Here is a 43,438-nt window from a genome sequence, read left to right as displayed (position 1 = left end):
CGCTTTATCACGGATAAATTATCGACCGAAAAAGTGTTTAGATTTCAAGCAACCAGCGATTGTCTTTAAAGAAATGGTATTGGCTGCTTGATATTGGCGAGTGTCGCACTTCGCAGTTGAATTCGGGTGGAATCAGCGTTACCAGTAACAGTTTTATCTGCTGAAGATATTGCAAAAACAGGTTTAAGTGATGTTTCTGCTGTTTTAGCACAAATGCCATTTAACACTGCCGGTAGCTTCATTAGCGATGCAGGTAGTTCTGCAAGTAACCATGCTAGCTCAGGTATGCGTGGTTTAGGCTCAAACCGTACGCTAACCTTGATCAACGGTCGCCGTATTGCGCCATCTGCTACATTTGGTGGTGATGCCACTAACCTCAATTTAATTCCAATGGATGCAATTGAACGTATTGAAATTTTACGTGACGGTGCATCAGCAATTTATGGTTCAGATGCTATCGGTGGTGTAATCAACATCATCCTTAAGAAGACTTTCGACGGTTTAGCATTTGATGCCAAATTTGGTAGCCCAACTCAAGGCGGAAGAGATGAAAAGTCGGCTTCTATCACTTTTGGTAATACCAGTGATAAAAGCAGCAGCTTAGTAATCATCGAACACAAGCAATTTGATCCACTGCAAGGTGGCCAACGTCCTCACTTAACCGCTAACTGGGATAAGAAATACGGCCGTAGCGGCTTGTATGCGCCAGAAGGCACATATCGTCCAGTTGAATCTCGTCCAGTGAAAGGCGCAGATGGCACATTCGGCACACCTGTCTATACAGGCTTACAGGTTCCAGGTAAAGATTGTCCAGCCGATCGCATTGTAACCACCAAAGACGGTTCAGCTTGTGGTTTTAACCAGTTTGACGGTACTGACTATCTCCCAGATCAAACAAAAGACTCTGTATTCTCAAATATGACTTACCGTATTACTGATGAATTAGAGTGGTTTGGTCAAGCTATCGTAATGCGTGATAAATCCATCACATCTTCTACTGCGCTGTGGACTCCTAACCTATACATAGCAGCCGATAACCCATTAAACCCAACGTTCGGCACAGCTAATGCGTCAGAAGTTCAAGCTTATCATCGCTTGAAAGGCGTAGCAGACCGTTCAACGGAATTCGACTCAAATGTAGTTGACATAGTAACAGGTTTAAACCTTGAGTTAGATGCAGGCTCTCTGAGCTGGTACGTTCAATACTCAGATCAAATTGTAAACATTGAAACTGACTCTTATGTCTTCGAAGATAAGCTGCAAGAAGCGGTTGATAAAGGTTTGTATAACCCATTCGTTGAAGGTGGCAACGCAACTCAAGCCACTTTAGATACTTTCTTACACACAGCTACTCGTAAAGCAACCTCAAATACAACCGGCACCGGATTGTCATGGGCGGCACTTGCTCCAATTTCCTTACCTGGCGGTGACTTAGGTTATGCTGTTGGTATGGAATACCAAAAAATTGAATACAAAGATTCCCGTGACGCTCAACAAGCAGCAGGTAACGTATTAGGGACTTATGGTGGTGATTCTGCTGGCGATAGAAGCTACAAAGCGGCATTCGTTGAGTTAGAGTTACCAGTTTTAGATCACTTGAACGTGAAGCTCGCAAGCCGTTACGACCAATATAGCTTACCAGATGTTGGTCAGCTTTCTAGCTCTGTAAACGTACGTTACGAAGCCTTAGATAACTTAGTGCTACGTGCATCTTATGGCCAAGGCTTTAGAGCACCGTCACTAGATGACCTGTTAGGCAAACCAGCAACCAGTTACGACAGAGTCACAGATACTACTCTGTGCCAAAGTCTACCACCTGATCAACAAAACGGTAATCCTGCTTGTGAAGATAACCAATATCTGCGTAAGAGTTCAGGTAATAAAGACCTAGATCCAGAGAAATCTGCTCAATACTCTTTCGGCGCAGTGTGGAATATTACTGAGAATATCGATTTTGTTGTTGATTACTACAACATTGAAATCACTGATCAAGTAAGCTACATCGGTGCACAAACTATCGTTGACTTAGAAGCAATTGGTGGCTTAGGTGCCTATGACCCTAAATACATCTATGTTAAACGTAAAGCTGATGGCACTATCGATGAGATTGGTGCAGGCAACATCAACATGGACGGCGTACAAACTTCGGGTCTTGACGTATCTTTCACGTCAAACTTCGATTTAGGGGAAATTGGTACATTTAAGTTTGCAGTTGAAGGTACTTATGCCCTGGAATACACCGAACAAGCAAGCCCAATTGCTAAACGTTATGATGTGTTAGGGACTAAAGGTTATCCGCCACTACGCTTCAACACGACATTTAGCTATGCAATTGATGACTTCTCTGCATCTTTGATTGCTAAGTACATTGATTCTTACGATGGTGAAACGCCACAACAACAAGAAGTTGGCACGAATAAACAAGACTTCTCATCTTTCACCACGTGGGATCTGACACTGAACTACGACTTCGACAGCTACGGTAAAGTCACTGTAGGTGCTCGTAACCTGTTTGATGCAATGCCAACTGTTAACTACAGCTTAGGCTATCCAGGATACGATACAGATACTCATAATATCTTAGGTCGTGTCGTATTTGCAGGATACAAAGTGAAATTCTAATTTCCCTTTAGGAAGATAGGAAACCACAACAAAAACGGCATCCTCGGATGCCGTTTTTTTATCTGCTGTTTAACCAATTAACTGAGTTAACCTTAGCGCCTATTTACCCCGCTGCTTCAGGTTACCCCTAGCGCCTAGCTAAATTCTCGCACCTAGTTAAATCCAAGATAATGCGCGCCAATCACCAGTACGCTTGAGACCAGCATCAGCAGCAGCATAAAGCGCCATACAAATTTCAGCCAGTTACCCCAATCGACGCGGCATACGCCAAGAGTGGCCATCAAAGACGCTGAAGTGGGCACTATGATATTGGTGAGGCCATCGCCTAATTGAAAGGCCAATACCGCCACTTGGCGCGTCACACCAACAATGTCAGAAAGAGGTGCCATCAGTGGCATAGTCAAGGCAGCCTGCCCTGACCCTGAAGTCACAAAAAAGTTGAATACAGATTGAAACAGCAACATAAACCACGCCGAGAGCGCATCAGGCAGATGGCCAATCACCCCGCCAGCACTGTTAAGTACCGTATTTAACACACTCGGTTCAGTCGGTGCACCGCCGCCAAGGAGCAGTAAAATCCCCGAGGCACATCCCACTAAAAGAGCTGGCTCTAACATGGTTTTAGCGCCGTCCTTAAAACTCTGCGCCACCTTGTTAAGCGTCAATCCATTAAGTTTAAACACACAGCCAATGACGCCAGCTACCATACCCATGGTAAAAAACTGACTGGCAATCTCAGGGATAAACCAAGCTTTTACCACTACACCCCAAATCACCCATACCATAGTGAGCACTAACAATGCTAAAACCAGTATATCGCCAAGATTAAAGCGACTCTCTAATGTCGTATTGGCATGATGCTCTCGAAAATAAGCATCGGACTGAAAACTATGGGATAAACTGGGTTGCTGCTGAATGCGATGGGCGTAACGCATGGTAAAAACAATCCCGATCAAGGTGAATCCAAGCCACATAGGAAAGCGAAACTCACTGCCTGAAAGAACCGGTATTCCCGCAATACCCTGGGCAATCGCCACACTGAAGGGATTCATCCAAGAACTGGCAAAACCAATTTGAGTCGCCACATAGGTCACCATCACAGTGGTGATGCCGTCATAGCCCAAACGGATCATTAATGGGCAGATGATAATGGCAAAAGCTATGGCCTCTTCTCCCATGCCAAACACGGCGCCACCAAGGGAAAACAGCGTAAATATCACCGGAATGAACAACTTTTCATTGCCACGGGTTTTATCGATTAACTTTAAGATGCCGTTATCTATGGTGCCTGTGGCCATCACCACTCCAAAGGAGCCGCCAATCACCAGCATAAACATGATCACGCCAATCGCACTGCCCCATTTAGATCCTGAAGTTAGGCCCTCAAAGGCGAAGTTAAAAAAGCCAACCCCGCCCTCGCCTTTAAACAATGCCACAGGTTGCAATTTAGGCTCGCCCGCAGCATCCAATTGATAGGCAAAAGAAGTAGGGTCGACCACCGTCCGCGCTTTATCGACACCATCAGCCAGATAATGCACCTCTTGGGTTTGAAACGACCCGATGGGGATAAAGTAAGTCATTAATCCCGCAAGCAATGCCACAAAAAAGATGATCACTAAGGTATCGGGCATTTGAAATGGTGAGGGAGTGTGTGAAGCGGATGATGCCGGAGCAGTCTGAGCTGCTTCTGTTGGCTGATTCGTCGAAGGTGGAGTCGTCATAGATGCGCCATTTTATGTCAAACGGAAAAGGCCGCACTATAAACTAAAGCGCTGTAAATCAGTATATAAAATCTTCATTCACTTGCATGAATATGCAAAATGGTCACATCTATCACAAACAAGTAATCTGCATAAAAAAGCCTTTGCGGTGAAAAAAACAAAAAAATGCCCAGTAAAACTGGGCATTTCTATAAGCCTAAGGTAAACAGTCACTCAAGGAACACTTACCACAAACCTAAGCGACTGACTCGCTTAGTTACAAACTCTCTTACTTACTCTCTTGGCTATTTTTCGCCTTTTCAGTATGCAATGGTGACGCGAAAAAATGAGCCTGATGGGATTTTTGTGGATCGGGTAAGGCAAGTTGTCCTTGTTCAATCCACCAATAGCCGAGGCCAACAATCACGCCGCCGCCGACGATGTTGCCTAAGGTCACAGGAATTAAGTTATTGAATACAAAATTTGTTACGGTTAAATCGGCAAATTGTTCTTGGGTAATACCTAAGGAAGCAAAAAACTCAGGACTTGCCACAGCTTGAATTGTTATCCCAAACGGCACCATAAACAGGTTTGCAATGCTGTGCTCAAAACCGCTACTAACAAACATGGCTACAGGTAGGATCAATAAAATGGCTTTGGTTAGCGATTCTCGGCTGGCGAAGGTCATCCAAATACCAAGACATACCAGCATATTACATAAAATACCTAAGCTAAATGCTTGAATCCATGTATGGTGCAGCTTATGTTGTGAGACCTTTAAAGCATTTAGCCCCCAATTTCCGCCATCAAGCTCATATAAGCCCGCCGCCATAATCAAGCCGACCATCAACATGGCGCCGACAAAGTTGCCTAGGTAAACTCGCGTCCAGCATTTGAGTAACTCACTGGTAGTCACTTGTTTTTGCGCCCAAGCCACACTGCTTAAGACTGAACTAGTGAACAGCTCGCCGCCGCAAATCACGACCAAAATTAACCCTAAGCTAAAGGCGATACCGCCCACAAGACGTACTAAGCCCCATGCACTATCGCCCGCGCCCGTGGTGACGGTCAGGTAAAACACAAAGGCTAAAGCAATAAAGGCACCCGCAAATACCGCTAAACCAAAGGATTGCCAAGGCGCCTTAACCACTTTACTTTTGCCATAGATTTCGGCTTGGTGATAACAACTAAAATGCGAAGAAACCTGCACAGGCTCATAGCCATTTGATGATGTCTGTGGAGCGTTAGCATGTGAGTCTTTCATAACCGTACTCCCAAACCCGATAAACAAACGCGAACTTGCAACATAGGTCTCTCCTACAGCGCCGAGGCGCAGATCAAACCAATCAAAATTTACATTAAGACTTGCTTAAATGATGACTCACTAAAGTCACGCTTTGTAACATACAAATCGTATTCGCCGTGAAGCAGAGTTTGCCAAAGCGTGATGTTATTCACAGGTAAAATGTAAAATTTTTGAAGAGGCAAACACAAAAGGTTAATTGGTCATACCAATTTTGTTTGCATTTTGCCAATTTATCACCGCCCATCTAAGCATTATTCACTGACTAGATTAAGCAGATTTAACCTTATACAGAGTGAGTGAAGCATAAGTATCCTTCACTGAGATGGCGGGTTGTTGACTAAGTGCTGTAATCTTTTAAATAGCGGCTCAACAAGAAATCACAGTATTCGAAGCCCGACACAACAATATTCCGCATCAACATCCTTATCTTTAAATGCTTTAGCACCGCCAAGCATTCCGTATAATCAGGCCTTTTTCATCCCAGCTTTACCTGCCCATTGGAGATTAAATCGTAACCATTAAAAATCAATCGATACGGTGATAGCTTTCGCCGATTAAAAGCGCGACAGTCTGTTAAATAAGCGATAGCTTCAGCCCGCAATGGGCCAACAAAAGCGTGCTTTAATCCTTATTGTGCTAAAAAAATGCTACCTCGCTAGCAAATTTAAGATTAACAGAGTACAAACTCGCCCGTTTAAGATGCGAGACAGTAAGAGCTATGTTAATATGCTTATGGATAATTGGTCTTACCAATTTATAAAAAGAGTTATCGATAGCCGATAATCCACGTTAAACGTATATTTGTCATCTTATCGGGTATCAATAGACAGACACTTGGCGCGATAAACATCCCCAAGTTCCAGTTCCCATCATAGGGCGTCATCTTGAAGGGAGCTTTAATCAGGAAATAGCAATTGGCCTATACTCAACATGGCTTACCCCATGAGCGCCAATGACCTTTATCTCAACCAAAAGGTATTAGTACGATGACCGACAAAACTGAACTGTTTGCCAACGCATGGGAAGGTTTTACCCCTGGCGATTGGAAATCTGAAGTCAATGTACGTGACTTTATTCAACAAAACTATGCTCCCTATGAAGGTGACGAGTCATTCCTAGCCGGTGCCACCGAAGCCACAACCAAGTTGTGGGACAAAGTGATGGAAGGCATCAAGCAAGAAAACCGTACCCATGCGCCAGTTGATTTCGACACTAAGATGGTTTCAACCATCACTTCCCACGACGCGGGTTATATCAATAAAGATTTAGAAACTATCGTTGGTTTACAAACTGATGCGCCGCTCAAACGCGCTATGTTGCCTAACGGTGGTATTCGTATGGTGGAAAGCTCATGCGCCGCCTACGATCGCGTACTAGATGAAGATGTTAAATACATCTACTCAGAACTGCGTAAAACCCACAACCAAGGCGTATTCGACGTCTACACCCCAGAAATCATGGCGTGTCGTAAATCCGGTGTATTAACCGGTTTACCCGACGCCTATGGCCGTGGCCGTATCATCGGTGACTATCGCCGTGTTGCACTTTACGGTATCGACTTCTTAATGAAGGATAAATTTGCCCAGTTCAGCTCACTGCAAGCCCAGTTTGAAGCCGGCGAAGATTTATCTAACGTTATCCAACTGCGTGAAGAAATTGCCGAGCAGCACCGCGCACTGGGCCAAATGAAGAAAATGGCCGCAAAATACGGTTTCGATATTTCTCGCCCAGCAACCAATGCTAAAGAAGCTATCCAATGGACTTACTTCGGTTACTTAGCTGCGGTTAAGAGCCAAAACGGCGCAGCCATGTCTTTAGGCCGTACTTCAACGTTCCTGGATATCTATATCGAACGCGATCTGAAAAACGGTGTTATCACTGAGCAACAAGCTCAAGAAATGATTGACCATTTCGTGATGAAACTGCGTATGGTGCGCTTCCTACGTACTCCAGAATACGATGAGTTATTCTCAGGCGATCCAATTTGGGCAACCGAATCTATCGGCGGTATGGGCTTAGATGGCCGTACACTGGTGACCAAATCAAGCTTCCGCTTCTTGAACACGCTATACACCATGGGCCCAAGCCCTGAGCCAAACATCACTGTGCTCTGGTCTGAAAAACTGCCTATTGGCTTTAAAAAGTACTGCGCAAAAGTGTCTATCGACACCAGCTCAATTCAGTACGAAAACGATGACTTAATGCGTCCAGATTTCCAATCTGACGATTATGCAATCGCTTGCTGCGTGAGCCCAATGGTTGTGGGTAAACACATGCAGTTCTTCGGTGCTCGCGCTAACTTAGCCAAAACCATGTTGTACGCAATTAACGGCGGCGTTGACGAAAAACTGAAAATCCAAATCGCGCCAAAAGCCGACCCAATCACTGACGAAGTGCTGAATTTTGATGATGTGATGAATCGCTTAGACGGTTTAATGGATTGGTTAGCAACGCAATATGTCACAGCACTGAACGCTATTCACTACATGCACGACAAGTACTCCTACGAAGCTGCGCTAATGGCGCTGCACGACAGAGATGTACGTCGCACAATGGCCTGTGGTATCGCAGGGCTTTCAATCGCAGCCGACTCACTGTCAGCCATCAAGTACGCTCAAGTTAAACCTGTACGTGATGAAAATGGCATTGCCGTTGACTTTGAGATCAGTGGTGACTATCCAAAATTTGGTAACAACGACCCACGTGTTGACGATATCGCCTGTGACTTAGTTGAACGTTTTATGGCGAAAATTCGCGACCGTAAAATGTACCGCAACGCGATCCCAACTCAGTCAATTCTGACCATCACCTCGAACGTGGTTTATGGTAAGAAAACCGGTAACACACCAGACGGTCGTCGTTCAGGTGCGCCATTTGCACCGGGTGCAAACCCAATGCATGGCCGTGATGAAAAAGGCGCAATCGCCTCGTTAACCTCAGTGGCTAAACTGCCTTTCGCCCACGCTCAGGACGGTATCTCTTACACCTTCTCTATCGTACCTAATGCTCTAGGTAAAGATGAAGATGGTCGTCGTACCAACTTAGCAGCGTTGATGGACGGATATTTTGCCCACAACGAAGGACACGAAGGCGGTCAACACTTGAACGTGAACGTGATGAACCGTGAAATGCTCGAGGATGCGGTTGTCAACCCAGACAAGTATCCACAACTGACCATTCGTGTTTCTGGTTATGCAGTTCGCTTCAACTCACTGACTCCAGAACAGCAACAAGATGTGATCACGCGTACGTTCACAAAAGGTCTGTAAGCTAAATTAGGTAAGGCTGTAGTACAATGTGCTACAGCCTCACTTATTTCAACAGGAGTCACAATGGCAGTTACCGGTCGGATCCACTCAGTGGAATCCTTTGGCACAGTGGATGGTCCAGGCATACGGTTTATCACCTTTATGCAGGGCTGTTTAATGCGCTGCCAATATTGCCACAACCGTGATACTTGGGATCTCGATGGAGGTAAGGAAGTACAAGTCGACGAGTTAATGAGCCAAATCATTAGCTACCGCCCCTTCCTCGATGCCAGCAACGGCGGCGTCACCGCTAGCGGCGGCGAAGCCATATTACAAGCGGAGTTTGTCGCCGAACTCTTTAAAGCCTGTAAAAAAGAAGGCATTCATACCTGTTTAGATACTAATGGCTTTGTGCGTAAGTACACACCAGTGATTGATGAGCTACTCGATAATACCGATCTGGTTTTGCTCGATATCAAACAGATGAATGACGATAAACACATTGAACTGACCAAGGTTAGCAACCACAGAACGCTGCAATTTGCCGAGTACCTCGCCAAACGCAATCAGCCAACTTGGATACGTTATGTGGTCGTGGGTGGATTTACTGATGATGAAGCCTCGGCATTACAACTGGCCGAATTTATCAAACCCATGAAGAATATTGAAAAAGTAGAACTCCTACCCTACCACGAGCTTGGTAAACACAAGTGGGAAGCGATGGGAGAAAGCTATCAACTTGATGGTGTCGCACCACCTAGTCGCGAAACCATGGAAAAAATTAAAGCCGTGTTTAGCTCACAGGGGATTAACGCGGCATATTAAGCGTCAAGGGAGGCTTAAAGCTCCTCCCAATAACTGGCATCTAAGCGCTCAAAGGCTATTTTTAAGATGAGCGCCATATCAAGGTAACACGCCTTAGCGCCCAAGGATTGGCAATGAATGCCCATGGCAGACAATTTCGCACTCAACTGATTACTCCAGTCGAACAGCGATAACGGTAATGGATGGCGCGCACGCCAGCCTAGCCATAATAAGCCCTGCAATGGCAGGCTGATAAAAAACAACGCGATAGTGAGTGCTTGGGGTAAAAATCCCCAACCATAGGTATAGAGCTGACTCACGCTCGCTAAAATTGCCAATACTGGCATCACCAGAATGGCAAGCTGAGTGGCGCGTACCACCCGATACTCAGGAAAATACAAACCCAGTTGTCTAACCATAGGCCACGTCTTCATATAACGACGACCGTCACCTAAGGTTTTGAGAATATTGAGACTCAATTTTAGACACCTACTACAGAGGAATACTGCTTTTACCATAGCACAATCTGGCACTACGCCCCAAGACTGTGATGGCAAATTACTCGCGTGTTCCCAAGATTTTGAATCGTTAACTTAAACACAATGGCAAAAGGTTTACACATGTCTAATAAACTGGTTTTAGTACTCAATTGCGGTAGCTCTTCACTCAAATTTGCCGTCATTGACGCGCAAACAGGTGACGATCAGATCTCTGGCCTAGCCGAGTGTTTTGGCTTAGAAGACTCGCGCATTAAATGGAAAATCAACGGTGAAAAACATGAGTCCTCTTTAGGTGCATTCACCGCTCACCGTGAAGCCGTTGAATTTATCGTCAATAAAATCCTCGCCGGTCAACCTGAATTAGCCGCACAAATTCAAGCCGTAGGTCACCGTATCGTACACGGTGGAGAAAAGTTCACCCGCTCTGTGATCATCGACGAGCATGTGATCAAAGGTATTGAAGAATGTTCTTCACTGGCACCGCTGCATAACCCTGCGCACCTTATCGGCATTCGCGCCGCCATTGCGTCTTTCCCTAAACTGCCACAAGTGGCGGTGTTCGATACTGCGTTCCACCAAAGTATGCCAGAGCGCGCTTTCATCTACGCCCTGCCATACAAATTGTACCGTGAGCACGGTATCCGCCGTTATGGCATGCACGGCACTAGCCACCTGTTTGTCAGCCGTGAAGCCGCTAAAGTGTTGAACAAGCCTTTAGAAGAAACCAATGTGATCTGCGCGCACTTAGGTAACGGTGCCTCTGTGACGGCGGTTAAAGGCGGTAAGAGCGTTGATACCTCAATGGGACTGACGCCGCTTGAAGGCTTAGTCATGGGCACACGCTGTGGCGATCTCGACCCATCGATCATCTACCACTTAGTACACCAACTCGGTTACACGCTGGAAGAAGTCAACAACCTGATGAACAAGCAAAGTGGTCTGCTGGGGATTTCTGAACTGACTAACGACTGCCGTGGCATCGAAGAAGGTTATGCCGATGGTCACAAAGGCGCAACCTTAGCACTGGAGATTTTCTGCTACCGTCTAGCGAAATACATTGCTTCTTATACTGTTCCACTTGGTCGTTTAGATGCCGTAGTCTTTACTGGCGGTATCGGCGAAAACTCCGACATCATCCGCGAGAAAGTACTCAACATGCTGCAAATATTTAATTTCCATGTTGATAGCGAGCGCAACAAAGCGGCACGCTTCGGTAAGAAAGGCATTATCACCGCCGACAACAGTACTGTCGCCATGGTCATCCCAACCAACGAAGAGTGGGTTATCGCCGAAGATTCAATTAAACTCATTAGTAAATAATAAGACTCATTAAGCCGTTTGCGTCGTCAAACGGCTTTATTATTAGTGACCTACAACTAACAAACACAAGCAAATCCGCAGAGACTACTCTGCCAAAAACCATCGAACTTAGAGGTTTTTATGTCTCGAAATATTATGTTAATCCCCATAGGTACAGGAGTCGGCCTGACCTCCTTAAGCCTTGGTATGGTGCGCGCATTAGAGCGCCACGGGGTAAAAGTCCAATTCTTTAAGCCTATTTCACAGCTTCGTCCGAATGATAACGGTCCAGAACGCTCAACCACGATTTTAAGCAAATCGCCAACGGTTAATCCGTTAGAGCCCTTCGATATGGCCCATGCTGAAGCGTTGATCCGCGCCGATCAAACCGATGTGCTGATGGAGCAAATCATTGCCCGCGCCGCAGAATGCGCCAGCAACACCGAAACCCTGATTGTTGAAGGTCTGGTACCTACCCGCAACCATCCCTTTGCCGATGACGTTAACTACGCTATCGCTAAAGCCATGGATGCTGACGTGATTTTCATTGCCACTCCTGGCAGTGATACTCCAACAGGGTTAATGAATCGCCTCGAAATTGCCTACAACTCTTGGGGTGGCAAAAACAACAAACGTCTGATTGGTGCCGTGATCAACAAGATTGGTGCACCAGTGGACGATGAAGGTCGTGCACGCCCAGACTTATCAGAAGTGTTTGATCATCAAGGTGTACAACGCTCTGATGCCTCTATCATGTTCCAACTGCCAGGTAAGAGCCCACTGCGCATTTTAGGTAGCGTGCCTTACAACCTAGACTTAGTCGCACCACGCGCCTCTGATTTAGCTAAACACTTACGCGCACGGATTCTTAATGCCGGTGAGATGAATATTCGCCGTCTACGTAAAGTCACCTTCTGTGCTCGCAGCTTGCCTAATATGGTCAACCATATTAAGACAGACTCCTTACTGGTGACTTCAGGCGATCGCTCCGATGTGATCGTATCAGCGTGTCTTGCAGCCATGAACGGCGTGAAGATTGGTGCCCTGCTGCTGACTGGTAGCTACGAGCCTGAGCCAGAGATCCTTAAACTCTGTGAACAAGCTTTTGAGACAGGTTTACCGGTTTTCCTGATTGATACCAATACTTGGCAAACCTCATTAAATATCCAACGCTTCGACCATGAAGTGCCTGTCGATGATGCCGTTCGTATCGACTTAGTGCAGGAATATGTCGCTAGCCATATCGACCAAACGTGGATTGAGAGTGTCACGAAAAACTCTCCGCGGGAACATCGCTTGTCACCACCAGCGTTCCGTTACAAGCTAACCGAGCTTGCCCGTGCCGCCCACAAAACCGTGGTGCTGCCTGAAGGTGATGAACCTCGTACGATCAAAGCCGCGGCCATTTGTGCTGAACGTGGTATCGCGCGTTGCGTGCTATTAGGTAAAAAAGATGAAATTCTGCGTATAGCGGCGCAGCAAGATGTCGTTCTGGGTGAAGGCGTTGTTATTGTCGACCCAGATGAAGTACGTGATCGCTATGTAGAGCCAATGTTGGATCTACGCCGTAGTAAAGGCTTAACCGAAGTCGTTGCCAAAGAGCAGTTAGAAGACAACATGGTGCTCGGCACTATGATGCTGGCACAAGACGAAGTCGATGGCATTGTCTCTGGCGCGGTTAACACCACCGCCAACACCATCCGTCCACCGCTACAATTGATAAAAACAGCCCCAGGCTCGAGCCTTGTTTCTTCCATCTTCTTTATGTTGATGCCAGATCAAGTGCTGGTTTACGGTGACTGCGCGATTAACCCCGATCCTAATGCTGAACAACTGGCCGATATCGCGATTCAATCGGCAGAATCTGCTAAAGCCTTCGGTATCGAGCCTAGAGTAGCGATGATCAGCTACTCAACGGGTAACTCAGGTACTGGTTCAGATGTGGATAAAGTACGTGAAGCCACTCGTATCGCCAAAGAAAAACGTCCTGATCTGGTTATTGACGGTCCACTTCAATATGACGCGGCCGTTATGCCAAACGTGGCTCGCTCTAAGGCACCTAACAGCCCTGTAGCAGGTCAAGCCACTGTGTTTGTATTCCCCGACCTCAACACGGGTAACACCACCTACAAAGCAGTACAACGTAGTGCTGACCTCATCAGCATTGGCCCAATGCTACAAGGTATGCGTAAACCTGTGAACGACTTATCCCGCGGTGCGTTAGTGGATGACATTGTCTACACTATCGCCCTCACGGCAATTCAAGCGTCACAAAACGATGCTAAAAAATCGTAAATTAAGCTAACAACACGCTCAACCTAAAAGCACTGACTTGTTCAGTGCTTTTTTATTTCCAGAGGCAAATGGTCGCAAAATAGACAGCATTAAACGCTTAAATTAAAGCCAAAATACGGTGAAAATGTTGCTGATGAAAAACAAATGCTGTGAATAGACTGGAAAGTTTTATAAAAATATCCACAAGGAAAGGCCAGAAATAAGGCTTAACAGAAAGGCGTCACTTTTTAACCAGCCAATAAAGCGCTAGAGTATCAGACACTTATAAAGTATCCATCTAGTCTTCAACATACTTTTCCACAGATTCTGTGGATAACCTAAAAAGCGAATCCTTTAAGGTATGCCACAACCATTAGACAGGAGTCAAGACATTCTCGCCAAAGATGCCCATTATTACAAAACTTGAACATAGCCGCTAAAATCGCGATACTCGTGACAAATTCCTATAACTAAAAGCCATGAGAACCTTATTTTTCCTTTCATTACTGTTTTTGTTTGGCTGTGGCGAACCCACAGACAAAGAACAACACGTGCTCACGCCCGAAGAAGTCAGCCTAGGCTTTTTTAGCGCCATTTATGTTGACCGAGATGTCGAAAAAGCCAAGCAGTATGTCAATGAGCAGCTCAAAGAGGTACTCACCCACTACTATATCGCTGCCGCAGTACAACGTAATGTGCTTAGCCTGTCTATGACTAATGTCGAAATGGAAATTGATGATATTGATATCGACTTTTTCCGTAAATTTACTAAAGACGTCTTAGTAGTCGTCAAGATGAAGGGCTTAAAGGGAGGGCAACCTTGGATTGATGACAGAACAATTCGCCTGCATAAAATAAGCGGTAAGTGGATTATCGTTGAGATTATGCCCGAAAAACGTAAGGTCAATGGCTAATAGGTTGATAACGCATCAAACGAATATCCGAACTCAGATAAAAAAATAGCAACCCCAAGGTTGCTATTTTCATGTGCTTGTATTTGTTACTTCAGACTCAGAATTGTCCTGTAAGCGAATGGCTTACAGAACTTAGACCGCTTCTTCTTCGTTCTGCGCAGGTAAAGACGTCATCACATCGTCTTTAACTTGGTAGTAAGCGTTTTCGTATTCATGAACTTCCATAACAACTCCTGCTCGATTTTGTAAGGTCGCAAAGGCATGTCGTTCTATGCAGACATTTTGCCCATGAGGAAAGGGAATTTCCGTGGCGCTGAGTATACCAAAGCAAAATCAACAATTACAGAAAACTTTCAGTTTTGTTTCCAACTTAAAGATGAAATCGGTGCTTTATCATCTAAAATGCCAAAAAGCAGTATTAAACCATGAAAGACTTTCAGCCGGTGTAGGATGATGTGCTAAAGAATTGTGGTTGATAAATAAAGCATATTAGAAGATGAGTGCAAACTGAGAGCAATTGCGTAGAAAGATAATATCGATGCTATAAAAGTAGTCATCAAGGCCACTTAACCCTGATGACTACTGTAGTTTACGCTTTTAAACGATACCGCAGCACCTTTAATGATTTCTCCTCAGAGATGTCTGCAAAGGATGCAGGGTTAGGTAAACGTTCAAGGTATTCAAGCTCAGGAGCCGCCTCCGCAACCTGCTGACGCAAAAATTGAGTGTCAAGCTCTGGCGCATTTAAGCAAAGCAAGACTTCAGCATTATCGGCTAACAACTCGGGTAAATGCCTGAGCAAACGCACATAATCCTTAGTTGCTACAAAACTGCCCTTTTGATTACTCGGCGGATCAGCAACCACGATGTCATAGGGGCCTAACTTACGCAATTTACCCCACGATTTAAAAATATCGTGCCCTAAAAAACGCGCGCCAGCGGTAAAGCCATTCAGCAGATGATTCTGCTTACCTATCGCAAGTGCCCCCTTACTCATGTCCATATTCACCACTTCATCGGCGCCGCCCTGCAGTGCTGCCACCGAGAATCCACAGGTGTAAGCAAACAAATTCAGCACTTTCTTGTGGCGTGCATTGGCTCTCACCCATTCGCGGCCATTGGCCATGTCGAGGAACAAACCGTGGTTTTGACCACGCAGTAAATGTACCTGATACCTCGCACCATTTTCAGTCACGATATGAGGCTCTGGCACGTCACCCGCCAGTAATTGACTAAAGGTTTCGCCACCACTGCGGTATTGATACACCAAATTTAATGGCTGATTGGGTTGTATCACTTGCCAACGTGCCGTAATGGCCTGTTGGCAAAGGGCGAGCTCAGCTGCCTCAAGGGCCGAAAAACTGGTCAATAACAATACGGGCGCGAACCAGTCTAAGCAAAGATGCTCGCAACCTGGATAATGTCCACCGCGGCCGTGGAATAAGCGCGTGGCATCTTCACTGACTTTTATTGTCGCCAGTGCATCTATAAAACCTTGCATTATCTACTACTTCTTATCAGTTGAATGAGTATCGACAGGTTCAGAAACCGGAGTAGTGCTTGTCGATTGGCTCACCAGTTTATCATCCACATCATCGGACAATAAAATGGCTAACCAGCTACCACTCTTACTGGATTCAAGGGCAATTTTAACCACCATGGTTAAGGGAACCGACAACAACATGCCAACAGAACCCAACAACCAGCCCCAAAAAATTAACGATAGAAATACCACTAAAGTGGAAAGCCCGAGACCGCGGCCCATAAATTTAGGCTCGACCACATTGCCCATCACCATATTCGCGCCGATGTAAAGCAGCGCGGTTCCGCCTGCTGCGGCAGGGCCTAATTGGATAAAGGCCAGCAATACAGCAGGAATAGCGGCAATAATTGAACCGATATTGGGAATATAGTTGAATAAAAAGGCGATAACCGCCCAAAGCAGCGCGTAATCCACACCGATAAAGGCCAGTCCAATACCGACTATCAAACCCGTCGCTAAACTAACGAGGGTTTTAATCACCATATATTGATTTACCGATTGCAGAAAACGGTCAATCTGTTGCAGGCGCATATCCGGGTCATCCAAGGCCAAGTGCAGTTTTTTCGGTAAAGACTGCGCTTCAAATAGCATAAAGACGATGGTCAGGATGATAAGGAACAAATTCGCCATCACATTACCCACACCCGACAACATATTGGTGGTCATAGATAGCGCCATGCCAGGGTCAAAATAGGCTAACACTTGCTCCTTAGAGATTTGAATATTGAGTGCCTGTAACTTATGTAGCACCCAAGAAAACTGCTCCACCAGCTGATCGCGATATTGGGGCAACTGCTTAGAAAACTCATTGATTGAACTGCCCACTAAAGAGGCGAGCCATAAGCCCATCAACACGATAAACCCCATTAGCAGGATCACGGCAAGCCATTTAGGCAACCTATATTTAGTCATCAAGACAATCGCAGGATTACAAATCACCGCAATAAAACAGGATAAAACAAAGGGAACAACAATCGGGCTGGCGGCCTTTATCCCTGCCAAAATAATCACTACAAAAGCCATAACTGCAAAACCTTTATAGGCGGCAGTCGGCGAATTGGATCGTGTCATGGAGTAAAAATCCTTCTTGATCTTCGATAAAGTTGTTAGGCTAGCCTAAGAAATGTCTCAAACTCAATCACCTAAGCATTAGATACTAGATTGTTATTATGAAACCAGAAACCGCGATTATACGCATTAAAAACTTAAGACTGCGCACTTTTATCGGCATAAAAGAAGATGAAATCCAAAATAGGCAGGATGTAATCATTAATGTCGTTATCCATTACTGCGCCGCCAAAGCTCGCAACAGCGATAATGTCGATGATGCGCTTAATTATCGTACTATCACAAAAAAGATCATTGAGTTGATTGAAAACAATCGCTTCTCACTACTTGAAAACCTTACCAGCCAAACCTTAGCCATTGCCAGCGAACATCCTTGGGTTGAATTTGCCAGTGTCGAAATCGATAAGCCCCATGCCCTGCGCTTTGCTGATTCGGTATCGATGGAACTGTGTTACCAAAAAAATCAATAAAGTGATCCCCACTTGTCCGTTGTCGTATATTGCTTATAAGGTTTGAAATAAAAGATAGCCACCCTCACCTAAGGATTTGACGATGAAGATTTTGATAACGGGAGCAAGTGGGTTTATTGGTCAGCAATTAGTGGCCCATTTAGCCAACCATCACCAACTGTTATTGCTGACTCGCCATCCTGCCAATAGTCGGCAATTATTGGGCCCACAGCATCAATATCTAAGCTCCTTAGACGAAATTGATGATTTGAATCATATCGATGCCGTGATCAATCTCGCCGGAGAACCGATTGTTGCTAAACGTTGGAGTGCGCAGCAAAAACAACGCATCTGCGATAGTCGCTGGAATATCACCGCAAGACTAAGCCAACTGATTTTGCAAAGCAGTAATCCACCTCAGGTGATGATAAGCGGCTCTGCAATTGGCTTTTACGGCCGTCAAGGCGCGAATACGATTGACGAACACGCAGCCCCAAACCCTGAATTCAGCCATGACATTTGTAAAGAATGGGAGCGACTCGCGCTAGAGGCTGCAACTAAAACCCGTGTTTGTATCCTACGCACGGGTATAGTGCTTGGGCATGGCGGTGCGCTAGCTAAAATGCTCCCGCCCTTTAAACTCGGCCTTGGTGGGCCTATAGGCCATGGTCGTCAAGGGATGAGTTGGATACATATCCACGATATGGTGGCCCTGATCGACTTTCTACTTTGTCATGAAACTTGCCAAGGCATATTTAATGCCACAGCCCCCCATCCTGTCAGTAATGCTGAATTTTCTAAAACTCTTGGTAGAGTATTAAACCGTCCAGCCTTTATGACAGCACCTGCACCAGTTTTACGACTCGCAATGGGTGAAATGGCGGATCTGCTGATCGAAGGCCAATTTGTTCTCCCCAAACATGCGCTCGACGCAGGCTTTAGTTTCCGTTTTACTCAACTTGAGCCAGCACTTAAAGACCTACTCACAAGTTAATCTGTTATATGGCGCCATTCATACCCCGTAACTGGCTTGGTAATAAAATGTTATCAAGCCAATCGACAAGCGTTAATATGATACTGAAGAATGACTTAGAAATCAGAGATAAAAAACCAAGTATAGAATTTGTTTATCAGCTTAGTGCAACAAGGCTGATTAGACCGATTTGGCAACAGCATCAAAACATAAATACAACACAATGATTCTAAAGACTATTTAGCGACATGAACCCATTTTTCTGTTACACTTTCGCCTCTTGCTTATCGATATTGTCGTGTTAGCTCCCGCACTGAAGCACAGTTAACGCCCCAAGCAAGACCATTATCTTCAGTATTCGCCCACTCGGTGGCGATGCTGATCAACTATACCAATACGGTTCATATTCGCGCTTAATATTTCTTCTCCAACCTTGGGGATTGACAAGAATCGGTCCTTAGATCGCGCGTTTAACACTTAGCATTAGCGAGAGCTAAACAATGAGATGGGTCACCCTAACTCACCTTGAGTCGAGCGGTATTCCCACACAAACCATTTGTAAGGAACTATCATGCACACCACTTACACAATTGGCGAACTCGAGTCGTTCTTAATTGCTATCTTCGTGCTGTTTATTGGCCATTCCATCAATCGCCATGTGCGTGTTTTTAAACAATACAATATTCCAGAGCCTATCGTAGGTGGACTGGTCATCGCCGCAGTCGTTGCCTTTTTACATTTCCAAGACATCACTCTCATCTTTAGTTTACCCATGCAAAATACCTTAATGCTGATGTTTTTCAGCACCATAGGTTTATCGGCTAACTATAAGCTACTGCTTAGTGGCGGCAAGAAAGTGTTTATCTTTCTCGGCGTGGCCTCGGTCTATATTATTATTCAAAATGCGGTTGGCGTGAGTCTCGCGAGCCTCCTTGGTTTAGACCCTATCTTAGGACTTATTGCAGGCTCGATTACCCTCTCTGGCGGCCATGGAACAGGTGTTGCTTGGTCACAAACCTTTGCCGAAAACTACGGCATCAACACCTTAGAACTTGCCATGGCGGCGGCCACCTTTGGCTTGGTCATGGGCGGTATTATCGGCGGCCCTGTCGCGCAGCGTCTCATTGGCAAGCACAATCTGATATCTAGTTACGGCATGGGCCGTAAGCACCACGCCACGCATCCACAACTGGTGACCTATGATCAGCTCGAAGAGGACCAAGTCACCGCCAAGACAATCATCGAAACCCTGTTTGTACTGCTGATCTGCGTTGCGGGGGCAAAATGGTTTACTGTGTTTGTCAGCGAATATCAGCTGAATTGGCTCAAGATGCCAGACTTTGTCTATGCCCTGTTTCTTGGCGTTATCATCGCCAACATCACCGAAGTCACCCGTGGTTATAAACCGCATACCGAGAGTATCGATGTAATAGGCACAGTGGCACTGTCGTTATTCCTTTCTATGGCATTGATGAATCTCAAGTTGTGGGAAATTTTAGATCTAGCGATCCCACTACTTATTATCCTGTTGGTGCAAACCGTCGTGCTGGCGCTGTTCGCCTATTTTGTAACCTTTAAAGTGATGGGCAGCAATTACGATGCAGCAGTGATCACTGGCGGTCACTGTGGCTTTGGTATGGGCGCCACCCCAACCGCAGTGATGAACATGGGCGCACTGGTATCGCGCACTGGCCCTTCTCCTCAGGCCTTTATGGTGGTACCGATTGTCGGCGCCTTCTTTATCGATATCGTCAATTTGATTGTATTGCAGGGCTACCTCAGTTTTATAATGTAACCCTACAAGGCTTTGTAATGAAATGAACGGTAAAGTCATCATCGTTGTCATCCAATGATAGAAACGATTTCACCGCCAATAAAAAAAGCACTGGTTTATGCCAGTGCTTTTCATTTTACAAATGGGGTGTTACAGCGTTTGCCTCAGCTCCAAACTGACCTCATCTTAAGTGCCCACTTTTAATAATTCAGCGCAGGATTGATTGAGTAATTGGCGGCAGCGCCATACCCCCAGCAGCGCGACCAATAAGGCGCCGCAGACTGGGGCAATCCCCCACCAGGGCCAGTGCATATACACGTTCAGCTCAAACACTTGGGTCTTTAACAGATACAGCGCAAATTCCGCCACTATCACTGCAAGCACACCAGCAATGCCCCCCAGTAAGGCAAATTCAAGCCCAGTGGCACTACGCAGTAACCAGCCCGAGGCGCCAAAGGTACGCAGCACCGCGAGTTCACGCTGGCGCGTCGCCATTCCCGCCTCGGTTTGGGCGATAAGCACTAAGGAACTCGCTAGTAAGACGAGGACCAAAACCAGCGTCAGCGACAGGGACACCTGCTCAATGATCTGCCGCAATTGCCCCACCATGGCGCCAACATCGATAATCGATACCGTAGGAAACTGCTGAATAAGTTCGAGGATCACTGTGTTCTTTGGTGCGCCACTCCCTTGCACATCCGCATTTTTGTCGTCGAGGTAAAAGCTTGCCATCGAGGTATAGGCAAAGGGCGCCAACGCTTCTTGGGTGAAGATCATAAAGAAGTTTGGCTGTAATGTTTCCCAGTGCACGGCACGAATACTGGCGACCTTAACCCTTAGCTCTTGGTTATCAATCATATAGGTCAGCGTATCACCCAGTTTTAGCCCTAAACGATCGGCAACACCGGATTCCACCGACACCTCATCAGCAGCTTGATTAAAATGCCCTTCAATCAACTCGTTGTTGGCAGGCAAGCTATTGCGCCAAGTGAGATTAAGCTCGCGGGAAATTCCTACTCGTCCCTTCTCTCCGGCCTCGGCCTGCTCATTAGAGATCAAGGTCTCACCATTAATTTGCGTCAGCCGGCCACGAATGACGGGGTAGATATCCGTGGCTGCTATGCCCTTTTGTGCCATAAAGTCGTTTAATGGTTTAGCATCATCGGGGGCGATATTGACCAAGAAATAGTTATGTGCATTCTCGGGCAGCTGTTTTTGCCACTCGTTGAGTAAATCCTGTCTAAGCGCCAAAATCGTCAGTAACAATACCAAAGCCGCACTAAAGCCCACCAATTGCACCGCATTTTGCCGCGCACGGCGGCGTAACCCCGCAAGTGCCAGTTGCAATGGGTTGGTGGTTTTCATGCCGACACTGTGGCCAAGGCGGATCATCACAAAACCTAAAATACTGAGCAATACGCCGAGTAGCAGCACAGCCGCGACTACCGTCAGTGTCAGCGCCCAGCTTTGGGAATACAAATATCCCAACAGGGCCATCGCCCCTAAACTTAAGAGTAAATGCAGCCACATGCCGAGCTGCAAGCCTTCGAGTTGCCTTTGTAAGACTCGCAGTGGCGGAATCGCCAGTAAACGCATTAAAGGATAGGCCGAAAACATAAAGGCGCTGATAAGCCCAGTGCTGATCCCAAGCAGTAGCGGCCGCGTCAACGGCGGCGAATAGGCAGCGATTTCAGGGGGTAACAGTTGATTAATGCCTAAATCCAGCAGTGCCCCGCCGATTAACCCCAGCACAATGCCAAACAGCGTCACTAGTAGTAAATGGATGCCGAATAGTCGACGAATTTGAGTTGATGAGGCACCAAAGGTTTTAAGCATAGCCACCACATCATAATGACGTTGGCAGTAACGCTGGGCGGCAATCCCTATCGCGGCGCAAGCAAGGGCAATACCGAGCAAGCTTGCCAGCAGTAAAAAACGCTCCGCCCGCTTCACCGCGCCCGCTATCGGTGAGTCGCCAGACTGCACATCGACCCAGCGCTGGGAATTATTCAGCAGCGGTTTAACGCTATTTTCAAAGGCGCTTAAGGCGCTTTCTTCACCGGCAAATTGATACAGATACGTCACTCGGCTGCCGGGTTGGATAACCCCAGTCTTGGCGACATCTTCAATCCGCATTAACACCACGGGGGAAGAAGCGAACGGATTAAAGCCCGCATCGGGTAAGCGGCTGATTTCTTGACTTAAACGAAACTCACTGTTGCCTAATTCCAGTGTTTGCGGGTATCCCAAGAGTCCCCCTAAGCGACTCTCGAACCACACCTCATCGGCGTGGGGCAAGTCTTGGGCTTTTACATCTTGGCCATTGGCCGCTTTAAGTTCGATGTATCCCTTAAGTGGATAACCGGACTCAACCGCACGCACTGTAACTAACTGAAACTTATCCCCCGCATACACCATGGAATTAAATTGCATATTGGTGACATGCTTAAGGCCAAGCTCCTCGGCCTTGGCCAGAATGCTGGCGTCAATTTGAACGGGAGAGTCGATAATACGATCGGCGGCGATAAACTGAGTCGCTTGTCCGTTGATAGCAACTTGCAAACGCTCACTGACCCGCGCAAGACCGCTAACCGACAGTACCGCCAAGGTAATGGCGAGGATAATCAATAACAACTGCCCCTGTTGCAACTCGCGCTTAAACAGGCGCCATGCCAAATTAAGCTCCATGGGTTAGGCCTCCTTGGCGCTTAATTCAAGGTTGTTATTCACATTGTGCGATTGAGCCGAATTCAACTCTTCCTGCAAGTGGCCGTTGTCCATAACCAGTTGCCTTTGGCAACGCTTCGCCAGTTGTAAGTCATGGGTGACGAGGATGAGCGTGGTGTGGCTCTCTTGGTTCAGCTCAAACAACATATCGGCAATTTTATGGCCGTTAACACTGTCCAAATTGCCGGTTGGCTCGTCGGCAAATAGCACTTTAGGTTCACAAATAAAGGCCCTCGCAATCGCAACCCTTTGCTGCTCACCGCCGGATAACTGTTTAGGTAAATGAGTCAAACGGTGGGATAACCCCACGCGCCCCAGCATGGCCTCGGCCTTCTCCTTGGCATTTTTAACCCCGGCAAGCTCGGCCGGTAGCATCACATTTTCAAGGGCGGTTAAGGTATCAACTAACATAAAAGATTGAAAAATAAAGCTCACTTTTTGCTTACGCAGCGCGGCTTTCTGTTCTTCATTGAGCGGTGATAGGGCCTGGCCATCGAGCCAAATCTCCCCCGCCGTTGGGGTGTCGAGCGCGGCGAGTAAGCCAAGTAGCGTCGATTTACCCGAGCCGGAGGGTCCTAATATCGCAACACTTTCGCCCTGCTTGACATCTAAGTTAATGCCCTTGAGGATAGTGAGCGAACCTTCCTGAGTAGTCACCGATTTTTCGAGGTTAACCACATTAATGGCACTATTTTTTGAAACGACGTTAGACATAGGATCCTTCTTATACAAATCGTTCTTGCGTCAATTGCTAAGATGCAAGCCTATGGCAAAGGCCTTGAGCGCCTGCATCCTGTTAAGTCTATTTATAACCACGCCAGTTCAGGCGGCGAAAGTGTTGATCCTCGGCGATAGCTTAGGTGCCAGCTATGGCATGTCGGAACAAGTAGGCTGGGTGGCGCTGCTGCAAAAAAACTTACCCGAGCATGAATTTACCAACGGTTCGGTGAGCGGTGAAACGACAGCGGGCGGTTTGCGTCGTTTGCCTGCGCTGCTCGATTCCGTTGCCCCCGATTTGGTAGTAGTCGAACTCGGTGGTAACGATGGTCTACGTGGATTCCCCCCGACGCAACTCAAAAATAACCTAACCCAAATCATTACCCTAGCTAAAAATAGCGGTGCTAAAGTGCTACTGACCGAAATCATGGTACCGCCTAACTATGGCCCTCGCTATAGCCAAAAGTTCACCCAAGTGTATCAAGAGATTGCAAAAGATGAGGATATTGACCTTATCCCCTTCTTTATGCAGGAGGTTGCTCCCCATCCAGAGTTGATGCAAAGAGACGGTATTCATCCCAATGAAAAGGCCCAAGAGAAGATTGCCACTTGGATGCAACCTTGGATTGAAAAAGCCTTAACTCAATAAAATCGCTGCAATTTTAAGCTAATAAACAGCTTGCTGATGTAAACTTGTATTTAAGCGATAAAAATATGCTCCAACGCAACATTAACGCCTGAGATAAACAGTAAAATTCGTGTTAGCAAATGGTTAACCCAACAAGGAGTCAATATGTCCCTTAGCCATCAGCAAAAAGTGTACATACCCAAGGAAGCTCGTACCAATCAGTACATCACCGCCGAAATTAAAGTCACGGATGAATTACTGGCGCAATACCCCGATTACCATAGCTGTTATCAAACCTTAAGCCGCATTATTTTTAACTTGGCAGAACAACACGATCTCCGTAACGTCCATGTGATCACTAACGATAAACTGCCAGTCGTGCGTTACCATACCGAAGCGTATTGTTTCCAAACCGCTGAACAAATTCTGTTTTTTTACAATCCCGCCTATCACGAGGCACAAAATCTGTTCACTGCGGACAACTACCGCGCCCGCAAACTGCGTATTGTTTTCTTAGCGACTGGCGATGAAATCCGCAGCAACTCAGCTAATTTCCATACCCGTGTACGGGAGCTATTAAACGAATTAATGCCTAAGCTGCCGATTAACGATCTTAAGGTAAAGATCCGCGACCACCAGCATTTATCCTATGATTTATTCGCCAAATCAAAAGGTAATAAAGAAACCTACGGCTATAAACTCAGAGCCATTGCACCAAGATACAAAGCCAGAAAATGTGACCTGCCGGAAAATGTCAGCTCACTCACCTATGTCACCGTCAGCCTGCCGCTGAGTCGCAAACTCAAACAAGGTTTACTACCAGAGTCAGCAACTGACTTTAGCCCGTTATATCAACACCTTGAGGATAATTTCATCAAGGCGGCTACCAATAAGCAATTAACGCGCTTGGCTATGATCGCCAACGGCTTAACTCCCTTAGTGCGTAACAGTAAGTTTGAAAAACTCGACAGCAAGGCCGAAGTGCAGATGATTGGTTTTGACCCGAACGCAACTGAGCAGCAAGTAATTCGCCGCTGGGATGCTGATAACTTAGTCGAAGCCGCGCATTTTACTATTGTCGCGGGTGCGAAGGACTGTGATGACTCAGGCTATGGCCGTTTTATGAATAACGTTGAAGCCGCATTGAAAACCTTTGCCGCCGAGATTGGGCTAGATCCTGAGCGTGAAGATCTCGTGGTGCGCTTCCACCAACACATTAGCTACCAACTCTAGTTATTCGCTGTAGCACGACCTAAAACAAAGGGCGCATCTGCGCCCTTTTTATCTATAATTGCAAAGCATTAGGCTCATACGATGCCCAGCACTAAAGCGCCTAACTGGTCTTCAGCCAACCTTTTATCAACTTGACCACTTTATCGTAATCGTCATCAAAACTGTGGCCACCGCTTAACTCCATCACAGTGACATTGGGCTGCTTGACCTCTGGGCATAAATGCAGCGGCGCATCGTCCTCTTTACCATAGAGACAAAGCATAGGCACAGTGGTTTGTTTGTTGACTTCGGGTAAGGTTAAGTAACGAGCCGATTGGTTATCCGAGGTGACAATCTCACTCACATGGATTTCAAAATCCGAGGATTGTGAAGGAGAAAGCAGCACAGCGCCCAAGACATTCTGCCGATATTGAGCGGGCATATCATTTAACACAAAGGGAATCACTTCGGCCCCGAAGGAATAACCAATCAAAATCACTTTTTGCGTGCCAAATTCCGCCTGGTACTTATCAATAATCGCTAAGGTATCTTGGGTGACCTCTTTAGGATCTTTTTGTTTCCAATAATATTTCAGCGAGCTCCAGCCGACGACAGGCCAGCCCTGCTGTTGCAAAATGCCCCCTACGGCTTTATCAAGCGTTGCCCAGCCACCGTCACCACTCAAAAAAATCACCAACGGTGGTTTGGCATGGGATGACGCAGCTTTTACCTGAGTTGATGATTCGACAGGCAATAGGGTCAGCCCCAAATTATCGGCAAACTCATCAGCAAAGACGTTAGCAGTGAAACATAAAAGTAAAACGCTCAGTAGCTTGATTAAGGATTTCGTCATCTCGCACCTACTTTTTAAATACGCCAGTTGTACCACGACTCGTTAAGGTCACCAGACTGCCCACCACTACAGGTAAAGAGAGCCCACCATAACAAATCAAATACTTAGCCTCCCACCTGGGATTAAACTTATCCTTATACCTTCTAAGCCCCTGAAAGTTGTAAAATTTATTTCCCTTCTTATAAACCGTTTTGGCAAGCTTAGTCCAAAATGGCACCAAGGCTCTATCAGTCAATCCAGACATGGGCGCCATGCCAAGATTGAACTGCTGATATCCTTGCTGTTTGCCCCATAGCAAGAGTTCTGTAAACAAAAAATCCATAATATTACTGCCCGATAAACTAGGCTCATAGCGCATCAAATCAACCGAAAACTCTATTTTGGCCGCACTGGCCCACACATTGGAAAAAGCTACAAGCTCGTCGTTTAAATACACTAAGGCCATCGGCGTGGCGCACAGGTAAGCAGCAGAAAAATACCCAACTGAAAATCCCTTTTCTCGACCTTGCTTCGCCTTAAGCCAGCTCGAAGAAATAACCTCTAACGTTGGCAATAGGGCCTTCACTTCACTGGCCTCGATAATTTTAAACCGTAACCCTTCCCTTAAAGCCTTCGCATGACTTTGACGCAAGCTACGATACTTACTCGACTGTAAATCAAATTCCGCTAAGGGCACTATGGCCTCCTCGCCGAGTTTATATAGGCTCAACCCTTGTTCTAAAAAGTGGGGTAAATACCTTTGCGTGACTTGATAAAATACTGGCCAACCATCGTAAGCATCGCATAACTCCCTAAACTGCCAGAGTAAATCATCAAATTTATCTGGATTTCCAATCGGATCGCCCATCACAACCCAGCAATGTCCTGCGCGGGCATACATTAAAAATGCATCGTTATCTTCATTAAATAACAATGACTTATCTTGAACTAAAGCAAGAAATCCGTGGCTACTTGGGGCGTTAGCGACGATATCCATAGCGCAGCTTAAAGTATGCTCATCCAATAGACGGGTTTGCGGTCTTCTCATCGCTAACACGTAGCGAAAGGCAAAAATCAACAAGATCACTAGGGCAACCGCCCCACCCCGCAATGCACGGGACACATGGCTATCTTGAGAAAAAGTAAACCAAAGTGAATGATCGTAATCCACATCCTGATAGGCAAAAAATAGCACCCACATCATCAAAAATAATGCCGCCGCCAGCGATAAGGCCCAACCAAAAGAATATTTAATTCCCACAATAGAACCTTGGCGATAAAAAATCTGCTCGCAGGGCAGCATTAATAAATAAATAAGACCAAGTGCGAGGGATATCTGCCACTGAGCGCCCTTTAGTACAATAAACACCATGGCTACCAATAAGAGTTTTTGCGTTAACTCAAACGCTTTTTGATAACGTTTAAATAGACCGTGGGATAATAGCAAGAGTAAAATAGCACTCGCACTCAATATCAAACTTGATAGTTCCACAATTGGTAGCGGCACTATCTCACCTAGCCAATGATATTTATGAATAATGGAAGGGTTAACAACCGATAGCAACAACACTAAGCCAACGCCAAAAACACTAATGCTTAATAATGGTGGCAATAATTGCCTGACAATCTGTAAATTAACATTTAACTTAGAAAACTTATCCTTATTAGTTAATACTAAGGTTGCCACAAAATACATCAGCGCTAAAATAAATGGCACTATGTAATACATTAATCGATAAATAATCACTGAACTTAAAATTTGTTCGGCAGGTAAATATTGCGATAAGGTAACAGTAACTACCGTTTCAAATACGCCAATCCCTCCAGGCACATGGGCAAGCACCCCGATTGCATTGGCTACAAAAAAGATGCTAAGGACCTGTAAATAACTTAATCCATCCACCTCAGGTAGTAGAGAGTAAAATAATGTCCCCACAACGATCCAATCAATACTCGATACTAGAAACTGCTTTAGAGATAAGGAAAAAATCGGTGGTGCCAATTCGAACCCACGAAATTGAATAGACCTTTTCCACATCAGGCTAAATACAAAATAGCTAATGACACCCAGCAACATCAAGATACCAATCACTCGATTAAGAGAGAAAAACCAAGTTGGCAACGGTAAGTCGGAAAGTTGCTCTGCAGGAAAATTAATCAGAGCAAGTCCGCAGATAAAGAAAAGTCCAAGGAAAAATGTCACTGAGCAAGCGAGTACAACCTGGGTAATATTATTGCCACTCAAACCTAATTCAGAATAAAATTTGTAGCGTATAGAAGTGCCGGTCAATAATGAAAAACCTATCGTATTAGAGAAGGTAAATGCCAGGAATGAAACAGGAGCTACCTGTTGATAACTTAAGGGCGATTTTAGTTCTCTAATGGCAAGATAATCATATAATGTTAATAGTAGATAACTGACCAACGTCAATAAAACCGCTAATAAAATTTTTGATGGTGCAAATTGTTTAATCTCTAAAAAAATATCATTTAACTGATAATCCTGCTCTAAGTTATATAGCAGAAACAACGAGACTGTGAATATTATCAAACTAATAATCACACGGATCCGCCTACCCATTTTACTCTCCAAGCGCTGTTTAATCTGCAAATAAAATCAACAATAAGCATTGATAGGACATTAAAATAAAATTAACTTTATTTTATTATTCAATCCTATTTAATCGAACGATTTTTAACATAGTGATTTTGGAGAGGCAATCTAATTAATCATTCGCTTCATGATGTTTTATTCATCTTGTAAACACTTTGTTCTAATCTGGCTTAAATATCACCCGAATAGTTTAAAACAGCCATTAAGTGGTCAGCTTTTTTGGCTTAACCATTCTAAAAAAATGAATAGGTTGCATGTCCTATCCTTCACTGTACACAGCATGATTTTGGCCATATTTCACATTGCCTTTTTCAGCTCCGAGCGCATCCTGTTAACGAAATTATAACAAAAGCAGGAGCACCTATGTTCAACAAAACAATCCACTCACTCTCAGGCAAAGAATCGACAGCCAAACAGCGTCATTTTTTGCCGAGCAACCCCAATCGTAAGGCGAGTTGGCTAATGCCTACAGGCATAGCTCTATTAATGGCATTCAATCTAACAGGTTGTTTTTCTGACGATGATCCCGCACCAGTGGTAACGCCACCCGTGGTGCAGCCACCTGAAACTGGACCCACCTTTCCCGAAGGTGCAATCAAAATCCCCGCTGGCGATAACCTCACGATGCGTATTCAAGAAGCCTTAATTAACGCGCAAAGTGGTGCAGTGATCGTGCTTCCTAAAGGAACCTTTAATATCGACTCAACTTTGCTATTCGATGGCGATGTAGATGGGGATGGCAGTTATGCCAAAAACGTCACTATCATGGGCTACGGGATGAAGGACACTATCCTTAATTTCGCCCAAGCTAACTCGGGAGATGGGATTTTCGTCCAAAACGCTCTCAACATTACCATTCAAGATCTGTCGGTTAATGAGGCAAAAAACAATGGTATCAAACTTAAAAACACTAACGGCATTATCCTGCGCCGCGTTGGTGCAGTATGGGAAGGCGAACTCGATAAAGATAATGGTGCCTATGGTTTGTATCCGGTTGAATGTGAAAACATTCTGATTGAAGACAGTTATGTTCGCGGCAGTGCCGATGCGGGGATTTATGTTGGGCAGTCCCAATATATTGTGGTGCGTCGCAATATCGCCAAAGAAAACGTGGCGGGGATTGAAATCGAAAACTCCAAATATGCCGACGTGTATAACAATGAAGCGATGGGTAATACGGGTGGGATTTTAGTGTTCGACTTGCCGATCAATAACCACAGATACGGCTCTAGCGTGCGGATTTTCAACAACAAAGTGTATGACAACAACACGCCGAACTTCGCCAATGCTTCTGCTAACCCCGCAGGTGTGCATATTGTGCCGCCAGGCACTGGAGTGATCATTTTATCCACCGCAGATGTGGAAATTTTCAATAACCAAATTACCCGTCACGACACCCTAGGAGTGACTGTGAGTAGCTTTTTTATTGCAGAACCCGATATGACCTCCTTTGTCGGCAACTATGGTCAACCTGGTCAAGCGATTGAGGATGGTTGGCGTCCTGTACCACGTAATATTTATTTACACGACAACGTAATTACCGATTATGGTAGCAAGCCAAAAGGTTATTTAATTCAAGATATTATTCGAGCCTATATCATAAATCATGGCACGTTACCCGGCGTACTCTACGACGGCTTAGGGGAAATGCTTGCTAATAACGGCACCGCCGCTTACCTCGGTTTGAAAGAGACGCCCTTTGCCACTGACGGTAGCGATAACGTCTGCGCCAGTGATAACGGCAACGTATCCTATGGCCGGCTCTATGCCAACAGCAATACGGATATCAGCATCGCCGATGTGCAATATGAAAAGACCCAAAACGCCCTACTGAAATGTACTCAAGTGAGTCTGCCTGTGCATACCGTCACCTTTGCAGGCCAAGTATTTGGCTGCGGGGTTGACGATAATACCGCAGGTTGTGATGGCGGCGTATTGGTCGGTGGCGGTGGTACTATCGGTGAAGGCGAAGGCGGTCTAGTAGGCGATGGCGATCAAAGTCTGTGTAAAGCGACTGGCTCAAATGTTAGTTGGGATGCACTGCTGAAAGCAAACTGTCCTAAACTGTCGGATTACAACCTGTTTAGCGATGCCAAAAACCCCACCACAGGCCCGAATTCGGGTGGTGTCCCTTACGATCTCAACACGCAGCTCTTTACTGACTACGCCAGTAAATATCGCTTTGTGTATTTACCTGCGGGACAAAAAGCCAGTTACTCCGAAAAAGAAGCGTTTGATTTCCCTGTGGGGAGCGTTATCGTCAAATCCTTTGCCTTGCCAAGCGATACCAGTAAGCGCGGTATTAGCAACGAGAGCTTGATTGAAACCCGCTTACTCATCCATCGTCCAACGGGCTGGAGCGCACTGCCCTATGTGTGGAATGCAGATAAAACCGATGCCACGTTGGCGAAAGCGGGAGCGATTAGCAGTCAAACGTTGAGCCATAAAGGGGAAAGTCTGACCTTTAACTACATGGTCCCGAGCATGAACCAATGTAAGCAGTGTCACCAGTTTAAAGCTGATAACAATAGCAACGCCGTGTTTGTGCCTATTGGTCCTAAGGCGCGCCATTTGAACCGCAATTTCAGCTATCAAGATGGCAGTATGAACCAACTGCTGAAATGGGAAAGCCTTGGTATTTTGCAAGGATTGCCCAACCTAAGCCAAGTGCCACAAGTGCCCGCCTACCACGATGGTGACGAAGCGACCGTCGCAAGCTTAAGCGATACCGCATTAATGCAAACGGCTAAGGGTTATCTCGACATCAACTGCGCCCATTGCCATAGACCCGAGGGCAACGCCTCTAATACTGGCCTAAAACTCGAGTACTGGCGTGGCTACAGCGATGATGCAGGTTTCTCCCATGGCACCTGTAAATCACCGGTTGCCTATGGCGGTGGAAACTTAGGTTTCGATATAGTCCCAGGCAATGCCGCTGAGTCCATCCTGCACTTTAGAATGCAAAGCACGACTCCGGGCGATCGTATGCCTGAAATTGGCCGAAGCTTAGCCCATGATGAAGGCGTAGCGTTGATCAGCGAATGGATTAAACGTCTACCCGCAGCAAGCTGCTCACGCTAGCGTTAACGTAACAGTGGGTGAAAGCATGCTTGCAATCACCCACTTGCTTACCACTTCAAGACAGAGCGACCCCTGACATTGAAGGCCAACTCGAGGCCTTCTTATTTTCTAATGACATCTTAACGAGCTGATAATCCATGAAAAATCGCCAAACACTTTCGTTGGTGTTGATTATCACTGTGCTGCTCACAGCCTGCGGCGGTAGTGACAGCCAAAGCAGCGATAGCGGCCAAACACCGCCGCCCACGACCCCAACCAATCCAACGATACCAACTAGCCTTTGTGTTAATACTTCAGGGCAAGTTAACTGGCCCGCCTTGATGGCAGAAGACTGCCCAGTGTTAAGTCAATATGGTCTCTTTATCGACCCGACAAACCCAACCATACAACCACAAGCTCCGGGGTTTAGCTATCAGCTCGCTACGCAGCTGTTTTCTAACTATGCCAGCAAATACCGCTTTATCTATTTACCCGCGGGCAGCAGCATACAGTACCAAGCGCAGGAGGCATTTGAGTTTCCAACTGGCGCCGTGCTGGTTAAAACCTTTGCTCTTCCACAGGATACGGCTATCACAGGCATAGCCAACGAAACGCTAATCGAAACGCGGCTATTGATAAAACGCCCCCAAGGTTGGACGAGTCTGGTTTATCAATGGCAACAAGGTGAGGCAAAGCTGCTTACCGCAGGTGCAAGCGTGCATCATACCCTGATTAACCAAGGCCAAAGTCAAAGCTTCGATTACAACATACCGAGCCGCGCCGAGTGCAAAATTTGTCACCAAACCAACCAAGATAACAGCAGCCAAATCATTCCGATTGGCCTTAAAGCCCACTTATTGAATCGCGACATAGTCGACCAAGGACAAAGCGTCAATCAACTCAGCCTGTGGGCCAAACAAGGCAAGCTTGAGCAGTTACCCGAGTTAAGCCAAGTGGCCAAAACCTATGCAATTGACAACCATCAAGCCGATTTAACCGCCCGCGCTAAGGGCTATTTAGATGTAAACTGCGCCCACTGCCATAGCGCTAAAGGCTTTGCCAGTATCTCTGGATTACGCCTCGGTTTTTATATCGATCACACCAGTTATCAATATGGGATCTGCAAGCAGCCTCCGGGATGGGATGGCGGTGCGAAAGGACTTGATTACGATATTGTCCCCGGCAATGCTGAACATTCAATTTTGCTGTATCGCCAAACGCTCTCTGAACCGAAAGATCGCATGCCGCCTATCGGTCGCAATCTTGAGCACCAAGAAGGCGTTGAATTAATTCGTCAATGGATAGATTCACTGGCACCGAGTTTAGGGAATTGTATTTAGGAAAGTGCTGAGTAGTACTAGGGCGTGTTGACGTTTCAGGGTTATTTTTGCAGCAATGTGGCTGGCTTTTATGCAAGGCAAAGTCCGTGCAGTGTAGTTATTCTACATAAACGGACGATAACGCGGCAGAAAAGCCAGCCAAATGCTGCCCGAAGGGTTCGTCTGGCAAGCCCTTGCTCTTACTTTCTGTCATAAGAGCCGCTCGTCATTTGAGTAGAATAACTACACATCATTCCTCGTTTCGCGAGCACGTGCTTTCCTGAACGAACAAAATCTAATCTCGAAACGTCAACACGCCCTAATGTCACTCACATTGCATAGCAATGGAGTGACGTTAAACAAAAATAAATGGGATAAACAAGGATGAAATTGAATATAGGATAGCGCCGTTTCCCTTAAAGTATCGCGTCCGTTTTTAACCAATTAAGCTAGTTCACTATCCTTTAGCCGCAGTTAAGCCGACTAAAATACCCTGGCGGGTGGCCAATCCAATGCTTAAAGGATTGACGGAAATGGCTCACATCGCTGTAACCTAAGGTCTCGGCAATCGCCTCAATATCTAGCTTGTTGGCTAAAATCAACTCGACCGCCCGTTGGCAGCGCACCTGATCAACGAGACGCTGATAACTCGATCCCAGCTGAGCAAGTTTACGCCGAAAACTGCGGTCGCTCATATGCAGCTGCGCCGCCATTTCATCTAAATGAAGTACATGGGGAAAATGTGCGCGGATCGCTATCAATACGGTTTCGATAAAGGAGGTGGTAAAAGCTGAAGGCGTTATCTCTGCAAATTTAGGGAAAGGATAGTTTATTGCAAGAGCAAGATAATCAAGGGAAATACTCCATTCGTAATATTCGCAATTAAACTGCACTTTCGCACCCGTTGCCTCCTCTAAAAAATGGCAGTCTCGACCTGACCCAACCAAATTAATTTGACTTAGCGTTATCGCCTCCCCAGTCAGCTCTCTGGCGAGCCCCAATAGTGACCCAATACTGTGTAAAAACTGAAATCCGTATTGTGCTTTATCAATACGACCCGTATTAAGCCAACGAATGCAAACACTGTCATCTGTTAGACGTACCAAAGAATCAGTAAAACTACCAACTAAACTCGGGTGATTAATCACAAACTGTAAGCAGGCCTGCAATGAGCTAAGTTGAGCAAGATGGGGCAACAATACATCTAAGCTACTCACCCGATAACTCAGCCCTAATTTAGTACCAATATCGGGATCTCCACCCTGTAAGCGTAAAAACTCCATCGCATATTCCACCTGCCAGACAAAGACAAACTGGCAATGATTAAGCTCAGTCCGGCCAACACCAATATGACCACAGACTTGCTGTAAGGCTTTTTCGCCTAACTGTGAGGCAATAAAGTCGAGAATATTACGCAGCTCAAATGCGGGATAGGTTTGATCGCCTACCATCAGGTTCGTCTTGTAATCGACGCGCTGTAACATGGAATATCCTTAATGTGATTTGTTCAGCTTTTAATTCCCTAGGTGATTAGTTGTATAAGATCTCGCTTATTTTGAATAGTCTTAAACCAAACTTAATGTTAAAAAAATGTATTATTTCATTTCGCGCCCAAACAAAACAAAAACGCCTGCATATTCGCAGGCGTTTTCATCTGTATTAAGTCAATGCGTCGGCTTACATGGGACGATTTTTCTCAACTAATCGATTAAAAATCGCATTTACCGACAGGGACGCACCATGGGCGATTTTATCGGCTAGTTTCTTGCGCACCTGATAACGCAGCTTATACACGGTACGTTCGCCCGCTAACTGCATTAACACATCATCACTGGTTGAAATCGCATCGATAAGGCCTAATTCAATCGCCTGTTGACCGTACCAATGTTCACCAGTTGCCACCTTTGCCAAATCGAGCTGAGGACGATATTTGGTTACAAAAGCTTTAAACAGCTCATGGGTTTCTTCGAGCTCCTGTTGGAACTTCTGTCTGCCCTCGTCAGTATTTTCGCCAAAGACGGTTAAGGTGCGCTTAAAGTCACCGGCTGTGTGTTGCTCATAATCAATTTCGTGCTTTTTCAGCAAACGGTTGAAGTTAGGCAACTGAGCAACTACCCCGATAGAACCCACGATGGCGAATGGCGCGGCATATATTTTATTGGCGACACAGGCCATCATATAACCACCGCTGGCGGCAACTTTATCCACGCAAATCGTTAATGGGATCTCGGCCTGACGCAGACGATCGAGCTGGCTCGATGCCAATCCATAACCATGCACCATGCCACCGCCACTTTCGACCTTGACAATAACTTCATCACCCTTTTCGGCGATGGTTAAAATTGCGCTGATTTCTTCCCGCAAAGATGCTACTTCGGCGGCATCAATACTGCCTTTAAAATCAATGACAAAGACCTTGCCTTTGTGGTCTTCTTCGGCCGCTTTTTCCTTCGCCTTTTCGTCTGCTTTCAGCTGTTTTTCGTAGGCTTTAAACTGCTTCTTCGTCAGCAGTTCCTCCTTCAAACTGTGCTTTAGTTCTTCCAGTTCTTCTGAAAGGTTAGTGATCCTCAGTTCACCTTTATCCGATTTGTGCTTCACAGTGGACGCGAGGACGACAATAATCACAGCAACAATCGCAACAACGATAGTCACAGCTTTGGCCAAAAACATGCCATATTCGTATAGAAATTCCAAAGTACTCTCCGTTGGGACCTAAGGTGATCCGGTTTAATGCGCGCTATTCTAACAGCCTAAAGCGCCATAAAAAAACCCAGCAAAGGCTGGGTTTTTAGGATTTAACTCGGATTAGTTAGGACAAGTCGCGATCACACTTGGATCGGTGACGTAAATAGTGGCCTCACCTTTACCCGCAGTCGATGCATAGGTGGCTACTTGAGTCTGCATCTCTACCGTTGCCGCAGCTGCCATACCATCTGTAGAACTCTTCTCGCTTGGGTCAACAATAGAACTGTGATGGCCCTTGGCAAAACGCACCACACCAAGCCCTTTCGTCGTAGCATCGACGCAAGGTAAACCCATTGCAGAGATCAGCGGTTCAGTACCTGATAATGGGAAGTTATCGACACTATTAGGTAACACTTGATCCGCTAAGTTACCATTACCATCACCGGCGACTTCAATTAAGTGCACAGGTAATCCTGTTGCTTTTAACATGCCAGCATGGTTAACCGGATCTGCTGAGTCCACCGCCGTTTGCACAGCAAAGGCAAAAGTAGGAATAAATTGCGCGTAAACCGCCTGAACTAAAGCCGCATATTCAGGGCTGCCTGGCTCATATCCTGCCGTATTAGCCTTATCGACTAAAGCTTTGAATGTCGCCGAAGCAGTGACATTATTAAACAGTACGGGACCGAAGGTGGCTGAACCGGCAAAAGCGCCTGCTAAACCACCAGCAGGAGCAACCAAAGAAGCCGCATTAATCACATAAGGGTTAGGTAAGGCTTCACCCGTGGTTGGATTTCTCATCCCCGTGCTGGCATAGGTAGCAAAATCGGTTCCCACAATCGCACCTAAACTTAACCCCTGCGCACTGATCTTAGAGACATCAAATACTTGTGGTTGATTAGCCTGCGCAAGCCCTTGTGCGAAGCCAGTTAAGGCTAAACGCACGCCAAGGTGATCCATGGTTGCCTGACGGAAGTTATCTCGCACAGAAAGTGTGCTTGAGATATTGACAAAGACTAACGGGTTACCATTTTTAAAGGCATCCGGAGTACCAATCACATTGCCAAAAGAGGGATCGGTTGCCGAAACTTCGTAAATACCATCCCCATTGGCATCAAATGAACGAGCACCATGTAAAGGCATATCGATAGCTACCGTTGCCACGCCCATGGCCGCATAAGAACCCGCATAAGCTAAAGACATTTCCTTACCGCCACCTAAACCATGCAGCGCAATCGTGGTTGGCCAGCCTGATGTTGGTGGTGTAAAGGTTAAGCCTTGCTGCTGATAGAAGGCCGCGAGTTTAGTGGCATTAGGCATAGAAATCAGTACAGGTACCGTTTCATAACCTTTAATCGCAGGGATTGGGTTAAATTTGGTCAAATGTTTGGTTTTATCAACCGCAGTACCATCGTCTAATAGCCAGGTTTTACCTGCCATTAGCGAAGGATTAGCTAATGCATCAGCAGGGTTAGCAATACCATTAGCGACAGCCTGCATACCAAAGTTTGTTTGACTTAAGGTGCCCGCTTGCAGCGCTAATAGCACAGAAACGGGGCTATCGCCTTGGGCTTTCCAACTCCCATTTATTAGTGGTTTACCTTCTGCAGATAAACAACTGACAGAAGAACAATCACCGTAAATTGGCAATTTAATTTTTGCAGTATAGACATCCGCTAAATTTGAAACCACGTAAGCCATACCATCTGCTGGTTTTAATCCCGCAGCCTGAGCCACAGTTAACCCAGTAGGAGTAGGCATTTGTGCAAAACTAGGTGCATAGGGAGCGCCTCTTGCCATCAACAGTTTTGTGGTTTCATAAACATTTGCGACTGATTGAGTAGTGAACAAGCCAGAGTAGGTAATGGTTGAAGTATCAACATTATGTGCAGCTGCTATCCCCTTCTCATAACTATTGATTAAGGTTTGCAACATCAGTTGATCTGGCGTTTCTAGAGGCAGCGTATTGATATCCATCTTCAACGTACCATAGGTTGTTGAAGGGGCAATGCCGCGTCCCTCTGAATCCTGAATTAACTTAGTGGTCGCATAAATATAAGACTGACCCGCTTTAAGCGGTTCTAGTGGAATAATGACGACTTTATTGCCTGAGGCAGTAGAAACAAAGTCCACACCAAATTGTAATTCAGCCCCTACTTTACAAGCTGATACTGACGGTTTGGCTTTACACTCAGGATCAGAGGACAAAGCGCCCCCCACGGTAGCCTCAAACATTCTTACCGCGCCAGGCTGGGCAACAGATGCCGCCATCAGGGTGAGCTGGGTGCCATCATGATCTTTTGCTAAATCGATATCAATTGAAATGGGCGACGTAGTTGACCATCCATCTAATGCACCGAGTGCAATCTGAGGATCGGTATAATTACCAGAACTTTCACCCGGTATAGATAAAGTACCATCCTTAGTGCCGCTGAACAGGAGGTCATTTGGCAAAGGAACTTTAGAGTTAGCAGGGTCGAATACCATACGGGATTCAGGGATGAGCGGCTCCGTCTTATCCTTGAGTTCGTTATAACTGTCCTCGCCACATCCTGTGAGGCCCAGTGCTGATGCAATCGCAACACACAAAATGAGTCTTTTCATTTTTTTTCCCCAAATCTTGTTGTAATAGTTTTGTTTTCCCCAAGAAATTAGTCACAATAGCGCAAAATCTATGACTAATAGGGCTTATGTTAGCCCCTAACTCATTTCAAGTTAACGTAAAAATATTGAGTTAGCCACAAGTTTGTCACAAAGATTTTAGCTATTTATAACAAAGTTTCATTCATTTGTTTGAAACATGCGTTTAGCAGTTCAGCGACTCTAGAAGTGGCGGGCATTTTCGCCAAGAGGAATAAAAGGCTCATGTTGGAATATCAAGCAGCAAAAGATTTACTTAAAGGTAAAACTATTTTAGTCACTGGTGCAGGAGCAGGCATTGGTCGCGCGGCGGCTATCGAATTTGCCAAGCATGGCGCCACGGTGATTTTACTCGGTAAAACCGTTAAAAAACTCGAAGCCGTTTACGATGTTATCGAGCAAGCGGGTTATCCGATGCCAGCCATTGTGCCACTTGATTTAAAAGGTGCGACCGAACAAAACTACCGTGATATGGCCGACACGATCAGCGAACAGTTCGGCCATTTAGATGGTTTACTGCATAATGCCAGTTTACTCGGCGCCCTAGGTCCGTTTGAACACATCGATATTCCTTCACTTGAAGATGTACTTAAAGTCAATGTCACCGCACAAGTGATGCTAACCAAGGCATTACTGCCAGTGCTACGCCAAGCACCAAGTGCCTCGATTATTTTCACCTCAAGCAGTGTTGGTCGTCAGGGCCGCGCCTACTGGGGGCCCTATGCCTTCTCGAAATTTGCCACCGAAGGCATGATGCAGGTACTCGCCCACGAATGTGATGGCACTTCAGTCCGCGTGAACAGCATTAACCCAGGCGCAACGCGCACCGAAATGCGTGCTAAAGCATACCCTGCCGAAAATCCATTGGATTTAAAAACGGCCGAAGAAATCATGCCGACTTACCTGTATTTAATGGGACAGGACTCTAGCGATATTAACGGTCAGCAATTCAATGCCCAGTAAGTAAGACTCACTAAACGCTGTGGTATAAAAGTAAAGGGAACCGAATGGTTCCCTTTACTTTTACTCAGTCGCTGAGTCTAATTTTAGCAAAGTAAATCATCGTTTTAGACTTCTCTTGCATGTTATCACTTTGGACTTGAATATTATCGGGAACCGATACCTGCTCGTGACTTGAATAATAACTCACCCAAAGATGATCACCTTTCAGAACAATGCCAGCATAACTAGTATCGCCCTGCGAAGGTAACGTGAGCCTCTCATGAATAGCGCCCGTCTCTTGATTTATTTCAATAAGTGCAGTGCGAATGTTCCCTTCATAAAGACGTACAACCGCCATCAAACGGGATTGATAGACAAACAGCACTGGCCCACCGATGCGTTTATCGAGTGTTTGCCAAGTCCATTGCTTGAAAGGTGGCAAGCTGTGACCCAGTAAAGCTAAAAACTCATCACTCCACACGGGATCGCGCCTTAATAAACAAAAACAACTCCCTTGGTGGAATACCAGCGAACTTTCATTTACATAACCTTGGTCATTAAAAACAGGCATCCAAGGTTTAAAGAGCTGTCCATCGTCACTTTTGTAGAAACGGGTATCTCCATCAGGCCCCGCCCGATATCCCACACCATAGAGTGCATCTTGATGCTCAGTTAAACGCCATAACCAGTAACCTTTATCAGCTACCGCCTGCGGTTCGGACCAATTTACGCCATCCTTTGAGCGCCAAAGATAGGATTGTAAACCTGATTTATTGTGCAAAGTACCACCACCCAATAGCAACAACTCACCTCGAAATTCAATTAATTTGCCATCCCGTAAATCAGCATGAGCCGAAGTCAGCAGCGCCACACTTTGCCAATTTTCCCCGGCATCATGGGAGCAAAGAATACGTAAAGCGCCATCAGGAGATACGTGAGCAGAGCCTTCTCGAAATACACAAAATAATGCCCCTTGGTATAACACCAGATCGGTAAAAGCATTATGCTCACCTTGCGCCCAAATTCGCTTGACCGATATTAATTCCATGGTTCATCTCCTCGTCATCTTTAGGCTTGTTATAGCATAACCATAGGCTACAGAAAGCAAAAAAGGCCGCAAGCGGCCTTTTAACTGGGTAACATAAACCGATTAACTACGTTGACGCGTTGGCTTCGATTTACCCGTTGAGGTGACTTTATGCTTACGTACAGCGCGGCGAATTTTGGCACTCTTCACCTGCGCACGGGCCACACTGTGTTTATCTGCAGCCAGCATAGTGCGAGTTTCAGGTTCAAGGCCCGCTAATTGGCGCAGGTAGTTAACTTGCTCAATTGGCAATTCAATCCAACCACCACGGGGTAAAGATTTAGGTAATTCCACCATACCATAGCGCACACGGATAAGACGGCTAACTTGCACCTCTTGGGATTCCCATAAACGGCGCACTTCACGGTTACGGCCTTCACGTAAACACACGTGCCACCATTGGTTCATACCCTCACCACCCGCGGCTTTAATGGCATCAAACTGCGCCATACCGTCTTCTAACATCACGCCGGTACGCAGACGTTGTACCGCAGCCTCTGGTACTTCACCAAAGGTACGAACCGCGTATTCGCGTTCAACTTCGTTAGACGGGTGCATCAAACGGTTTGCCAGTTCACCATCAGAGGTAAACAGCAATAGGCCTGAAGTGTTGATATCCAGACGGCCTACCGCAACCCAGCGCGAATCACGCACTTTAGGCAAGCGATCAAACACAGTTGGACGACCTTCAGGGTCTTTACGGCTACAAATCTCACCTTCGGGTTTGTGATAGGCCAGCACGCGGCAAATCACATCATCGGCAGACTTGAGCGATATGGCTCGACCATCGATACGTACTTTTGCATCAGCTTCGATACGATCGCCAAGATTGGCAATCACGCCATCAATACTAACTCGGCCTGCAGCAATCCATGCCTCCATCTCACGACGGGAGCCATGGCCTGCACGGGCCAAGACTTTCTGCAATTTTTCACTCATTAGTATCTTGCTCTTCTGACTGTTCAGGCGTTACTTTCAAACCCGAAAATACCGCCTGCAATGACTCAGTATCCGTAAGCGCGGGTAAATCCGCGAGGGTATCTAAGCCAAAATAGGCTAAAAATTCTAAGGTCGTGGCGTAGAGTGCGGGTCGCCCCGGGACTTCTTTATGGCCAACGACTTTAATCCAATGTCTATCTGACAAACTTTTGATGATGTGGCTACTAATGGCCACACCACGCACCTGCTCAATATCGCCACGGGTCACAGGTTGACGATAGGCGATCACCGCCAGAGTCTCTAATGTTGCCCGCGAATACTTAGGTGCTTTTTCCTGCCACAGGGGTTGCAAAAACGGACTCAGGACTTCCAAGGTCTGGAAGCGATAACCTCCAGCCACTTTCACAAGTTGAACACCCCGTTCCTGATAATCCTGTTGCAACTCGTCCAATGCGGCTTTGATTTTGTCTCTGGAAACACTGAAATCCGCCAACACGGTTTCTTTCAACATTTTCACCGACAAGGGTTTCCCCAATACAAACAGACTCGCTTCAATAAGCTGTTTTAATTGAATTGGATTTATCTGCATCAATTAATAGGCCTTTACATAAATAGTTGAAAACGGCTCTGTTTGGTACAATTCCACTAATAATTCTTTGACCAATTCCATTAGCGCTAAAAAGGTCACCACCACACCGGCGCGGCCTTCTTCGACACTGAATAAACGCTCAAAGGGCGTAAACGTCTCGCTATTAAGCATGGCTAAAATTTGGCTCATGCGCTCGCGGGTCGATAACTGTTCACGCTTAACATGATGATCTTCATTGGCATCGATACGTTTAAGCACCTCGCCAAAGGCACGGGCGATTTCAAATAACGATACATCAGGCGGAATCACCAAAGGTTTGATATTCGGTGAAGGTGCCGCGATTGCTTGAAACACATCGCGTTCAAGCCGAGGTAAATCATCAATTTTTTGCGAGGCTTCCTTGATTACCTCATAGGCCTTCAATTGACGGATCAACTGGGCCCGTGGATCTTCTTCCACCTCATCTTCCGCCACCATACGCGGCAGCAGCAGACGGGATTTAATCTCGGCCAGTGTAGCCGCCATGACCAAATAATCCGAGGCCAGTTCAATACGCGCCTGAGTGAGCATCGCGATATATTCTAAATATTGCGCGGTGATCTGAGAAATGGGTAAATCGACAACATCTAATTTTTGCTTACGGATCAGATACAAAAGTAAGTCTAGCGGCCCTTCAAAGGACTCCAAGAACACTTCCAACGCCTCAGGTGGAATAAACAAATCCTGCGGCATTTCGGTCATCGCCTGACCACGAACAACGGCTAAGGGTAAACTTTGTTGCGTGCCCTGCATCCGCTATCCCCATGTAAAACAATCACCTTGAAACCGCCATTCCCAAGCAAACAGTATCAGTCTCATTAAATCGAGTTGACTCGCTTCTTCGCAAACGCGCGATTATACCCGTAATTTAATGGCGATAAAACTGCCAAATGACGGTTTTATCGGGCTAACATACGCTGCCATACACTATCGC

Annotated in this window: 30 protein-coding genes; 14 read left to right on the top strand and 16 right to left on the bottom strand. The window is 46.1% G+C overall.

Annotated features, from left to right (window positions below):
* The first annotated feature begins 126 nt into the window (after positions 1–126).
* A complete protein-coding gene (locus AEA42_RS21370; RefSeq protein ID WP_231640425.1) occupies positions 127–2,622 on the top strand; it encodes a TonB-dependent receptor in 2,496 nt (831 codons plus the stop codon).
* Between the two features lie 152 nt (positions 2,623–2,774).
* On the opposite strand, the gene yfcC is transcribed toward AEA42_RS21370, so the two are convergent.
* Entirely contained in the window at positions 2,775–4,343 is a 1,569-nt protein-coding gene (gene yfcC, locus AEA42_RS21365; RefSeq protein ID WP_082389689.1) for a putative basic amino acid antiporter YfcC, read from the bottom strand.
* A 268-nt stretch (positions 4,344–4,611) separates the two neighbouring features.
* Entirely contained in the window at positions 4,612–5,586 is a 975-nt protein-coding gene (gene focA, locus AEA42_RS21360) for a formate transporter FocA (protein ID WP_055648783.1), read from the bottom strand.
* A 1,028-nt stretch (positions 5,587–6,614) separates the two neighbouring features.
* On the opposite strand from focA, the gene pflB reads away from it, so the two are divergent.
* Together pflB and pflA are read left to right on the top strand one after the other, a co-directional pair.
* Positions 6,615–8,897: a formate C-acetyltransferase gene (pflB, locus tag AEA42_RS21355; protein ID WP_055648782.1), complete on the top strand. Its 2,283-nt coding sequence runs from the start codon at positions 6,615–6,617 to the stop codon at positions 8,895–8,897.
* A 63-nt stretch (positions 8,898–8,960) separates the two neighbouring features.
* The gene (pflA, locus tag AEA42_RS21350) at positions 8,961–9,701 is read left to right on the top strand and encodes a pyruvate formate lyase 1-activating protein (protein ID WP_037419790.1); all 741 of its coding nucleotides are present in this window, start codon (positions 8,961–8,963) and stop codon (positions 9,699–9,701) included.
* 14 nt (positions 9,702–9,715) lie between these two features.
* On the opposite strand, the gene yfbV is transcribed toward pflA, so the two are convergent.
* A complete protein-coding gene (gene yfbV, locus AEA42_RS21345; RefSeq protein WP_086023991.1) occupies positions 9,716–10,159 on the bottom strand; it encodes a terminus macrodomain insulation protein YfbV in 444 nt (147 codons plus the stop codon).
* A gap of 141 nt (positions 10,160–10,300) precedes the next feature.
* Here yfbV and ackA point away from each other — a divergent pair, with 141 nt between their 5' ends.
* The 3 genes from ackA (at position 10,301) to AEA42_RS21330 (ending at position 14,667) form a co-directional block, all read left to right on the top strand.
* Positions 10,301–11,500, top strand: coding sequence for an acetate kinase (gene ackA, locus AEA42_RS21340; RefSeq protein WP_037419788.1), 1,200 nt, complete (start codon positions 10,301–10,303; stop codon positions 11,498–11,500).
* Between the two features lie 120 nt (positions 11,501–11,620).
* Positions 11,621–13,774: a phosphate acetyltransferase gene (gene pta / locus AEA42_RS21335; protein WP_037419786.1), complete on the top strand. Its 2,154-nt coding sequence runs from the start codon at positions 11,621–11,623 to the stop codon at positions 13,772–13,774.
* 458 nt (positions 13,775–14,232) lie between these two features.
* Positions 14,233–14,667 (top strand): hypothetical protein, encoded by a 435-nt coding sequence (locus tag AEA42_RS21330; RefSeq protein ID WP_055648781.1) that lies wholly within the window; start codon positions 14,233–14,235, stop codon positions 14,665–14,667.
* 589 nt (positions 14,668–15,256) lie between these two features.
* On the opposite strand, the gene AEA42_RS21325 is transcribed toward AEA42_RS21330, so the two are convergent.
* Positions 15,257–16,168: a class I SAM-dependent methyltransferase gene (locus AEA42_RS21325; RefSeq protein ID WP_055648780.1), complete on the bottom strand. Its 912-nt coding sequence runs from the start codon at positions 16,166–16,168 to the stop codon at positions 15,257–15,259.
* A gap of 6 nt (positions 16,169–16,174) precedes the next feature.
* Positions 16,175–17,281, bottom strand: coding sequence for an AI-2E family transporter (locus tag AEA42_RS21320; protein ID WP_047537032.1), 1,107 nt, complete (start codon positions 17,279–17,281; stop codon positions 16,175–16,177).
* A gap of 98 nt (positions 17,282–17,379) precedes the next feature.
* Between AEA42_RS21320 and folX the strand changes: the two genes are divergently transcribed.
* The 3 genes from folX to gltS all read left to right on the top strand — a co-directional run bounded on the left by folX (position 17,380) and on the right by gltS (position 20,495).
* Positions 17,380–17,748 carry a dihydroneopterin triphosphate 2'-epimerase gene (gene folX, locus AEA42_RS21315; protein WP_037419769.1) on the top strand — a complete coding sequence of 123 codons (369 nt, stop codon included), beginning with the start codon at positions 17,380–17,382 and terminating at the stop codon, positions 17,746–17,748.
* An 82-nt stretch (positions 17,749–17,830) separates the two neighbouring features.
* Positions 17,831–18,721 (top strand): TIGR01777 family oxidoreductase, encoded by an 891-nt coding sequence (locus tag AEA42_RS21310; protein WP_055648779.1) that lies wholly within the window; start codon positions 17,831–17,833, stop codon positions 18,719–18,721.
* A 550-nt stretch (positions 18,722–19,271) separates the two neighbouring features.
* Entirely contained in the window at positions 19,272–20,495 is a 1,224-nt protein-coding gene (gene gltS, locus AEA42_RS21305) for a sodium/glutamate symporter (RefSeq protein WP_037426727.1), read from the top strand.
* 165 nt (positions 20,496–20,660) lie between these two features.
* Here gltS and AEA42_RS21300 read toward each other — a convergent pair whose 3' ends face one another.
* Positions 20,661–23,162, bottom strand: a complete 2,502-nt coding sequence (locus AEA42_RS21300) for an FtsX-like permease family protein (protein WP_055648778.1) — start codon at positions 23,160–23,162, stop codon at positions 20,661–20,663.
* Positions 23,163–23,165: 3 nt separating this feature from the next.
* Complete coding sequence (locus tag AEA42_RS21295) at positions 23,166–23,915, bottom strand: ABC transporter ATP-binding protein (RefSeq protein ID WP_037428583.1); 750 nt, start codon at positions 23,913–23,915, stop codon at positions 23,166–23,168.
* Between the two features lie 52 nt (positions 23,916–23,967).
* Here AEA42_RS21295 and AEA42_RS21290 point away from each other — a divergent pair, with 52 nt between their 5' ends.
* Together AEA42_RS21290 and AEA42_RS21285 are read left to right on the top strand one after the other, a co-directional pair.
* Positions 23,968–24,567, top strand: coding sequence for an arylesterase (locus AEA42_RS21290; protein ID WP_037428584.1), 600 nt, complete (start codon positions 23,968–23,970; stop codon positions 24,565–24,567).
* A gap of 144 nt (positions 24,568–24,711) precedes the next feature.
* A complete protein-coding gene (locus AEA42_RS21285; RefSeq protein WP_037428585.1) occupies positions 24,712–25,779 on the top strand; it encodes a DUF3083 family protein in 1,068 nt (355 codons plus the stop codon).
* Between the two features lie 100 nt (positions 25,780–25,879).
* Here AEA42_RS21285 and AEA42_RS21280 read toward each other — a convergent pair whose 3' ends face one another.
* Positions 25,880–26,611: an AcvB/VirJ family lysyl-phosphatidylglycerol hydrolase gene (locus tag AEA42_RS21280; protein ID WP_037428586.1), complete on the bottom strand. Its 732-nt coding sequence runs from the start codon at positions 26,609–26,611 to the stop codon at positions 25,880–25,882.
* A gap of 7 nt (positions 26,612–26,618) precedes the next feature.
* Positions 26,619–29,171, bottom strand: coding sequence for a bifunctional lysylphosphatidylglycerol flippase/synthetase MprF (gene mprF, locus AEA42_RS21275; protein ID WP_055648777.1), 2,553 nt, complete (start codon positions 29,169–29,171; stop codon positions 26,619–26,621).
* A gap of 396 nt (positions 29,172–29,567) precedes the next feature.
* On the opposite strand from mprF, the gene AEA42_RS21270 reads away from it, so the two are divergent.
* The gene (locus tag AEA42_RS21270) at positions 29,568–32,285 is read left to right on the top strand and encodes an SO2930 family diheme c-type cytochrome (protein WP_082389688.1); all 2,718 of its coding nucleotides are present in this window, start codon (positions 29,568–29,570) and stop codon (positions 32,283–32,285) included.
* 137 nt (positions 32,286–32,422) lie between these two features.
* Positions 32,423–33,604: an SO2930 family diheme c-type cytochrome gene (locus AEA42_RS21265; protein ID WP_037428591.1), complete on the top strand. Its 1,182-nt coding sequence runs from the start codon at positions 32,423–32,425 to the stop codon at positions 33,602–33,604.
* Between the two features lie 443 nt (positions 33,605–34,047).
* Here AEA42_RS21265 and AEA42_RS21260 read toward each other — a convergent pair whose 3' ends face one another.
* The 3 genes from AEA42_RS21260 to AEA42_RS21250 form a co-directional block, all read right to left on the bottom strand.
* Positions 34,048–35,067, bottom strand: a complete 1,020-nt coding sequence (locus tag AEA42_RS21260; protein ID WP_055648776.1) for an AraC family transcriptional regulator — start codon at positions 35,065–35,067, stop codon at positions 34,048–34,050.
* Positions 35,068–35,260: 193 nt separating this feature from the next.
* Entirely contained in the window at positions 35,261–36,277 is a 1,017-nt protein-coding gene (sohB, locus tag AEA42_RS21255; protein ID WP_037428596.1) for a protease SohB, read from the bottom strand.
* 111 nt (positions 36,278–36,388) lie between these two features.
* Positions 36,389–38,872, bottom strand: a complete 2,484-nt coding sequence (locus AEA42_RS21250; protein ID WP_055648775.1) for a VolA/Pla-1 family phospholipase — start codon at positions 38,870–38,872, stop codon at positions 36,389–36,391.
* Positions 38,873–39,133: 261 nt separating this feature from the next.
* Between AEA42_RS21250 and AEA42_RS21245 the strand changes: the two genes are divergently transcribed.
* Positions 39,134–39,871 carry a YciK family oxidoreductase gene (locus AEA42_RS21245; protein WP_037419993.1) on the top strand — a complete coding sequence of 246 codons (738 nt, stop codon included), beginning with the start codon at positions 39,134–39,136 and terminating at the stop codon, positions 39,869–39,871.
* Positions 39,872–39,935: 64 nt separating this feature from the next.
* Here AEA42_RS21245 and AEA42_RS21240 read toward each other — a convergent pair whose 3' ends face one another.
* The 4 genes from AEA42_RS21240 to AEA42_RS21225 form a co-directional block, all read right to left on the bottom strand.
* Entirely contained in the window at positions 39,936–40,898 is a 963-nt protein-coding gene (locus AEA42_RS21240; RefSeq protein ID WP_055648774.1) for a hypothetical protein, read from the bottom strand.
* A gap of 102 nt (positions 40,899–41,000) precedes the next feature.
* Positions 41,001–41,876 (bottom strand): 23S rRNA pseudouridine(2605) synthase RluB, encoded by an 876-nt coding sequence (gene rluB, locus AEA42_RS21235; RefSeq protein ID WP_037428604.1) that lies wholly within the window; start codon positions 41,874–41,876, stop codon positions 41,001–41,003.
* Positions 41,869–42,465: an SMC-Scp complex subunit ScpB gene (scpB, locus tag AEA42_RS21230; protein ID WP_037419998.1), complete on the bottom strand. Its 597-nt coding sequence runs from the start codon at positions 42,463–42,465 to the stop codon at positions 41,869–41,871. The genes rluB and scpB overlap by 8 nt, the downstream gene beginning before the upstream one ends.
* 3 nt (positions 42,466–42,468) lie before the next feature.
* The gene (locus AEA42_RS21225) at positions 42,469–43,257 is read right to left on the bottom strand and encodes a ScpA family protein (protein WP_037420001.1); all 789 of its coding nucleotides are present in this window, start codon (positions 43,255–43,257) and stop codon (positions 42,469–42,471) included.
* Positions 43,258–43,438: the final 181 nt, after the last annotated feature.

This window comes from Shewanella sp. Sh95, assembly GCF_001308045.1.
In the GTDB taxonomy this organism is placed as follows: domain Bacteria; phylum Pseudomonadota; class Gammaproteobacteria; order Enterobacterales; family Shewanellaceae; genus Shewanella; species Shewanella xiamenensis.
The sequence above is the reverse complement of the archived record's forward strand: the minus strand, read 5'-3'. Positions and strand labels throughout refer to the sequence as shown.

What these genes read in the sequence shown, in the direction of transcription:
- pta (WP_037419786.1), top strand. Translation starts at nt 11,621, where the DNA reads ATGTCTCGAAATATTATGTTAATCCCCATAGGTACAGGAGTCGGCCTG.
- AEA42_RS21280 (WP_037428586.1), bottom strand. Translation starts at nt 26,611, where the DNA reads ATGACGAAATCCTTAATCAAGCTACTGAGCGTTTTACTTTTATGTTTC.
- pflB (WP_055648782.1), top strand. Translation starts at nt 6,615, where the DNA reads ATGACCGACAAAACTGAACTGTTTGCCAACGCATGGGAAGGTTTTACC.
- gltS (WP_037426727.1), top strand. Translation starts at nt 19,272, where the DNA reads ATGCACACCACTTACACAATTGGCGAACTCGAGTCGTTCTTAATTGCT.
- AEA42_RS21325 (WP_055648780.1), bottom strand. Translation starts at nt 16,168, where the DNA reads ATGCAAGGTTTTATAGATGCACTGGCGACAATAAAAGTCAGTGAAGAT.
- pflA (WP_037419790.1), top strand. Translation starts at nt 8,961, where the DNA reads ATGGCAGTTACCGGTCGGATCCACTCAGTGGAATCCTTTGGCACAGTG.
- AEA42_RS21245 (WP_037419993.1), top strand. Translation starts at nt 39,134, where the DNA reads ATGTTGGAATATCAAGCAGCAAAAGATTTACTTAAAGGTAAAACTATT.
- AEA42_RS21270 (WP_082389688.1), top strand. Translation starts at nt 29,568, where the DNA reads ATGTTCAACAAAACAATCCACTCACTCTCAGGCAAAGAATCGACAGCC.
- yfcC (WP_082389689.1), bottom strand. Translation starts at nt 4,343, where the DNA reads ATGACGACTCCACCTTCGACGAATCAGCCAACAGAAGCAGCTCAGACT.
- AEA42_RS21300 (WP_055648778.1), bottom strand. Translation starts at nt 23,162, where the DNA reads ATGGAGCTTAATTTGGCATGGCGCCTGTTTAAGCGCGAGTTGCAACAG.
- AEA42_RS21320 (WP_047537032.1), bottom strand. Translation starts at nt 17,281, where the DNA reads ATGACACGATCCAATTCGCCGACTGCCGCCTATAAAGGTTTTGCAGTT.
- AEA42_RS21225 (WP_037420001.1), bottom strand. Translation starts at nt 43,257, where the DNA reads ATGCAGGGCACGCAACAAAGTTTACCCTTAGCCGTTGTTCGTGGTCAG.
- folX (WP_037419769.1), top strand. Translation starts at nt 17,380, where the DNA reads ATGAAACCAGAAACCGCGATTATACGCATTAAAAACTTAAGACTGCGC.
- AEA42_RS21310 (WP_055648779.1), top strand. Translation starts at nt 17,831, where the DNA reads ATGAAGATTTTGATAACGGGAGCAAGTGGGTTTATTGGTCAGCAATTA.
- AEA42_RS21290 (WP_037428584.1), top strand. Translation starts at nt 23,968, where the DNA reads ATGGCAAAGGCCTTGAGCGCCTGCATCCTGTTAAGTCTATTTATAACC.
- AEA42_RS21250 (WP_055648775.1), bottom strand. Translation starts at nt 38,872, where the DNA reads ATGAAAAGACTCATTTTGTGTGTTGCGATTGCATCAGCACTGGGCCTC.
- ackA (WP_037419788.1), top strand. Translation starts at nt 10,301, where the DNA reads ATGTCTAATAAACTGGTTTTAGTACTCAATTGCGGTAGCTCTTCACTC.
- AEA42_RS21330 (WP_055648781.1), top strand. Translation starts at nt 14,233, where the DNA reads ATGAGAACCTTATTTTTCCTTTCATTACTGTTTTTGTTTGGCTGTGGC.
- AEA42_RS21240 (WP_055648774.1), bottom strand. Translation starts at nt 40,898, where the DNA reads ATGGAATTAATATCGGTCAAGCGAATTTGGGCGCAAGGTGAGCATAAT.
- AEA42_RS21295 (WP_037428583.1), bottom strand. Translation starts at nt 23,915, where the DNA reads ATGTCTAACGTCGTTTCAAAAAATAGTGCCATTAATGTGGTTAACCTC.
- AEA42_RS21285 (WP_037428585.1), top strand. Translation starts at nt 24,712, where the DNA reads ATGTCCCTTAGCCATCAGCAAAAAGTGTACATACCCAAGGAAGCTCGT.
- scpB (WP_037419998.1), bottom strand. Translation starts at nt 42,465, where the DNA reads ATGCAGATAAATCCAATTCAATTAAAACAGCTTATTGAAGCGAGTCTG.
- focA (WP_055648783.1), bottom strand. Translation starts at nt 5,586, where the DNA reads ATGAAAGACTCACATGCTAACGCTCCACAGACATCATCAAATGGCTAT.
- AEA42_RS21265 (WP_037428591.1), top strand. Translation starts at nt 32,423, where the DNA reads ATGAAAAATCGCCAAACACTTTCGTTGGTGTTGATTATCACTGTGCTG.
- rluB (WP_037428604.1), bottom strand. Translation starts at nt 41,876, where the DNA reads ATGAGTGAAAAATTGCAGAAAGTCTTGGCCCGTGCAGGCCATGGCTCC.
- mprF (WP_055648777.1), bottom strand. Translation starts at nt 29,171, where the DNA reads ATGGGTAGGCGGATCCGTGTGATTATTAGTTTGATAATATTCACAGTC.
- AEA42_RS21260 (WP_055648776.1), bottom strand. Translation starts at nt 35,067, where the DNA reads ATGTTACAGCGCGTCGATTACAAGACGAACCTGATGGTAGGCGATCAA.